This window comes from Acidithiobacillus sp. HP-2, assembly GCF_015100155.1.
Lineage (GTDB): Bacteria > Pseudomonadota > Gammaproteobacteria > Acidithiobacillales > Acidithiobacillaceae > Acidithiobacillus.
Map to the genome: position 1 here is coordinate 115,344 of NZ_JACKZA010000002.1, position 56,674 is coordinate 172,017.

Sequence of the window (56,674 nt, forward strand, 5' to 3'; positions counted from 1 at the left end):
GACGAGAAAAATGACTACGGCCAGCATGGGGCTATACTCCAGACAATTGGAAAGTGACGTTAGTCTTGACGAGGCGTTGATACTTGTCAATACTACAAGAAATGTTCGTGGATAGAATGATGGAAATTTCAAAAGAAACGGAAAACATTGTTCAGCAACTGGAGTCGCTAGCCTCTCCCGTGCGCCTGGAAATTTTTCGCCTGCTCGTTGAACAGGAGCCCACAGGACTGGTTTCCGGTGATATTGCCGAACATCTGGACCAACCCCACAATGGTATCTCCTTTCATTTGAAAAGCCTTCAACATGCCGGTCTGGTTACGGTGCAACGCGAGGGTCGTTATCAACGCTATCGGGCTGACATGAGCGTAGTTCGGGCATTAGTCGCCTATCTGACAGAAAATTGCTGTCGTGGTACCCGGAATTGTTCTTTACCCCAACCTGCAGATCTGCCACTTGACGAGGAAATACTGAATGAAAACTCCTGAAATCCTGTTCCTTTGCACCGGAAATTCCTGTCGTTCCATTCTTGCAGAAGTCACCATGAACGGACTGGCCGATTCACGTCTACACGCAACCAGTGCCGGAAGCCATCCTGCGGGTTATGTTCATCCGCGTTCGATACAGCTTCTCCAGCAGGAGGGGTTCGCCACAGAAGGTCTGAGCAGCAAATCCTGGGATGAACTGAAAACCACGCCGGACATTGTCATTACTGTTTGTGCCAGTGCTGCTGGCGAGGCCTGCCCCGCCTACCTCGGGCCTGCCATCCGCGCACATTGGGGGGTGGAAGATCCGGCCAAGGCCACCGGCAGCGAGGCAGAAATTGATGCGGCTTTTCAAACGGCATACCGTATTCTCCGGCACCGCATTGAAGCCTTGCTGAAATTGCCTGTTGCTGAATGGCTCGAAAAAGATCCCACTCAGTTAAGGCAGGAACTGAATCGCATTGGCACCATGGAGCCCTGAGTACATGGATACAGCCAATCAGAACCCAGTGATGATTCCTGCTGCCCAGGAATTTCATCTCAGTTTCCGGGTCAGCGACCTGGCTGAAAGCACCCGTTTTTACGAGCACTTTCTGGGGGTCGCGCCCAAGCAAAGCACGGCACGCTTCAGCACATTCATCGTCCCGCATTTGTGCCTGAATCTCGTTATTCTGGTGAATGACCGGGGAGAAGCGCTGGATACTTATAGTCTTTATCATGTGGGGCTGGGTGTGAAAGACCGGGCGGCAGTCATCGAAAGCTATCATCGCGCCATGGCGGCGGGTGCTGAAATTGTTAAGCCACCCCGCACTACCTGGCGCGGAATGCCTCTACATGAACTTTGGCTGCGGGATCCCACGGGCTACAACATTGAAGTGTACGCCCGCCTGACTGATGCGGAACTGGCAGAAATGCCTGCTGATCAGGAGCCTTTTTTCCTGGTGCCAGGCACTAAACCGAAATAAAACGCCTGATTTATCATAAATCTAAAAACGGAAGTTGCCGTGGGTGCTTTGCTGCGACTTTTGTTTTGAGCCGTTGTTGTTCCTGGCGAAATCATGCGCCCGTCAGGAGAGCTGTCTGAGCCCAAAGGGCGAGTTCTCTCCTGACAGCAGGATGAGCCCTGGAACAACAGGCGAGGAACAACGGAGCAAAAAGCACCCACGGCAACTGCCGTTTTTTGGATGAATGATCTAACCGGTCTGGTATTAGTCTTCTAACAAAGACACTTCCAGATCGGTACCCAGAAGACGGGTTTCCAGTTTTTTAATTTCATCCCGTAATGCTGCCGCCTGTTCAAATTCCAGATTGCGTGCATGGCGGAACATTTCCTCTTCCAGCTCCTTGATTTTTTTGGCAACTGCTTTCGGATCATTGAGCAGGCGATAAGTGCTGTTTTTCTCTGCCACCTTCGCTGCAGGTTGGGCGTTACGTCGATACACGCCCTCAATAATATCAGCTACCGGCTTCACAATGCCTTTGGGGGTAATATGGTGGAGATCATTAAAATGCACCTGCTTTTCGCGGCGGCGATCTGTCTCTGCCATGGCCGCCGTCATGGATTTGGTGATCTGATCCGCATACAAGACCGCTCGACCGTGCAAATTCCGGGCTGCGCGGCCAATGGTCTGAATCAACGAGCGCTCCGAGCGCAGAAAGCCTTCCTTGTCTGCATCCAGAATCGCCACTAACGCCACTTCGGGCATATCCAGCCCCTCACGCAGCAGGTTAATGCCAATCAGCACATCAAAAACGCCTGCGCGTAAATCCCGAATAATTTCCACCCGTTCAACTGTTTCAATATCTGAATGCAAATAGCGGCATTTGATACCCAAGTCGTGCAGATAGTCGGTCAAGTCTTCTGCCATACGCTTGGTCAGGGTGGTAACCAGAATGCGCCAGCCACTGCGGATGACTACATGGATTTCACTGATCAAGTCATCGACCTGGCCTTTTGCCGGGCGTACCTCCACGAGCGGGTCCACTAATCCGGTAGGCCGCACCACCTGCTCGACAATCTGCCCGGAGTGCTCCATTTCATAGGGTCCGGGAGTTGCAGAAATCATGATGGTCTGGGGCATGAGTGCTTCAAACTCAGGAAACATCAGGGGTCTATTATCCAGCGCAGAAGGCAGGCGGAAGCCATATTCCACAAGGGTTTCCTTGCGGGAGCGATCCCCCTTGTACATCCCCCCGAACTGGGGCACGGTGACGTGAGATTCATCAATAAACAGTAAAGCATTGGGTGGCAGGTAATCCATCAAGGTAGGCGGTGCCTGCCCGGCGCTTCTTCCCGATAAATAACGGGAATAGTTTTCAATACCCGAGCAGTATCCCAACTCTGCCATCATTTCCAGATCAAAACGGGTACGTTGCTCCAGACGTTGGGCTTCTACCAGTTTGTTGGCCTTGCGGAGATCTTCAAGACGCTGCCGCAATTCATCTTTGATACTGTCCAGCGCTTCCAGAATTTTCTCCCGGGGGGTCACATAATGGCTTTTGGGATAAATGGTATAGCGCGGCAAACGCACAATGGTTTTCCCCGTGAGCGGATCAAAAAGCGAAACCCGTTCAATTTCCTCCCCGAATAATTCCACCCGCACTGCTTCGTCTTCACTTTCTGCGGGCCAGATATCAATCACATCACCGTTAACCCGAAAGTTACCGCGTTTCAGTTCCAATTGGTTACGGGTGTACTGCATTTCTGCCAGCCGCTGAAGAATCGCACGCTGATCCATGAAATCGGATTCGCGCAAATGCAAAATCATGCCATGGTAAGAAGCGGGATCACCCAGTCCGTATATGGCCGAGACCGTCGCCACAATAATGACGTCGGGCCTTTCGAGCAGAGCTTTCGTCGCGGAAAGGCGCATCTGCTCAATATGGTCATTAATGGAAGCATCTTTTTCAATAAACGTGTCCGAAGACGGGACATAGGCCTCCGGCTGATAATAATCGTAATAACTGACAAAATACTCGACGGCGTTATGCGGAAAAAAGCTGCGCATTTCCGCATAGAGCTGCGCCGCCAGTGTCTTGTTGGGGGCCATGATAATGGCCGGCCGCTGGGTCGTGGCAATCACATTGGCAACCGTAAAAGTCTTCCCGGAACCGGTCACCCCCAGGAGAGTCTGGAAAAATTCTCCATCCGTCAGCCCCTGGACCAGCTGACGAATCGCCTCCGGCTGATCGCCCTGGGGCGAAAAGCGGCTTTCCAGAATAAGGCTTTTGTCCATTGGCCACTCCACGGGTTACATTTTGGTTAATAAACGGCAGATCGGCGCCCTTCCCTGATCACGATGCCTACTTTACAATATGCGGCTTGTACAAACATCTGTTGTTTGTTCATGCGCCTGTAGCTCAACTGGATAGAGCAACGGCCTTCTAAGCCGTAGGTCATGGGTTCGAGTCCCTTCAGGCGCACCATAAAAATCAATTTGTTATGAAAATATATAGCTTCCTGTTTGTGCAGTTTCGTGTTTTTTGTCCCCCTATGGTCCCCTTTTGCAAAACATTAGGCGGCCGCTGCGGATGATTCCTTAACCTGAAACGGAATCGGCGCACCCGAAGAAAATTCCCTGCATCCGAAGATCTAGTGAAATTTAAGGGCCGATCTTGGACTGCGTCAAAGTCAATTTGAATCTACTATGTTTATTCATAGAGCATGGGAGCACGAGCATGAATCAGACCAAAATTCAGAAGTGGGGGCACAGCATGGCTCTACGCATACCTGCCACGACCATACGGAGTTGGGGCGTCGGCGAGGGTCAAGCCGTCTCATTGAATATTGAAAACGGCGCACTGGTAGCACGACCAACACAAAAGCGTTACACCCTGGACGAATTGCTATCTCAATGTGACTTTACTCAGCCCATAAGCGCCGAAGAGCGCGAGTGGATAGATGCGCCGTCAGCAGGAATCGAAGAAATTTGATGCGGTGGCCACGGCGAGGGGAGATTTGGCAGGCAAACCTCAGCCCGACATCAGTCCGTGAACAGCAAGGTCATCGTCCCGTGCTGATCGTATCGAGAGAAGCCTTCAATCGCTCTGGCCTGGTTTGGGTCTGCCCTATCACTCAAGGTGGCAATCAAGCTCGATTCGCGGGCTTTGCAGTCTCTTTGATGGGGTCTGGAACTAAAACACAGGGAATAGTGATGAGTAACCAATCCCGCACCGTTGATCTTATGGCAAGGGACGGAAAATTTGTCGAGATGGTCCCAGAGTCCATAGTCAACGAAGTGATAACCAAGATACAGGCCATTTTGGAATGACAAAATGAGTAGACTCACCGTACAACCCGCCGAAAAACGATGGAAAACGGATCAGTGACGCCAGCCACCGAAATGATTCACTCTCGTTTACTGAAGTAGCCGCATATTCAGGAAAGGATTCCCCTATTTTGAATTGCGCGTATTCCACTTTTTCTCCTGTGACCATCATTCTCAACGTCATCATGAATTAGAGCAGTCGTGTATCGTGCAGCCCCATTCTTCCCCATTTTTTCCAGTTCCCCCAAGGGATGCTCTGATGCCAGTGACGATGGGCTAAGCGGCGCAGGCCTTGGTGTTTGAGCCATACCTGCCGTCTTAAGGTGCAACCCCGGTGTCCCGTATCAACATAACGGCCAGGTGCACACGACCTGGAGCAGGAGGCACCAGGCAGGTGTTTCCTGCAATAACCGGCATAGCGATGCGCCTTAAAGCGCGTTTGAATGTGAACAAAAGCGAATGGACTATTGTGCGGTCCGCATTTTCTGTGTGCTCTCACAGCTATTTTCGCCATCCTTCTGCCCGCCATGCCATGTCGGGTATTTAACGGCCTGATTAATAATCAGGATTGCAGGAATGCCTCACTCAATCACTCAACGCCGACCTTGAACGCTTACGCACCGCGCTGGTAGATAAAACCCGGCAGATTGAGCGCCTGCAGGCCTCGGCGCAGGAAATCGATAAGCTCGTATCAAAGGACACTCCATGACCAGATTGAACCGCGTCACTCTCAAACAACATCACCGTGTGCAGTCATGGTTTGGATGCAAATGTCCGGGTAATATCATGTGCCGGGAGAGGGCTGTAGGTCAGGGGTTCGAGTCCCTTCAGGCGCACCATAAAAATCAGCTCAAGACGAATGACTCCCACGGCGTCTGTTCATGCGCCGGCTGCGGATTTGCCAAAGGGTCAGCACCAAACCCACTGCTACGTATATAATCCCGGCAAAGAAGAGAACCAGAGGAGGATGCACGGCGATCAGGGCGACAACCAAAACGACAATAATAGCCAAAGCAAAAGGAACACGCCCGTGCAGGTCAAAGTCCTTGAAACTGCGAAAACGGACGTTACTGACCATCAGCAGCCCCAGAACATAGACCAATCCCAAGGCGATATATTCACTGATCTGAGTCAGCCAGGGATACCCCTCGCCAACGGCCACCCAGACCAGACTGGCCAGAACGGCTGCCGCAGTGGGGATTGGCAAGCCCTGAAAGTAGCGTTTTGAAGCACTGTGCACCTGGGTATTGAAACGCGCCAGACGCAAGGCCCCACAAGCCGTATAAACAAAAGCACCCAACCAGCCGAATTTGCCGAAATTCTGAAGCCCCCAAAGCAGCACCAGAATAGCTGGAGCCAATCCAAAGGCGATGACATCGGCCAGTGAATCATATTCTGCACCAAAAGCACTTTCCGTGTGGGTCATCCGGGCAACCCTGCCGTCAAGACCGTCCAGAATCATGGCAATGAATATGACGATTGCGGCGGTACGATAATGGCCATGAATAGACGCAACAATGGAATAAAAACCGGCAAAAAGACTGGCTGTCGTAAACAAATTGGGGAGTACATAAACGCCCCGCCGGGGATACCGGGGATTCATGTTATGGACCCAGGCAAAGTAGCCAGACACTGCGCGCCGGACCGCACCCTCTCACCAATCCGCACCTGAACTTCCGTATCCAGTGGTAAATAGGTATCTACCCGCGACCCGAAACGAATAAAACCAAAACGCTGACCGGTGGCCACGTCATGATCGTTATGGACATAGCAGACAATGCGCCGGGCCACCAGGCCCGCTACCTGCACCACGGTGACATCATGCCCCCCGGGAGTTTTCACCCAAATCGCATTCCGTTCATTTTCCAGTGAGGCCTTGTCCAGGGCGGCATTAAAAAATCTGCCCGGGAAATACCAGACATTTTGTATACGTCCACTGACCGGCATGCGATTGACGTGTACATCAAACACATTCATAAAAATACTGATCTTAAGCGCTGGCCGCGACAGGTAAGGATCATCGACCTGCTCAATGGCAATCACCCGACCATCCGCCGGACAAAGGACAGACCGGGAGGACAAATCCGGTAACGGCCGACGCGGGTCCCGAAAAAACTGCAGACTGAACAAAAACAACAGATAAAAAATAGCCGGGAGGAGCAACCACCAACCCGTCAAAAAAATCTGCAAGACAATGGCGATGATCAGAAAGGCGAGCAGAAAAGGCCAGCCTTCACGCGCCAGAACAGGATATGGATAGTCAGTTTTCATGGGCGGAGCGTATCAGGACCGGAGCCATGAGAAAAGGGCGAACACCCAAGGCAAAAGAATTGCCCAAGAGAATTCACCCTTTTTCAAAAGTGCAAACAAATTTAGTTGCGTGAACGGTCCACAATCCGGTTCTGACCAATCCAGGTCATCATGGAACGCAGCTTGTTGCCCACCACTTCAATAGGATGCTCAGCACCTATCCGGCGCATGGCCTGCATGGTCGCCTTGCCAGCCTGATTTTCCAGAATGAATTCCCTGGCGAACTGGCCCGTCTGGATTTCGGTGAGGATTTTCTTCATCTCGGCCTTGGTGTCAGCATTCACCACACGCGGGCCACGGGTGAGGTCGCCATATTCTGCCGTGTTGGAGATGGAGTAACGCATGTTGGCAATACCCCCCTCGTACATCAGATCGACAATCAGCTTCAGCTCGTGCATACACTCAAAATAGGCCATTTCCGGCGCATATCCTGCTTCGACCAGCGTTTCAAAACCGGCCTGTACCAGGGCCGTGGCGCCGCCGCAGAGTACCGCCTGCTCACCAAACAAATCGGTTTCGGTTTCTTCACGGAAGGACGTTTCGATGACACCAGCGCGGGTACCGCCATTGGCCTTGGCATAAGCCAGAGCAATGTTGGTGGCGTTGCCACTGGCATCCTGATGCACAGCAATCAGACTGGGCACCCCACCTCCCTGGGTGTAAGTGGAACGGACCAGATGGCCGGGACCTTTGGGTGCCACCAGGAAGCAGTCGAGATCGGCGCGGGGATGAATCTGACCGAAATGCACGTTAAAGCCGTGTGCGAATACCAGTGCCGCACCCTGTTTGATTTTGGGCGCAATTTCATCGCGATACAAAGCGGCCTGGCCTTCATCCGGCGTCAGAATCATGACCACATCGGCGCTGGCCACCGCTTCACCGACCTCTTTCACTTCCAGACCGGACTTGACGCCCTTGTCCCAGGAAGTGGAGTCCTTACGCAGACCCACCACTACGGAGACCCCGGAATCCTTGAGATTCAGCGCATGGGCATGGCCTTGTGAGCCGTAACCAATGATGGCCACTTTCTTTTTCTGGATAAGGGCCAAATCAGCATCGTTATCGTAATAAACTTTCATGTAAACCTCTGCGTATGTACAAAAAATGAATAATAATCAGGAAAATCAGATAGCCTTGGCCCCACGGCTGATGGCGCTGGCGCCACTGCGCACCACCTCAATGACCATACCCGGGTCCAGCGCATGAATAAAGGCATCCAATTTGTCACCAGGACCCGTGAGTTCAATGGTGTAAGAGCGATCGGTGACATCAATGATCCGCCCCCGGAAAATATCCGAAAGCCGCTTCACCTCTTCGCGATCAGGGCCGACAGCGTGAACCTTGATCAGCATCAGTTCGCGTTCAATGTGTGGTCCCTCACTGAGATCATGCACGCGAATCACTTCAACCAGCTTGTTCAACTGTTTGAGTACCTGCTCCATGATTTCTTCGGAACCGCTGGTGGCCACAGTCATGCGCGAGATGCTGGCATCATGGGTTGGCGCTACCGTCATGGCTTCAATGTTATAACCCCGCGCCGAAAATAAACCCGCCACCCGCGACAAGGCACCCGCTTCGTTTTCCAATAAAATAGAAATGATATGGCGCATGCTTACACCAGGATCATATCAGAAAGTCCCGCACCGACAGGCACCATGGGATAAACATTCTCCTTGGCATCCACGCGGAAATCCATGAATACCATACGATCCTTGAGACGTAAGGCTTCGCGGATGACTGGCTCGACGTCAGCGGGAGTATCCGCACGCAAACCAATATGCCCATAGGCTTCAGCCAGCTTCACGAAATTCGGCAAGGCATCCACATAGCTCATGGCATAACGATCTTCATAAAAGAACTCCTGCCACTGGCGGACCATACCGAGATAATGATTATTCAGGCAGGCCACCTTGAGGGGCAACTTGTATTGCTGACAGGTAGATAATTCCTGAATATTCATCTGGATACTGCCATCACCTGTAATACAGACCACCGTAGCATCCGGCTCAGCCACCTGCGCACCCATGGCTGCAGGCAAGCCAAAACCCATCGTCCCCAAACCACCACTGTTCACCCAGCGACGGGGTTTATCAAAACCATAAAACTGGGCAGCCCACATCTGATGCTGTCCCACATCAGAAGTCACAATGGCATCTCCGCCAGTCAGTTCAAACAGTTTTTGTACCACAAACTGCGGCTTGATGATCTGATCATCCTGCTGGTAATGGAGACAATCGCGCTTGCGCCATTCCGCAATCTGCGCCCACCAGGCCTGCATGGCATGGGGGTCGTTCAGCGCATCCAATTCACCAAGCACCTGATTCATTTCTGTCAGGACCTGCTGGAGATCACCAACAATCGGCACATCCACCCGGACATTTTTGGAAATGGAGGAAGGATCCACATCCACATGCACAATTTTGGCATGCGGCGCGAACTTGGCGAGATTACCGGTAACCCGGTCATCAAAGCGTGCTCCCAGCGCCACCAGCACATCACAATGCTGCACTGCCATGTTGGCTTCATAAGTGCCATGCATGCCCAACATCCCCACAAACTGGGGGTCAGAAGCGGGGTAAGCGCCCAGGCCCATCAGGGTATGGGTAATGGGCACATTCAGGCTCCGGACCAGCTTGCGGAGCTCTTCAGAAGCATTACCCAACACAATGCCACCACCGGTGTAAAACATTGGACGCTGGGCACTGGCAATCATCTGCATGGCCTTGCGCACCTGCCCCGGATGTCCCTTGATTGTCGGCTTGTAGGAACGCAAGGAAATCTTGTCAGGATAGTGGTAGGCACACTGATGACCGGTCACATCCTTGGGAATGTCCACCAGTACCGGGCCGGGTCTGCCGGTTGCCGCCAGATAAAAAGCGGTCTTCAGAGTGCTGGCCAGATCCTTGATGTCCTTGACGAGAAAATTATGCTTGGTGCAAGGTCGGGTAATCCCCACCGTATCCACTTCCTGAAAGGCATCATTGCCAATCAGCGCAACGGGAACCTGTCCACTGATCACCACCAGAGGGACGGAGTCCATATAGGCCGTGGCGATGCCGGTAACAGCGTTGGTGGCACCCGGACCACTGGTCACCAGCGCCACACCCACCTTGCCGGTCACCCGGGAATAGGCATCGGCAGCATGCACAGCCGCCTGCTCATGACGTACCAGCACATGCTGCACGGCTTCCTGCTTATCCAGGGCATCATAAATGTAGAGAACCGCACCGCCGGGATAACCAAAAACGAATTCCACACCTTCATCACGCAGGGCGCGCACTACAATCTCGGCACCGGTCAAGGTTTCGGATTCAGTTTTTGGGCTCAGGCGCTCATGGGTGGTGGTCGGGGACGTCATCGTCGTACTCCTCAGGGAATAAAGTATCAGCGCAAAAAACTAGACAGTTTTCCCATGCAGGTCAAATAAAAATGCCTTGGCGTAGTTTGCCCGCCATCTATAGCCCGCCATCAGTAATGCTTATGTAAGTTTTCCATGTAATCGCGGGCCTTGGCGACCAGGTTTTCCGGCAGGCCGCGCTTGGCGGCAATCACCAGTCCCAGCGAGCGTCCAGGCACACCAATTTCCAGCTCGTAGGTAGGCTCCAGCCGCTCGTGATCAAAACGCATGGAGGCATTACGCAGGCAGGCATGGCTTTCAGCAAAAGATTTGAGCGGGGTCAAATGGGTGGTCACCATGCCGCGCACCCCCCGTTCGGCCAGATGGTCCAGTACCGCCATGGCCAAAGCAGCGCCCTCTTCCGGGTCGGTACCGGTACCCAATTCATCCAGTAAAATCAGGGTATGGTCATCGGCATCGGCAAGAAGACGTTTGAGCACTTCCACATGCCCGGAATAGGTGGAAAGCTGAAAAGCCACACTTTGCGGATCGCCCATATCGACAAAAATCCGGGTGAAGTTACCGACCACAGCCCGCCCCGCCACCGGAACATGCAGACCACAATGGGCCATTACTGTCAGCAGTCCCACGGTTTTCAGGGAAACACTTTTCCCCCCCGTATTGGGCCCTGTCACCACCAGAATCGGGCAATCGGCATTTATATGTACTGTCAGCGGCTTGGGTTGCGGGCCGCGTTTTTCAGCGTAGGCCAGGATCAGTTGCGGGTGATAGGCCTCTTCCAGAATCAATACCGGTTCATCCACCATTTCTGCCGCCTTGGCCTGTAAATGAATGGATAATTGCGCACCGGCAATGGCCAGATCCAGCCAGGTCAGAGATTCCACCAAGTGCTGCAGGCCACTGAGCCGTTCCCTGCCTTCATCACTGAGCGCACGCAGAATGGCCTGATTTTCCTGCTCGATACTACCAGCGATTTTCTCCAGCCGATTATTGCTGGCCACCAGTTCCATAGGCTCTACCAGATAACCATGGCCGCCAGGACCAGTGCCCCGCCGCACGCCGCGAATCTGATCCGTAGCGCCATCGGGCAGATGCACGCAGGCACGCTGCCCGGACCAGTGCAATTTGGCACCCGGAGCGCCCAGGTGCGACTGCATGGACTTCTGAATCTGATCGCGTTCGCTCTTGAGTTCGGCATGTAATTTTCGCAGCGCGGCATTACCATCTTCACGAACGCTGCCGTTGGGCATTAACACGGCGTCAATTTTAGGAAGGAGATCGGCGGCTGCATCCAGACGTTCCGGCCCGGTCGGCAACAAGGCAGGTCGCTTTTCAGCAAAAGGGCGTAATTCCTTACCCACGCGCAACACCAGAGCCAGGTTGCGGAAAGCGGTTCCTGCCAGTGCTGCACCGGGACTGGCAACCTGGCGGATAGCAGCACGAATATCAGGCAATTCCGGAACCACAGGCCCTTCCCCGGACTCCAGACCAAAGCGCGCCGCCGTAATGGCATCCTGCAACTGCCGGGCGACACCGACACTGGGGGCGGGTCCCAAATTACGGGCCGCATCGGCGCCAAAAGGTGTCGCACACAATTTTTCCAGTAATCGGCGAATACCCTCGAATTCCAGGGGTTTCAGGTCGGCTTCCATGGGTTCTCCTCAGTTTGGAATTTTATCAAGAGTACAAAAGGCTACCGTCTAATACCAATCCGCTTAAGCTTGGGTCAATTCTCGCCACCAGCGTTTGCGGCCCTCCGGGACGACAAAAGATCCGAGATCATCAGGTGCCATGCGCGACAAAATCCAGCCGGGAGGAACTAGTTTGCCACTGCTGCCACAGGATGCGCCGAGATTGTTGGGATCGTATACTTTAACGAGTTGTGGATGGTCAAAATCATCCACATAGACAATGCCCAGGTATTTTTCGCGATGATCCTGATGCAACAAGGCACTGATGGCCGCCAGCCGCTGCCGGAACACTTCAGCATTCACCGGCTGTTCAGGATAATCCACCCCGACAAAATATACGTACCAACCATTATCGGCCTGGGCCTCCAGGGTTTCCACAAAAGTATCCCATCTTGACCAGTCCTTGATACCCCACAGCATTCCCCGATAAACATCTGTAAATCCGGACATTCACAATTCTCCTGTTGCGCCCTGAAAACTGAGCAATACCTGCCGGGTCAGGGGGCGGGTGCGATGTTCAAATAAAAAAACGCCCTGCCAGACCCCCAGGGCTGCGCGGCCTTCCCTGACCGGTATGACCAGGCTATTTTGGGTCAGTACACAACGCAAATGCGCGGACATATCATCCGGTCCTTCATTGCGATGAAAAAAATGGGGATCATCATCGGGCACCAGCCGGGCAAAATAACCGAGAATATCGCGCAGCACGTCCGGATCGGCATTCTCCTGAACAATCAGACTGGCTGAAGTATGGGGAACAAACACATTCACCAGCCCCTCCCGGGCACCTATGGTCTGCAACCAATCCTGGAGCTTTTCCGTCAGCTCATGCAGCCCCCGGCCACCGTGTTGAATTTTCCACTCGGCACTGAAATGCTTCATGCTTTACCTCTACCTCTTTGTTGGGCGCGCCGCACCCGAAAAAAATCCCTCAACAGGGTTCCTGACTGTGCTGCCAGCAAACCACCTTCCGCCTGAATACGATGATTAAAACGCGAATCGTCCAGTAAATGATAAAGACTTTCCACAGCTCCCGCCTTGGGATCAGCTGCTCCATAAACCACCCGGCTGACCCGGGCATGGAGCATGGCTCCTACACACATGACACAGGGCTCCAAAGTGACATAGAGCGTGGATCCTGTCAGTCGATAATTTTCAGCCAGACGTGCTGCTGCACGCAATACCCGTATTTCTGCATGCGCGCTGGGATCGTGTTCGGCAATGGGTGCGTTGTGGGCTCCAGCCATGAATGCTCCGTCATGATTTACCAAAACTGCACCGACCGGCACCTCTCCGACAGCAGCTGACTGCGCCGCCAGATCCAGAGCCATACTCATCCAGTGTATATCCGATATTTGTTGCTCGGCCATCATCAAGGTTCCTGCTATTTGCCGGATTTATCGCAGCACCAGACACTACAAGAGCAATTATTGCAGCCTCGCGCCTTGACAGAATCCGGAATGCTGCTAATTTCCACCGCAAGTTGCGAAAAAGATACTGGCCATGCATACGTTTCATCAACTTAATTTGCAAGGCAATGATTATAACATTTGTCAGACCATAAAAAAGGAATAGACGTGCTAAGCATACCAAGTTCTCCTTTGCTGGGCCTGGATATCAGCTCTGATGCCGTAAAGCTCGTTTCGCTGGCCCAAAGCCGTGGAAAAATCCGGGTGGAGCACGCTGATTCCGAGACATTACCGCCAGGGGCTGTCAGTGATCGGGATATTCTGGATAGTGAAGCCGTTTCCCGCGCCCTGCGCACTATTCTGGAGCGTTCACGCATTCGCACCAAGGCTGTTGCTACAGCCCTTCCCGCCAATATGGCCATTGTCAAAGTCATTTCCCTGCCGGCTGATCTGGACGAAGTGGGTATTGAAGACCAGATCCGCTACGAAGGCAGTCAATATATCCCCTACAGTATTGATGCCGTTAATTTTGATTTTTCTGTTCTTGGTCCAGATGAGACGCGCAAAGGTTTCAACCACATTTTACTGGTTGCCAGTAAAAAAGAAGCCATTGAAGATCGCGCAGCAGTTCTCGAAGAGGCGGGCTTGAAGCCGCAGATTGTCGATGTCAAACCGTTTGCACTATGGTTACTTCATGAGCATCTGAATGGAGCAAATACCAAAAACAGTAACCATACTGGCAAAGGCATTGTCTTGGTAGAAATCGGAAATATCACCACTAATATTTACGTCTTTCAGGATGGACATCCCGTATATTCCAGAGAACATAATTTTGGCCTGAGCCGACTCCTGGAAGAAATTCAGCGTCGCTACAATCTCGACAGTAACGATGCCCAGCGCATGGAGCGTTTTGGCGGACTCCCGCCAGAATATGTCAAAGAGGTGCTTCAGCCTTTTGCCCGCAATATGGCTCAGGAACTTTTCCGTTCTCTGGATTTCTTCCAGGCCAGCATGCCTGACGTACCCACGGCAGCCGTCCACCTTTTTGGAGTAGGTGCAAAAATCCCACAACTTGCCGACCAGTTACGGCAAATGGTCAGCTTTCCGGTTTTGGTCCCGGATCCCTTTGCTGGTATGGAAATTTCACCCCACATCAGCAGACACTTTATGGACGCTGACCGATCGTCTCTCGCGGTTGCCTGTGGCCTGGCTTTGCGGAGGATTTCGGCATGATTCGCATCAACCTGCTTCCCTATCGCGAGGCGAGGCGCGCCAAGCGCAGCCAGTTCCTGGCCGCAGCTCTCCTCGGCATTCTTTTGCTGGCAGCACTTTTTTATTATGGAATTTACAGTATTTTCAGTGCCCGCGTCGCCAGTGAACAGACCAAAGTCAATTACCTGCAAGGGGTAGCCACGCAACTGGACACCAAAATTGCCTCTATTGCCGACCTCCGCAAAAAACGGGATGAATTACTCGCCAGAGAAGACATCATCACCGATCTTCAGGATCAACGGGATATGGTGGTTCAGGTTTTCAATACCCTGGCCGCAGAAACCCCCAATGGTGTTTTTCTGACCCATTTACAGCAATCCGGAAATTCCATGACCGTGAATGGCTATGCGGAAGACAATGATCAGGTAGCTGCTTTCATGCGGAATATTGATGCCTCCAAAATATTTACCGAGCCGCAGTTAAACATTATCAGCAAATCCAAACTGGGTTCCGAGGAGGTTGGACAGTTCACCTTACAAATGAACATCCGCAAACCCACCGCAGCCGGTAAAAGCGCTCAGACAACGGGCACACAGGAGGTCCAGCCGTGACTTTCGACGAAATTCGCAATTTGCAGGTGGATGACATCCTCCGTTGGCCGTTAAAAACCAAATTGATCGCCATTGCCATCATTATCGTGATTTTAGGCATTGTCGTCTGGTTTGAATTCATCTCTCCAGAAAATGACAAATACGATGCACTGCATACCCAGGAACAGGGCCTGAAAATCCAGATCAGGCAAAAGCAGTTACTGGCGGCATCGTTACCAGCCTATCAAGCACAAATCAAGGAAATGAATGTGCGTTTTCAGAAGTTTCTGGAACAGCTTCCAAACCGGACACAAATTCCATCACTCCTGGATGATGTGACTTTGGCAGGACGCAGCCGTGGGCTTGATTTTGAATTATTTCAGCCTACTGGCGAAATCAACAAGAATTTTTACGCGGAAATTCCGGTGAAACTGAAAGTGGTTGGTACCTATGATGACATCGGACGCTTTGCCGCAGCAGTAGCCGCCATGCCCCGCATCGTCACCATCAGCGGTATCGATATTACCCGGGTTCCCGATACCGGCAGCACACCTGCCGCCAAAGCCCTTGCTGCCCAGAAACTGACCATGCAGTGTACGGCAACCACCTATCGGTATCTGGATAATGGAGACAAAAGCAGTAATACCCAGGCCGGGGGCAAGCCATGAAAACGATCGGAGCGCGTTTCCATAAAAAAATACGCCATGTTCTGGCTATCAGCGTCAGCATCGCCATGCTGGCTGGCTGCTCGGATAGTGATGACTTAAGTCATCTGCGCAATTTTGTGGCCAATGGACCAAAAACCAACAATCATATTACGCCATTACCCAAAACCCCGGCTTATGAGCCTGATGCCTATAACAATCCGACCAATCGTGATCCGTTTACCAGCTTCTCCGAAATGCTGTTGCGCAAGGAAGCGGCCAGCGAAGCCACCGGCCCCCGCCCGGCTTCCCATGGCCCCATGCAACCTCTCGAAAAATATGCGCTTTCCAGCCTGAGTGTATCAGGTATCATGCGCACCGCTGACGGGCAGTTATGGGCCGTCATTCAGGCACCAGATGCAAAAGTGTATCGCGCCAGATTGGGTAGCTACATCGGAAGACATGACGGACGCATAACGGGCATTGATGACCGCATGGGCAAACAATCTGTCACCGTTGAGCAATATTTACCCAATGCTTTTGGTGGTTATAAAAAGCAACAGACCGTTTTACACATGCAGGGTGGTAACTGAACATGACGAGCCTGACCCCGAAGAATACAGAGGAATACAAAAAGATGCGCACAGCCAACAATGCCCACCTTCCACTCAGTAGCCGTTATCCGCGCCTGCGTCCATTAACCGCTGCCATTTTAGCGGCGGCACTCAGCCTGAGCTCTGGGGCAGCCTGGGCGGAGAGTCTCATCAGCAGCATCACCCCCAGCCCGGATCAGCACGGTACCGCTTTCATCATTCATAGTGATTCGCGCCCTGCCTATGATGTCAACACACTTAACGGCGGATATCGGGTACAAATCGATTTCACCAACGCTCACTTTCTGCCCTCTGTGGGCACCGTCATGGGTAGCGGAGCGGTTCAAAATGCACTGACCGAAAATGAGGGACATAATGCCCGGCTGGACCTGCTTCTGAAATCTCCCCAGGCAGTCATGATAGAACCTACGCTTGGCGGTTATCGCCTGGCGTTTGTCGACAGCACCGCACCTGCAGCAGCCCCTGCCCCGGCAGCAACTTCAAACGCTGCGGTATCCAGCCCCGCAGCAGCTCCTGCTCCGCTTATGACCTACGGAACTGAAATCAATGGCCTGAATTTCAAGCGCGGCAAACAGGGTGGCGGCATTCTGGATTTGTCCATCACCGGACCGCAACCGGAAATGAATGTTACCCGGGAAGATGGCAAACTGGTGGTTGAACTCAAAAACACGACCCTGCCCGCCAGCTACACCCATCGCTTTGGGGTGACCCAGTTCGGCACTCCGGTACAGTTTGTGGATAGTTATCCTATTGGCCGGAATACCCGCCTGGTATTTGCCATTAATGGACCCTATGAATACTCGGCTTATCAACTGGGTCAGCAGACCATGATTGATGTGCATCCCAAGACCGAAAATGCTGTTGAAAATCCCAAGGACAGCGCCCGTCTGAGCATGGATTTCCAGAACATCAGCGTACGTGATGCCCTGCAGGTTATTGCCGACTTCACCCACCAGAATATTGTGGTTTCCAATAATGTGACGGGCAGCCTTTCCATCCGTCTGAAAAATGAACCCTGGGAACAGGCCTTCAAGGTCATTCTCGAATCTCAGGGATTGGCGGTAAAACATATCGGAAACATTCTCTGGGTGGCTCCCGCCAATCAGATCAGCAGTCAGGAAGAGGCGGAACTTAAAGCCGATGCCAGCAAGCGCAAGCTGGAACCTCTGGAAACACAGCTCATTCAGATCAAGTACGCCAAGGCCTCGAGCATTGCTTCACTGCTGGAAGGGTTTGACCAGAACAAGCAACCGGGTGCCCCTGACGATCAGATGAGCAGCTATCAACAACAATCTCTGGCCAACGCCCTTGGACTGCCAAAATCCAGCATTATCGGTAACTCCCTGCTTGGCCCACGCGGTTCCGTGGCCGTAGTAACCCGTACCAACAGCCTGCTGGTACGGGATACCCCGCGAGACATTGAAAATATCAGAAAGCTGATTGCCAAAATCGACAAGCCCGTACCGCAGGTCCTGATTGAGGCGCGCATTGTCCAGATAACCACCAGTGCGGCACATTCTCTGGGCGTCAACTGGGGCGGCACCTATACCTCCAACGGTGCGGGTGGCGTCGTCAATCTTTCCGGAACCGGAGTGACTGGCACAACGGCAACCCAGGGCGGTGCCTATCCCATCCAGGGCAGCAGCAGTTCCAGTTCTACGACCGGCACGGGCTTCACCGTACCCGCCCTGGCCAATCTGGCTGCTTCCAATGCCGGTACGGCTTTGGCCAGTGCTACCCCGGCTTCTCTGGGCTTTGCCCTGGGAACGGCTGCAGGTAATCGTATTCTCAACCTGCAATTGCAGGCTCTGCAGGTGGACAATCGCGCCAAAATCATCTCCAGTCCAAAAGTCATGACTGAGGATAATGAAAAGGCAGTCATTTCTCAGGGTCAGGAAATCCCCTACCAGCAGTCCACCAGCAGTGGCGCCACTTCGGTATCCTTCAAAAAAGCCGAATTGAGTCTGGATGTGACGCCGCACATTTCTCCTAATGGCAAAATCACCCTGGATGTGGACGCCAAAAACAATCAGCCCAACTACGCCGATGCCTTGCCTTCCGGTATTCCTATCACCACCCAGGAAGTCAAAACCAAATTACTGGTCAACAATGGACAAACCATCGTTATTGGCGGTATTTATACGGACACCACTAATCACAACCAGACAGGCATTCCTCTATTGAAAGATATTCCGCTGCTGGGCTGGCTCTTCAAAAGTAACGTTGACAGTGTCGCCAAAACCGAACTGCTGGTGTTCATCACCCCCAAAGTTGTGGGTGGTGACGCCCAGGACGGCCTCGCGGGTGCTGACGGCGACAGTAATCTCGGACAATGACCGGAACAGTCATTCTGATCGGGCCGATGGGCTCGGGCAAATCGACCATCGGGCGGCTTCTGGCCGCCCGTTTACGTATTCCCTACGTCGACAGTGACCAACTGATCGTCACCCAAACGGGCGTGGACATACCCACTATTTTTGAAATTGAGGGAGAAGCCGGCTTTCGCGAGCGCGAAGCAAAAGTCATTGCCGATCTGGCCGGGCACAATCAGGATATGGTCCTTGCCACTGGCGGCGGTGCCATTCTGGACCCCAAAAACCGCGCCTATCTGCGCCAGAAGGGTCAGGTGATTTATCTGGATGTCAGCGTAGAAGAACAATTAAAAAGAGTACGCCACGACCGTAACCGCCCTTTGTTGCAAACCTCAGACCTGGAAAGTCGTCTGCACAGTCTCGCCCAGCAAAGAAGCAGCCTTTATCAGCAGACAGCCCATTGGCGGATCAGTGGTGATGGCCTGCGTTCAGATCAGGTACTACGGCGGATTTTAAGGTATTTACACGCACAAACAGGTTAAATGAGGATGCCCCTCTTGCCTGCAGGCCCAAGAAACTCAACAATGGATGGGTAAACCCGCCCACAAGAGCTCAGATTATATGCAAAGTCTTCGTGTAGAACTTGGTCAGCGCAGCTACTCCATCCATATTGGCAGCGGCATCATCAGCGACTCAAACCTCTTCGCCCCGGTTTTGGGTAAGGGACCGGTCGCCATCATTACCGACACGAATGTCGCGCCACTCTACCTGAAGACCCTGCAAAATACCCTCAATGTCCTGAACAAGAATTCACTGGTCATCACCCTGCCTGCGGGCGAAGAAAGCAAGTCCCTCGACAATATCCAGATCATTACCGGGCAGCTGCTCAGCGCCGGTTATGGCCGCGATTGTACACTCTGCGCGCTCGGCGGTGGGGTGGTGGGTGATATCACCGGCTTTGCTGCTGCCGTTTATCAACGCGGCGTTGCCTGTGTGCAAATTCCCACCACCCTGCTGGCCATGGTGGATTCTTCCGTAGGTGGAAAAACCGGTGTTAATCATCCCTTGGGTAAAAACATGATCGGTGCTTTTTATCAGCCCCGCACGGTCATCGTCGATACAGATACCCTCGACAGCCTGCCAGAACGGGAGTTTCGTTCAGGTCTTGCCGAAGTGATCAAATACGGACTGATTAACGATCCCGGTTTTTTTTCCTGGCTGGAAGACAACCTGGATGCCGTGCTCGCCCGCGACACCGAGGCCCTGGCAAAAATCATCAAAACCTCCTGCCGGGACAAGGCGGATGTGGTCGCCAGGGACGAGCTGGAAGGGGGGCTGCGCGCCATTCTGAATTTTGGTCACACTTTTGGCCATGCCATTGAAGCAGCCAGTGGTTACGGACATTATCTGCATGGCGAAGCAGTAGCTATCGGGATGGTCATGGCCGCTGATCTTTCCCGTCGCCTGGACCTGCTGCGGGAAAGTGAACAAAATCGCATTTTCAAATTGATCAAGGCAGCGGGACTCCCTACTCTGGCCCCACGCCTGGAAACTTCCGTCTATCTGGATTTCATGAAAGTCGATAAAAAAGCGGAAGGCGGTCAAATCCGCTTCATTCTTCTCAATAGCATTGGCAACGCCCTGATTACCGGCGATGTGCCGCCTGCGGCCATTATCCAGACCCTGCAGGCTTTTATGGAGCGTAGTGCATGAACGAAATCAACAAGGCCACTGCAGAATTGCAGGCAGAAATGGCACAGCGCATGGCTCTCAATCCCGGGGGAACCCGGCGTATTGGTAATTTTGGCTTCATCGAACTGGAAGAAAGCTGGGGAGATGAAGCCACCATCATCAATACCGCCCGTATCAGCACGACCAATCAACGTCTGAAAAATGGGCATGATTTTAACGAGCGCGATCGCAATCTGCTCTACCAGCTGCTCCGCGATCAGCATGGCACCCCCTTTGAAACCATCTACTTCCGTTTTCGCTTTATTGCGCCCATTTTTGTGCTCCGCCAATGGGTCAAACACCGGGTTTCCAGCTGGAATGAATTTTCCATGCGTTACCGCAAGCCCATCTCTGTTGCCTATATTCCTGATGAGTCGGCACGCACGGTAGATGGTTACGCCGTTTTGGACGATACGGTGATGGCCGAATACGAAGCCCTGATGGGTCAACTTTTCCAGTGGTATGAAACCCAGTACAGCGCTGCCTGCACACGCATTGATCAGGCCCGCGAATCCGGCGGACTGGCACCCAAAGAGGGGGGGCGTGACCCTTATCGGGGGCGTGCCCGGGAGCTTCTCCGTAACGTCATGCCCGTTGCTGCCTACTCGGATGTGTATTGGACCATCAACTTTCGTAGCCTCATGAATTTTTTCAAATTGCGACGCAAAAAAGATGCCCAGTATGAAATCCGCGAATATGCAGATGCGGCTTATGCGCTTTTTGCCGCCCGCCTGCCATTGCTGGCCGAAACCATGCAGCGGGTCATCGACGAGTCGGAACAATCCCCGTCCAGCGAGGAGCATGCTGGTCGTGCAGAATAAACCAGGCAGCGTTTTTCAGGGGATGCTGGCCCCCTACGCCGCCCGTGCCGAAAGCAGCCTGGGCCGCAAACATCCCGAAACGCCTCCGGAAAGCCGCAGCCCCTTTCAGCGCGACCGCGACCGGGTCATTCATTCCAGCGCTTTTCGCCGTCTGGAGTATAAAACTCAGGTGTTCGTCAATCATGAGGGAGATTTGTATCGCACGCGTCTCACCCACACGCTCGAAGTCGCGCAGGTTGGACGTGCCATTGCCCGGCAGCTGGGACTGGATGAAGATCTGGTAGAAGCCATCGCCCTGGCCCATGATCTCGGCCATACCCCCTTTGGTCACGCCGGGCAGGATGCGCTGCAGGAATGCATGGGCGATCTCGGCGGCTTCGAGCATAATATTCAGTCCCTGCGGATTGTGGACCGTCTTGAAGTCCGTTATGGAGATTTTCCCGGTCTGAACCTGAGTTTTGAGACCCGCGAAGGCATTCTCAAACATTGCGCCAAAAGCAAAGCCGCCGATCTGGGCGATGTGGGCGAGCGTTTTCTGCGCGGTACCCAACCTTCCCTGGAAGCGCAAATTACCAATCTGGCCGATGAAATCGCCTACAATAATCATGATATAGACGATGGCCTGCGCGCGGGCCTGCTGGATTTGCAGGAACTGTGCAGCAACAGCCTGTACGGCCCGATCTATGCCGAAGTACAGGATCGGTATCCGGACGCCTCCAGAACCATTCTCCGTCACGAAACCGGCAGACGCCTGATCAATCTGCTGATTAATGACCTGGTTGCGGAAACTCGACAGCGTATCCAGAGTGATCACATCACCAGCATTGCCGAGGTCCGGGCCAGTACCCGGCCACTGGCGGCTCACAGTCCGGAAATCGCTGGCCAAATCAAGTCGCTGAAAAGCTTTCTGTTTCATCGCATGTATCGGCACCCCCGGGTTCACCGGCAGGCGGAAAAAGCCAAACGCCTGGTGCGCCGTCTTTTTCACACCCTGCGCGAAGATCCCCGCCTGCTCCCCCTGAAATATCAGGCCCGCATCCAGGCCACAGATCAGCAGGAAAAAAGCAGGGCCCGCATAGTCGCCGATTACATTGCCGGCATGACCGACCGCTTTGCCATTGCTGAATATGACCGGCTCTTTGATCCCCATGGTGAAGCCTGACAAGCGGTTCTCCTGCGCCTCTTGGAGCCCGTCCATAAGCCCGCTATAATGTCCAGCCCTGCTTTGCAGTTCAGCGACAGGGTGACAGAACGGACCAGGTGACCTAATGACGCAAAGCTTATACTCCTCCGACTTTGAAAGAGATTCCTGCGGCTTCGGGCTGATTGCCCAGATGGATAATCAGGCCAGCCATGCCATTGTCGCCACGGCCATTGCCTCACTGGCCCGCCTGACGCATCGCGGTGCAGTGGCCGCTGATGGTAAAAGTGGTGACGGCTGCGGCCTGCTGGTCCAGATGCCGCGCGCGTTCTTCCACAGCGTTGCGGCAGAAATGGGTATCAAGCTCCCTGAACATTTTGGTGTGGGTCAGTTTTTCCTGCCCCGGGACGCCACCCTTGCCCAGACCATCCGTGATGCATTGGATGCAGAAGCCCGGGATCTCGGCCTGAGCAGTGTTGTCTGGCGGCAGGTACCGACCGACAACTCGGCTTGCGGAGAAGAAGCCCTGAGCAGCTTGCCAGCCGTCTGGCAGGTATTTGTCGGCCTGCCCGAAGATCAGGACGTGGATACGCATGAGCGGCTTTTGTATCGCCTGCGTCGCCGGGTAGAAAAGCGTTTCGTCGCAGACCCGCAATTTTTTGCCGTCACCTGTTCTTCTCAGGTAATCGGCTATAAGGGCCTGGTCCTTCCGGAAAATCTTCCAGTATTTTATCCCGACCTGCGCGACTCGCGCTTCAGCTCGGCACTGGTCACCTATCACCAGCGCTTTTCCACCAACACCTGGCCGGAGTGGCGCCTTTGCCAGCCTTTCCGGATTCTCGCCCATAATGGCGAACTGAATACGGTGCAGGGTAATCGCCTCTGGGCCAAGGCCCGGGAAGCGCAATTGCACAGTGACCTGCTGCCCATGGCTGAGGTACTTCCGGCCGTAGGCGGTGGCAGTGATTCCTTCAGTCTCGACAATATGCTGGAGCTGCTGGTGCAGGGCGGCATGGACTTCTTCAAGGCCATCCGTCTGCTGGTGCCCCCGGCCTGGCATAATGTTCCGCATATGGAGCCGGCTCTGCGGGCTTTTTATGAATATCACTCCATGCGCATGGAAGCCTGGGATGGCCCCGCCGGTCTGGTTCTGAACACAGGCCGCATCGCCGCCTGTGCCCTGGATCGCAATGGTTTGCGGCCAGCGCGTTATGTTATCACCAAAGACCGCATCATCAACATTGCTTCGGAAGTAGGCGTTTTCGACTACCAGCATCAGGATATTGCCGTGCAGGGCCGGGTCGGACCCGGCCAGCTGGTCGCGGTCGATATGGCCAGCGGACGCTTCCTCGACTCGGAAAGCATCGATACCGAAATCATGAACAGTCATCCTTATCGGGAATGGCTGGATGAATTTGCGGAGCATCTGCATCGCGATGACAATGATCTGACCCCGGCCCTCCCCGTTACCGACCTGCTGCTCAGCGAAAAGGCCTTTGGCGTCAGTTTTGAGGAAGAAGATCAGGTCATCCGCATTCTCGCCGAAGGCGCTCAGGAAGCGGTGGGCTCCATGGGCGACGACACCCCGATGGCCGTACTTTCCGGACAGAAACGCCACATTGCCGATTATTTCCGGCAGCAGTTTGCGCAGGTCACCAATCCCCCCATTGATCCCCTGCGTGAAGCCCTGGTAATGTCCCTGAATACGGTGATTGGCAGCGAAAGCAATCTGTTCGCAGAACGCCCCGAATATGCCCGCCGCATCGAAATTCAGTCACCCATTCTTTCAGACAGTACTTTTGTCGCCCTGACCAGTCGTGAAGAACCGGCCTTTCGCAGTCAGACTTTCAGCCTCTGCTATTCGGCCGCAGACAGCAACCTGGGTGGGGCCATTGAAGCGCTCTGTGAAGAAGTAATTACCGCTGTCCGCCATGGTGCCGTCATTCTGGTGCTGTCCGATCATGCCCTGGAGCGGGATCGCCTTTACATTCCGGCGCTCATGGCAGTAGGGGCTGTTCATCATGCACTCATTGATGCGGGCTTACGGACCCGAGCCAACATTGTCGTAGCCACGGCGCATGCCCGCGATCCCCATCAGTTTGCCACCCTGATTGGCTATGGGGCGACGGCCGTCTATCCTTACCTCAGCTATGCCATTGTCCGCAGCCTCAGTGAACGGCACGCCTTCAGTCAGCCCCTGACCCTGGTCAAGGCCCTGGAAAATTATCGCAAGGGCATCGACAAGGGGCTCTACAAAATCCTCTCGAAAATGGGCATATCCACCCTCGCCTCCTATCGCAGTACCCAGCTTTTTGAAGCCCTGGGTCTGGATGAACTGGTGGTGGAGCGTTGTTTCAAGGGTACCGTCAGCCGGATTGCCGGGGCCAGTTTTGAACTGCTCGAAGCCGATATCCGCCAGCAGGTGCGCGATGCCTACATTCCCAGAAAAACCCTGCCCGTCGGTGGATTACTGAAATATGTGAATGGGGGTGAGTATCATGCCTACCATCCCGATGTCGTCCAGAGCCTGCAAACAGCCGTCAAATCCGGACGCTATGAGGATTACCAGGTGTTTGCAGGGCTGGTCAACGAACGTCCGGTCACCAACCTGCGGGATTTGCTGCAACTGAAAAGCACTGCGCAACCCATCCCCCTCGGTGAAGTGGAGTCCATTGAAGCCATTACTCCGCGTTTTGATACGGCAGCCATGTCCCTGGGGGCGCTGTCGCCGGAAGCCCACGAAGCCCTGGCGATTGCCATGAACAGCATTGGTGGGCGCTCCAACTCGGGTGAAGGCGGCGAAGATCCTGCCCGCTACCACAACAATAAGGTCAGCAAAATCAAACAGATTGCTTCGGGGCGCTTTGGTGTGACGCCAGAGTATGCGGTCAATGCCGAAGAATTGCAGATCAAGGTTGCCCAGGGGGCCAAACCCGGTGAAGGGGGTCAACTGCCCGGTCACAAAGTCAGTGGCATCATTGCCCGGTTGCGTTATGCCAAGGAAGGCGTGGCCCTGATCAGCCCCCCGCCTCACCACGACATTTACTCCATTGAAGATCTGGCCCAGCTCATTTTTGATCTCAAGCAGATCAACCCCCAGGCTTATGTGTCCGTCAAACTGGTTTCTGAAGCGGGCGTCGGTACCATTGCTGCGGGCGTGGCCAAGGCCTATGCCGATCGCATTACCATTGCCGGTTATGATGGCGGCACCGGCGCCAGCCCGCTGACATCGGTCAAATATGCCGGATCCCCCTGGGAACTGGGACTTGCCGAAACCCAGGTCACCCTGCGTCGCAACCAGTTGCGGCATCGGGTACGCCTGCAGGCTGATGGTGGCTTCAAAACCGGTCTGGATGTCATCAAGGGGGCCTTACTGGGTGCGGAAAGCTTTGGCTTCGGCACTGCACCAATGATTGCCCTGGGCTGCAAATACCTGCGTATCTGCCATCTCAACAACTGTGCTACCGGCATTGCCACCCAGGATGAAACCCTGCGCAAGCATTTCACCGGTCTGCCGGAAATGGCCATCAATTACTTCCGCTTTGTCGCCGAAGAAGCCCGTCAGATCATGGCGCAGCTGGGTATCCGCCGCTTTGACGAACTGATTGGTGCCAGCCAGTTGCTGGAAATCGGTGGAGCCCAGACTGAAAAGCAGGAGCGTCTGAATTTGTTGCCGCTACTCGCCAATGCAGAGCTGCGCAATGCCGATGTCAACTTCCACACCCAGGACCGGAATCCGCCCTTTGATCAGGGCGAACTGGCCGAACAGATGGTCAAGGATGCCCGTCCGGCACTGGAAGACAAAATTCCCACCCGTTTGCACTATCCAATCCGCAACGTCAATCGCTCCATTGGCGCCCGCCTGTCCGGGGAAATCGCGCGCCGTTACGGGAATAGTGGCCTGCCTGATGACAGCATTCATGTGGAACTGACGGGCACGGCCGGTCAGTCTTTTGGTGCCTTCTGCGTGCAGGGTGTAACCCTGCAACTGCATGGGGATGCCAATGATTATGTGGGCAAGGCCATGAACGGCGGCACCATTGTCATTGCCCCCCCGGCAGGGACCAGTTATGCCAGCCAGGACTCGGCCATTGTCGGCAATACCTGCCTGTATGGCGCCACAGGTGGGCGCCTGTTTGCCGCAGGGCGCGCCGGAGAACGCTTTGCAGTGCGCAATTCCGGGGCCATTGCCGTCATTGAAGGCGCAGGGGATCATGCCTGCGAGTACATGACCGGAGGCCAGGTCATCATTCTCGGCTCCGTGGGTGTCAATTTTGGTGCGGGCATGACAGGTGGTCTCGCTTTTGTCCGCGATCAGGCCCGGCAGTTCGCCGATCAGGTCAATGGCGAACTGGTCAACTGTCACCGCATCGAGACCGAATCCATGCGCGGCTATGCGGCCCTGCTCCGCCGTCATGTCGAAACCCACGTTGCCCAAACCGGCAGCAGCTACGCCGCCAGCCTGCTGAAAGACTGGTCCCATTTCATTCGTGATGTCTGGCTCGTGGTGCCCAAGGCAGCGAAGCTGGATGTTCTGCTGGAAGAAGCCAGCTGATTCTCAGCGCTATATCCCGAGGAAAAATTATGAGCCATTTTGCCTTCATCGAAGACCCACGGCAGGACCCGAAAAAACTGGACGTAGAAGAACGCCGCGAAGCGTTCAAGGAAATCTACACCAGTTTTGATCTGGACAGTGCCAAGCTCCAGGCCGATCGCTGCCTGCATTGCGGTAACCCCTATTGTGAATGGAAGTGCCCGGTGCACAATTACATTCCCAACTGGCTGCAGCTGATTGTTGAAAACCGCATTGAAGAAGCGGCAGAACTTTCCCATCAGACCAATACCCTCCCGGAAATCTGCGGACGCATTTGCCCGCAAGACCGGCTTTGCGAAGGCGCCTGCACCCTCAATGATGGCTACGGAGCCGTCACTATCGGCAATCTCGAAAGATTCATCAGCGAGGAAGCCCTGGCACGCGGCTGGCGTCCCAGCACCGGTACCGTCAGCCCCAACGGTAAAAAGGTGGCCGTCGTCGGAGCCGGACCTGCAGGACTGGGGTGTGCGGATGTTCTCAATCGTGCCGGCACCAAAGTCACCGTTTTTGATCGCTATCCCGCCGTGGGCGGGCTGCTGACTTTTGGTATTCCACCCTTCAAGCTGGAAAAGGAAGTCATTGCCCGCCGCGCTGATCTGCTGCAGGAAATGGGCATTGAGTTTCAACTGGGAACAGAAATAGGTAGAGACATTTCCCTGGCACAACTGCTGAACGACTTTGATGCCGTCTTCCTCGGCATGGGCACCTATACCGCCAAGACCGGCAATCTCCCCGGTGAGCATCTCCCCGGCGTCATCAAGGCATTGTCTTATCTGATTGCCAACACCCGTCATCTGATGCAGCTTCCGGACCCGACTCTGCCCTACATCAACCTTTCCGGCAAAAAAGTCGTCGTACTGGGTGGTGGCGATACGGCCATGGATTGTGTGCGGACTGCCGTGCGTCAGGGCGCCAGCAGCGTCATTTGTGCTTATCGCCGCGATGAACAAAACATGCCCGGCTCCCGGCGGGAAGTCGCCAATGCCCGAGAAGAAGGCGTGAAATTCCTCTTCAATCGCCAGCCCGTCGAAATTATCGGCACTGAACAAGAGGGTACAAAGGCTGTCCGTATGGTGGAAACGCGACTGGGCGAATCCGACGCCAAAGGTCGCCGTCACCCCGAACTCATCCCCGGTTCCGAACAGATTCTGGATGCGGATGTGGTCATCATTGCCTTTGGCTTTGATCCCTCCCCCGCCTCCTGGTTTGGAGAACACGGCATTGAAACCGACGAGCGCGGCCGGATTCGCACCAATGCTCAGTTTCAGACCAGTAATACCCGCATTTTTGCGGGCGGCGATATGCGGCGCGGTTCGGATCTGGTGGTCACTGCGGTGGATGAAGGCCGCAAAGCCGCCGAGGGTATTCTCGATCAGTTGGGAGTTTAAGGATTATGGCCAGCACCTTGCACAATGATCGTTTTCTGCGCGCCTGCCTGCAGCAGCACGTAGATCAGGTTCCGGTCTGGCTGATGCGGCAGGCGGGACGCTACCTCCCGGAATACCGTGCCACCCGTGCCCGGGCGGGTGACTTTCTGACCCTCTGCACCACGCCGGAACTGGCCTGCGAAGTCACCTTACAACCCATCGACCGCTTTCCCCTGGACGCCGCCATCCTCTTCTCGGACATTCTCACCATCCCCTACGTGATGGGTCTGGGCTTGAGTTTTCAGGAAGGAGAAGGCCCGGTTTTCGAAAAGCCCCTGCGCTCTGCGGCGGACATTGCCCGCCTCAGTCAACCTGATCCTGAAAATGAACTGCGTTTTGTGATGGATGCCGTACGCCTGATTCGTCGCGAGCTCGATGGGCGCGTACCCCTCATCGGTTTTGCCGGCAGCCCCTGGACCCTCGCCTGCTACATGATCGAAGGCCGTGGCAGCCGGGATTTCATCCATATCAAAAGCCTGCTTTACAGCGATCCCGCCACCTTGCACCATTTGCTGGCGCATCTTGCCATTTCAGTAACCGCCTATCTGAATGCCCAGATTGCTGCTGGTGCCCAGGCTGTCATGCTTTTTGATACCTGGGGCGGCAGCCTCAGCACTCCCGCCTATGCAGCGTTTTCTCTGGCCTATATGACCCGGATTATTGCCGGCCTGCGCCGCGAAGCAGACGGGAGAAAGGTTCCCGTCATCATCTTTACCAAAGGCGGTGGCAACTGGCTGGAAGCCATGGCCGACAGTGGTGCCGATGTCATCGGACTCGACTGGAGTACGGAACTGCATGTCGCCCGGCAGCGGCTGGGTCAAAAGGTTGCCCTGCAAGGAAATATGGATCCTGTTGCTTTATATGGCAGCACCGAAGGAGTACGGCAGGAAGCCCTGCGGGTTCTGGAAAGTCATGGGGCTGGAACAGGCCATATTTTCAATCTGGGACATGGAATTACGCCCCAAACCCCCCTGGAGAATGTTGCGACCCTCGTGGATACGGTGCATGGCTGGAACCCTGCAAGGCAGTCCCTTCAAGATTGAACCTAAAACGGCCGTTGCCGGGGGTTGAAAAGAGTTAAATTTCAGCCGCCGTGACTGCGTCGCCAGGCTGCCCAGGCATCGCGCAGGGGATGACGCCCACGACGCGGCTGCAGATAAGTCACCGAAGCACCCTGTTCCATGCGCTGCAAAGCTTCACTGATTGCCATACGGGTTTGTTGCGCCAATTGTCGCCGCCCCAGCTCAGGGGGTAAGGCCGGCAGAAACTCGACACGCAGGGTCAAGGGTGCGGCAGCGGCCAGCCGCCAGAGATGTCCGAACAAACTGTCGTCCCCAACAAAAGGACACAATCCATCCGGTTGCCCCGGTTGCAGCACATCCTCATACCGCAGAGCCACCGGAACCGTTTCAGCTTTGGCGGCTGCGGCTGTCTCAAAAGGCGCGGCATAAAATTCGCCCACCGATTTACCATCACTGGTGGTTCCTTCCGGAAACAGCACCACGCTGGTTCCTGCCATAATAATGTCACTGGCCTGACGCATGGTGCGCTGACTGGCCCGGGCATCGCTGCGATCAATAAACAAGGTCCCCAGCCAGACCCCCATGATCCCGAAAAAGGGCCAGTCACGCATCTCCTTTTTCGCCACAAAACGGCCGGGAATCAAGGTCGCCAGAGCCAGAATATCCAGATAAGACACATGGTTGGCGGCAATCATCACGGGTTCTGCCGGGATTTTACCATCTACACGCAGGCGAATTCCCAAAACCCGCAAGGCGCGACGACTCCACCAGGCAAAAGCCCGATAACTGGAAGCATCAGGTTGCGCTTTGCGGGCACAAGTCCACAGTGCCAGCGGGTAAGCCAACAAAAGGTAAAACAACAACATAGGAACCCGCCAAAAACGCCGCATGACATTGGGCCGCATACGCCGCAAACGCCGCCCCGGATAGTGAATAAGAACCGGAGCCGGCGTTTGTTTACGCCTTCTCATTTTCTGCGGCCCACCGGTTCCAGAAAGCGCTGCTGATAACGAGGAGTCATGAGGCTGGATTCACACCACACAAAAAAATCCGCGCAGTGAAACTGGGGATCCCAGAACGGTTCTCCTCCCACCCGGACACCGGCCCGCAAATATCCCTTCAAAAGAGAAGGCAAAGAAGCGGCTTCCACTTCTGCCAGCCGGTCAAAACCCGGAACCTCGCGCAGTGGGAAAACCCGTTGTTCCTGCGGAGTCAAATATTGCTGAAGTTGCTGATACAACGCCCCAAGGGCCGGGCCATCGGTACTGTGCACACTCGCGCAACCCATCAGGTAATCGATCTGCCACATGGACATGGCCTCGGCCAGCCCCGACCAGAGCAGGGTAATCACCCCGCCCTGACGGTAATCGGGATGTACGCAGGAACGACCCAGCTCCATGATCCGGCTATTCAGGGCGAGCAGACGGGATAAATCAAACTCTGTCTCGGCATAATAACGACCCACCGAAGGGACTTTCTCGGGCAGGAACAGGCGGTAAGTACCCACCACTTCCTGACGGTTTTCATCCTCTACAATCAGGTGCTCACAAAAAGGATCATACTCATCCTGATCCAGACCCGGCCCACCACTGAGTTGGGCACCATACTCGGCACTGAACACTTCATAACGTAAACGTTGCGCTGCTTCCACTTCGTCCTGATGGCGTGCCAGATAAAGTCGCAAGGAACGATCTTTTTTCTTAGTCACGTGATCGGTACTGCCGTGAGATTGAGTGCTTAACATGCAGGGCTCTCCGTGCAAAAACGATAGCAAACCTTCCTTATTATGACTCACAAATATGACAATAGTGCGGCACTTTTATGAACTTTTTATGACAAACAAGATCCAGTTCACCCAATAGGGCCATTTTATAGCATGATTCAGACTTTACCAGTCCCAGGCGCAAAATAATCGACCACCTGCAAAAATCCGCCGCCGAAGTCTTGCACCCTGCGCCCGCAATGGCTACTGTATAACACTGTTCCAGCATACCTTGCCAAGAGGTGAAGTTTTTATCATGCCTGCCGCACCCGAGGAAGCCGATGACAGCCCATACTGCTGTTGTTCGGCCGCCACTTTTATGGAAATTCTGGAGCGCCAACGCGCTGAACCTTTACCTTTCATGGAACTGCTGATGGTCCACGCCGGTTGTGGCGGCGGTTGCGGAAGCTGTATTGACGATCTTGAGGCTTACCTCCGTCAGCACGACGCTTACATCGAAGATTGAAGTTGTCCTGTGACTTTCAGCCACCCTGGTGGTCCCGGGGTGGGCATCAACAAACCATCTGGGCGCCCTTTTTCGCCCGCTCCGGCAAGGTTCCCCTGCGTCGTGAAATCTGGACCACACCCGATCAAGATCAAGTAGCCGTCGACTGGATAGACGCCCCTCCCCAAGCACCTGTGGTCATTTTGTTTCATGGCCTGGGTAGCAGCTCACGGGGGCATTATGCACTGGCACTGGCAAGTGCCCTGCGCCACAGGGGATGGGGCGGCTGTTTCATCAATTTTCGCGGCTGCGGTGGCATCGACAATCGCCTGCCCCGCAGTTATCACGCTGGCGACAGCGCCGAAATTGCCTGGATGCTGGAAAAGGTTGCGCAGATACTGCCCGACAATAAGCGTTATGCAGTGGGTGTTTCCCTGGGCGGCAATGCCCTTCTGAAATATCTTGGTGAACAGGGGGGCAACGCCAACGCGGTTCTCAGCAAAGCCGCTGGCGTCTGTGCCCCTATTGATCTGGTAGCGACTGCTGAATTTCTGCAGAAAGGCAACATCCGTTTTTACAATCGTTACTTTCTGACAAACATGAAACAGAGCGTACGCCGCTTGCAGCGACGCTATCCGGAACTGGCAGATTGGTCACAGGTTTTTTCCGCCAAAAACCTGTATGATTTCGACGAATATTTTACGGCACCGGTACACGGTTTCGCAGGCGCGCGCAGTTTTTGGGAAGCAGGATCATCCGCTCCCCTGCTTCGTCATATTACCGTGCCTACCCTGCTGCTAAACAGCGCGGATGACCCGATTGTACCCATAGCCAGCGTTCGTAAGGCCCTGTTGAGTCCGGCGATAACGCCCTGCGAAACCCCACATGGTGGGCATGTAGGCTTCATGTCCGGGCCTTTTCCCGGACGTCTGGACTGGTTACCGCACACATTGCTGGATTATTTTGACGGGAGGAACAACGCATGAGCGATCATCTGCAACCACGCCTGCGGGTTTTACTGGCAGAAGCCATTGCCATTGGCCCCGGCAAAGCCGAGTTGCTTCGCCATATCCGCGAAACCGGTTCCATTTCCGCTGCGGCCCGCTGTATGCACATGAGTTACCGACGCGCCTGGTTATTGGTAGACACCATGAATCACAGTTTTCTGGCACCCGTGGTCAGCACCGCTACCGGCGGCAGTCATGGCGGCGGTGCACATCTGACGGAAATGGGTGAAGAAGTACTGCGCCGCTATGAAGCCATGGAAGAAAAAGCCAATGCCACGCTAGCCCCGGACATTGCCGAATTCCGCAAACTCATGCAACTCCAGCCCCGGGAGCAGCCAAAATCGTGAAAAACCTGCTTCGGGAAGTACTCTGCAGCCGGGTTTATGATGTCGCCCGGGAAACCCCGCTGGAGGCCGCACCCAAGCTGAGTGCACGCCTGCAGCGCGAGGTTCTGTTCAAGCGCGAAGACCTGCAACCGGTTTTCAGCTTCAAACTACGCGGTGCCTACAACAAAATCGCCCAACTTTCCGCCGCCGAAAAAGCTGCCGGCGTCATCACCGCCAGCGCGGGCAACCATGCCCAGGGCGTCGCCTACTCCGCCCAGAAACTGGGCATTCGTGCCATCATCGTCATGCCTTCCACCACTCCCGAAATCAAGGTCAATGCGGTGCGGGCACGGGGCGCCGAAGTGATTCTGCACGGCGATAACTTTTCGGACGCCCAGACCCACTGTTTCCAACTGGTACAGCAATCAGGCATGGTATTTATCCCCCCCTTTGATGATCCTCTGGTCATCGCCGGGCAGGGAACCGTGGGGGCAGAAATATTGCGGCAGCGGGGCGCCGGTCTGGAGGCGATTTTTGTGCCCGTCGGTGGTGGTGGGCTGATCGCCGGAGTAGCCGCGTACCTCAAGTCCATTGTCCCGGAAATTCGCGTCATTGGCGTCGAGCCTTTTGAAGCCGATGCCATGTATCAGTCCCTGCAGGCCGGGAAACGGGTCGTGCTGCCCCAGGTGGGCATTTTCGCCGACGGTGTGGCCGTCAAACAGGTCGGTGAACACACCTTCGCCCTCTGCCAGCAATATGTGGATGAGGTCATCCGGGTCAGTAATGATGAAATCTGCGCCGCCATCAAGGATGTATTTGATGAAACCCGCTCCATCATGGAACCCGCTGGCGCTCTTGCCCTCGCCGGGCTGAAACGCAAGGCAGCTGAAGACCCTGGACGGGGCGGGGCCTGGGTCGCACTGCTCTCTGGCGCCAACATGAATTTTGACCGGCTGGGCTTCATTGCCGAGCGCGCCGAACTGGGCGAAGCCCGGGAAGCCCTGTTTGCCGTCACCATTCCGGAAACGCCCGGTGCCTTCCGGGATTTTTGTACAGCAATTGGCCAGCGCGTCGTCACCGAATTCAACTATCGCCTGCACCGCCGGGATTGCGCCCATATTTTTGTCGGCGTCGCCATTCGTAATCGGGAAGACGCCGCCGCCCTCCTCCGGCAATTACAGGAAAACGGGCACCAGGCACTGGACCTCAGTGAGGACGAAATGGCCAAGCTGCACATCCGCCACATGGTCGGCGGTCATGCCAGCGAAGCACAAAACGAACGCATCTACCGCTTTGAGTTCCCGGAAAGGCCGGGGGCGCTCATGGAATTTCTGGAAAAGCTGGGCGGCCAGTGGAACATCAGCCTGTTTCATTACCGCAATAACGGCGTTGACCTGGGGCGCGTCCTGGCCGGTTTTGAAGTCCCTGATACGGATCTGCAGCGTTTTGAAGCAATGCTCAGCAAGGTAGGCTATCCGCATTTTTCCGAAAGCAGCAATCCCGCCTACCGCTTTTTTCTGGACCAGGGTGACGCCCCGGTCTAATTCTCGCGGGGCGCAAACATCAAACGTAGGGATTCGCCAATGCCCGCAGCCATGCCGTGCCAGCGTTTGGCCAAATCCGCGTCCATGTGATCCAGCATGGTCTCGTGAAACAAGGCCAGCCAGTCATCCACCAAAGGATTGGTGACCCCCACCGGGGCGTGTTTGTCCCCCAGCGCATAGCGGTAGTCCTTGTAAGGCAGTCCACCCGAAACCGTCCACCAGTAATGCACCAGACGATCCTTGTGCAAGTCCCAATCCTGAACAATGGAAAAAGGCCCAGCCAGAGTCGGATGCACCTGAATACGGTTGTAAAAGTCATCGACCACCGCGCGAATCACCGGCAGGGATATTTTGTCACAGAGCGGCTCAAGCCGCCGCTTGGGGGGATTACTGGTTTCCATTGGATTTATCCGAAATGCCTTGACCAAAGGATCTTAGCAGAATTTTTCATGAGAAGCAGAACGCGTTGCACCCAAGCCCATCCAGATCAGGCAAGTTGCAGAAGGTTAGATCAATCAGCATTGCCTAACATGGAAATTCACTACATAATAAAATTAATTAATAAATTCAATAAGTAATGGTTATTTTTTATTACCAGAATATAACCATGTGTTACTAAGGAATAAACACTTATGCGCCGTAAAATATGTTTATGCCTCTGCACTGTTTTGACTTCGCTGGCGGGAGCAGGCACAGCCTCTGCGGAAAGTCTTGCCTGGATGGCCACTTATCCTTATGGGCAGGCCCCAACCCAAAGCTTATTGCAGCAGGCCTCGCTCCGGCGTCCTATGAGCAGGCAACGGCGACCCTGCCCAGTCGCACTTCCAGCCAATCTGCCATTACCAAAAGCCATAGCATAGCGCCGCAGTCATCATCCGTGCCTCCCTGGTGGAATCAGCCTCTGGAACAGGAACTGCAATCTTCGCCGCACGCGCTGCTGCCTTCTCCAGAAAATGGTTCTTCCCCTTCCGCCAAAAAGCCCTGGCCCTGGTATGACACACCACTCGGCGTACTGGGCATTGGCGTTGTGGCAACCGGCGTTACATTTGCGTTTGATCATGGCATCAATCAATACGCAGAAACCCATATCAGCTACAACGTCCGTAAGCATATCGCCCTGAATTTTGCGGATGTCATTACCGACAGCGCCGCCATATTCGCCGGAACCACCTGGTTTCAAAGCCCCTGGGCCAGCGCCAAGCTGGCGCATACTTCCAGTGTTGCCTTAACCGCAGCCGCAGCCACCACCGTAGAAGTTTTTGCGCTGAAATATGCATTTGGCAGAACCAGACCCAGTGGCCCCAATAGCAATTCCATGAGCTTTCATCCCTTCAGCTCACGGTACACGCTCTTCGACACCAGTTTTATTTTCCGTGGCGGCACCGGCAACACCGCTTCCTTCCCCTCCGGCCACACCGCCATCGCCTTCGCGCTCATTACGCCCTACGCACAAAACTACCATCTTCCCTGGCTGTACAGTCTGCCAGTTCTTGTAGGGATCAGCCGCATTATTGCGGTCAATGGTCACTGGGCCTCAGATGTTGTTGCCGGTGGCTTTGTCGGCTGGCTGACGGCAGACCTGACCAACAGATTGTTTCCAAACAGTAATTACGGCTTCATGCTGTTTGGCGATGGCGTAGGATTTTATGGCAAATTTTAACGGGAACCACTTGTGAAAATACTGAATAAACAATGGGTAAAAGTACCCCTGATGATCGCCATGACCAGCGCCATCCTCTCCGGTTGCGCCATCATGACCGATGGACCCAACGCCAGTCCTTACCAGCGAGCCCCGCAAAAGCTCCCCTCTGCCGTACTGTCCCAGCACGAAGACCATCTTTCCCGTGCCGCCATGGAGCGTTTGCTGCACCAAAACATCACCTACCATCTGGGCGCAGGTGATGTGGTATCCGTCTCGGTGTATCTCCATCCCGAACTGTCCATTCCCGCGCCCATAAGCAGTTCCACAGGGCTGGCAGGGGCCATTGTTACCAATGATGGCAATATCCAGCTTCCCCTGCTGGGCGTCGTGCATGTGGCCGGCATGACCACCAAACAGCTGCAGGCCCATCTCAGCCATCTTTATGCCCATTACATCATTGACCCCAAGGTCAGCGTACAGCTGCAGGTTGCGCACAGTATCCGCTATTACCTGTTGGGTGAATTCATCAAACCCGGCCTGGTTTATTCCGACCGACCGCTCAACTTGCTGGAGGCCATGGCGTTGGGCGGTTCGATCAACCTGACTGATGCCGACTTGCGCAGTGCCTATGTGGTACAAAATGGTCAGAAACTGCCCATCAACTTCCATAAACTGATTCTGGCTGGCGATCTGCAGCAAAATATCCCTCTGAAAACCGGGGATACCGTCGTCATCCCCAGTATCAGTACCATGCGGGTTTATGTGTTCGGCGCGGTCAACAAACCCGGTCCGGTACCTTTTCCCAATGGTCGCCTGAGTCTGTTACAGGCCATTTCTGACGCGGGCATGAATACCAACAGCCTGACTACTGCACGCCTCAGTGAAGTACGCGTCATTCGTTCCGAAGGCGCCAGCGGACAATTTTATGTCATCAATGCAAGACGCATTCTGGAAGGCAAAGCCGCGCCTTTCTGGCTCAAATCCGGAGATATTGTTTTCGTCCCGCAAACGGCGGTCAGCAGCTGGAATCAGACCATTCAATTATTGCTGCCCTCGTTACAGGCTGTTGGCGATATCCTGAATCCCTTTGTGTCCATCAAATACTTGCAGCAATAGGAAAATATTTGTGACGGATCATACCTCAGCACAGCAACCAGCGCGCAGCAGCGCAAACCTTGAAGCCATGCGGGGCGGAATAATGCCCAGCCAAGCGACAGAAGGCAGCGACGAAATCGAGCTTGGCCCACTCTTCCAGTCGCTCAGAGCGGGCTGGCGCCTGCCCGTCTATCTGGGTGGTGTCGCCGCCTTTCTGGCGATTATCTTTGTCCTGTTTGCCCAACCGGTTTTTGAAGCCAGCGGCTCCCTGTATCTGGGAAGTGCAGAAAAAAGCCAATCGGTCTCTTCCAGCGCACTCAGTGGATTCTCGTTGCTCTCCGGGCTCATGCAAGGCTCCAGCATGGCCACTCAGGTCAACGTTGTGCGCAGTCGGGATTTTGTTGAAGAGGCGATTCTCGACAGCGGGCTCAATGCTCAGGTATGGCCGGACGGAGCAGCCACAAACCAGCGTTTCTGGAACTGGCTGCTGGGCGGTCGCTCCCTGTCCATCTACGCAACGCCCGCCAACGGACTCCATGCCTCGCTGGCTGATGTCACCAGCCCCGCACTGAACAAGCAAAAACTCGACGTTCTTTTTTCTGCAGACGGCCATTACCAGATACTGAAAGACAAGCAAGTGGTACTGCAGGGTCAGCTTGGGCAAGATGCCATTGGCCCCGGAATCCGTCTGAAACTGCAGGCAATCCGCCCCCACTACACCCCTCCCGCCCATACCTTATACCATTTACGCATACAGACTCCGCGCGCGGTTTATGATGCCATGACCAAAAGCGGCGCGCTGGGCGTCAATCAGTTAGGCGGCGGCTCCGGAAGCAGTGCGGAAACCACCTATATTGTTAACGTGCATTACCAGAATGCCGATCCTTTTGCTGCCCGGCAGTTTGTCCAGACACTCATGCAAACCTATCTGGACAAAACCCACGCCTGGGCTACCGGACAGGCCGGTGCCAGCTATGATTATCTCAGCACCCAAATGCACAAAATCCGCACTGCGCTTTCGGCAGCCGATGCCAGCCTTGCGCACTATCAGGCACATACGGGTGTCATTGCGGTTTCTGCCGGCGCACAGGCCATGATCAAACAGGAGGCCGACTACGAAACGCAACGTGCCCAAATAGAGCTGCAACTGCACACCCTGCAGCAATTGCGCCAACAACTCTCTGCACCGCAGGCATCCATCAACCCATACATTCTCAACAGCATTGACAACCCGGTCCTGAATCAGCTGAGCGGACGCCTGGCCGCCGCGCAGACCAAGCTCACTTCGCTGGAAAAAATCTACACCCCGGCAGCACCGCAAGTCATTCAGGTTCTTGCAGAAATTCAGTCCATCCAGTCCGCCATTCACAACCTCATCGACAATCAGACTCAAACCGCACAGCAGCAATTACAGTCTCTGGACGCACTGCTCAGCCAATATCAAACCAAAATGGGCAAATACCCCAAGGCCGAACTGAAAGTGATCTCCCTCACCCGCTCCAGCGAGGTTTTGGGCAAGTTGTATATGTTCCTGCTGCAGAAACAGGAAGAAGCCGCCATTCACAAGGCCAGCACCATCACCCGCAACCGGATACTGGATACCGCCCTGGTACACAACCTCCCCGTCTCGCCCAAAGGCAAAAAAACCGTCATCCTGTTCGGGTTACTGGGTGCCTTTTTGGGGATGGCGCTGGTACTGGGAAGATTTCTTTTACTGACCAGCTTCCGCTCCGATGAAGAAATACAGCATCTTTATCCGTTTCTGCCGGTATACGGTTTTCTGCCCGCCGATCACAATACCTCCAATGCATCGAAGCAATTTGAGCTGCCCGATGCGCGTTCGGGCTTTGGTGAGGCAGTGCGTCTGCTGCGGAGTAATGTTTATCTGGCCGCCGGACAAAGCGCCGGACAAATCCTGATGATTGCCTCAGCCACGCCCAAGGACGGGAAAAGTACCGTCGCCTATCAACTGGGTGCGACCATCGCCCAGGACGGCAAAAAAGTGCTGGTTATAGATGCCGACTTACGCAAGCCGCATATCCACGAAATGTTCCGCATCGCCCAGACACCGGGCATTATCGATGTGTTATCCGGTCAGCATTCCTGGCAGGAAGCCGTACGCCCCATTCAGGCACTCCATATGGACCTGATCACTGCAGGCAATACGCCGCCAAACCCCAGCGAATATCTGGGCAGGCACCGCTTTGCCGAAATTTTGCAGGAAATGCGCCAGTCCTATGATTACATTCTGCTGGATACCCCGCCGTTTCCCATGGTGGGCGACGCCCTGCTTTTGGGTAGCCAGGCAGACCGTATCCTCACGGTTGCCCGCGTACATGCCACGCCGCGCAAAGCCTTCAAAGAGCACCTGCAAGGGCTGATCAACCTCGAAAAGCCCTTAGGCGTCATTATCAATGGGGTGCGCGTCAATGCCAGCTATGGTTATGGATACGGATACCACTATGGCGAAACCCGCCCTGAAAAACGCTGGCAGAAAAAACTGCGTAGCTGGCTCCGGAAGTTATGGGGTTGAATATGTCATATCTCTGGTCGGGGCGCTTTGCGCGGCAAAGCCCGGAAACCGCGCCGAAGACTGCTCCTCGCTGGGACTTTCATTGCCACCTTCTGCCCGGTGTGGACGATGGACTCCGTACGCTGGAAGAAACCCGTCAAGCCATCTCCGGCCTGCAACAGTTGGGCTATGGCGGCGCGGTGCTGACACCGCATATTTACCCCGGTGCCTACGACAACCACCCCCAAGGATTGCGCAACGCCTTTGCAGAACTCCAGCAACAGTTATCAGGAGATTTTATCCTGCATCTGGCCGCCGAGTATTTTGCCGATGAAAGCATGCTGACAGCCATTACGGAGCAGAATCTGCTTTATTTACCACTGGGAGAACAGAAAGTGGTTCTGGTGGAATTCCCGGTCCTCATGCCCAGTCCTGCTGGCACGGACATACTCATCGAATTACATCGCGCCGGTTATCAGTCAGTCCTGGCGCATGTTGAACGATACCGTTACGTCCAGCAGCAACCCGCTGCCTGGCTTGAAAAAATCAAGAATACGGGCGCATGGTTGCAATGCGACATCGGCAGCCTGGTCGGTCAATATGGACCCCATCCACAAACCCTGGCCCGTCACCTGCTGGCACAAAACCTGCCCACACTCTGGGGCACCGACCTGCACCGGGTGGAACAACTGGAACGCTATATGCGCCCCGGTCTGAGCACGCTCACCAAACGCGGTGTACCCGTCAATTTGGCGCTTGCCCCATTGAGCGCAGCAAACAGCCATTAGAACCGGCCAGGGTCGTAGGACATGAAACGCTTGCAGTTTGATATCATCGCCATACAATGGGTGCATTGATACTTACCTATGGAAACATACCCAATGGCAAACGTGAATGTAAGAAACCTGCCCGATGAAGTGCATCGGGCCATCCGAATCCAGGCCGCCCAACATGGCCGCAGCACCGAAGCCGAAATTCGTGACATCCTGGAGCGTGCCATGAAACCCGAAGGCCGTGTGAAACTTGGCTCATATCTGGCTGCCCTCGCCCGCGAATCGGGTGGACTGACGGACGAAGAACACGCCTTGTTTGACCGTTCGCGCATTAAGTCTCCCGCCCGTACAGCGAGCTTCGATTGATACTGCTCGATACGAATGTAATCTCGGAGCCACAGCGCAGAGAGCCCGATGCCCGCGTCATTGACTGGATTGATGGGCAGGCACTGGAAACACTCTATCTCTCCACGATCACCGTAGCCGAGCTTCGTTCGGGTATTGCGCTGATGCCGGCAGGCAAGCGTCGGAATAACCTACACGAGAATTTGGAAAAGCACTTGCTGCCGATGTTCTCCAACCGGATTTTGCCGTTCGATATGGCTTGCACAAAGGCCTATGCCGATCTGCTGGTTAAGTCCCGCGCCACTGGCTTGGCCGTTGAAACAGCCGATGCTTTCATTGCAGCCGTTGCCATCACTAACGGATTCGCCGTCGCCACCCGCGATACCACCCCTTTTGAAGCTGCTGGGCTTAACGTCATAAACCCTTGGGAAACAGGGTGTTAAATTAAATAGCCTTAATGTTCTCGAAGGCTGCGAGCACAAAGCTCTGAGCCGCCAGATGCAGGACAACATCTAGCCGAATGGTAGCCACCACTTCAGAGCGACACTGACATCAATCACCCAGTTCACGGGCGGTGGCTTTCCCGCGCCTCCCGGCACTCGGCAGCACTCACTATCGGCGCGGTTTCGCGACGCTCCAAAATGCGACTGGCAGCTTGCCGTGCGCGATGCTTACGCTGTGCACGATCCACCGCCTCACGCATCAAGGCCGCAATGATGGCGCTTTTGTTTTCCTTACAAAAGGTCGTATTGAATGCAATTTTCACATCGTCAGGAACACTAAAATTGACTTTGGCCATTTTGAAACCCAATTGTTGAAAAATTCAACAATTACTATAAGTTATCCCCTGCCCGGCCGCAATGCATCAGCCGCATGGGCATCCCAGCACGCCGCCCACGCCCAGATTGGATTCCTCATTTTTCGATCAGGTCGGTCATCATTACAGCGCACGCACCTAAGACTTCTGATTTTCTCTGGTTACTTGTTGCCGGCGTATGGACATTAACCAAGTAACGGCTGGCGTGCAGGCGGGATTTTCGCGCAACAACTGCACCAGGGTACGTTCTGCGGCAGCATACTCTCCGGCCCGCCATTGGGTCAGGGCAATCTCCAGTTGCAGGTTACTGCGCGGGTAGGGAAACAGGGACACTTTAACCCTGCGCGTAAAAATCCACTCCCGCCTGCACAATGCCATCTGGGCGCGCATCGAAGTGCGCTTTTCTTCTGTCCCATCCACGGTTCATCTTACTGATGAACTCATCGCAGAACGCCGGGAGATGGCCAAGTTCGTTAGGCCAGCCTGACCGGCCCCGGATACCGTTCCAGGGTCACATCACTGGTCAAGAGAACCAGTCCCTCGACTGTTGCCTGCGCAATCAATAGCCGGTCGAACGGATCTCTGTGAATCAACGGCAAAGTGTCCACCGCAACCGCATGCTCTCCGGAAATGGGCAATTCGACATAGCCATTGTCGATCAACCCACGGCGCAGCAGACGCGCATCTACCTGAAAGTCTGGCCGGTTTAATCCATTCTTGATGGCCACTTCCCAAAGGCTGACAACGCTGAAAAACAGTTCGTTCTCCAGATCAACCATCAGCGCACGAGCGCCTGCAGGCACCCGCTCCAGATTGTCCGCAGCCCATAGCAGCAAATGCGTGTCCAGCAGCAGCTTCACAGGCGCCCCTCGAACAAGGCCGCAATTTCATCGGCAGCCATCGTATTGAAATCATCCGGAACCTGGATTTGACCGGACAGAAACCCAAACCGCTTCTGCTGTGATACTTCCGGCGTTTCCAGCGCAACGACTTTCACCATGGGCTTTCCGGCTTTGGCGATCACGAAAGACTCCCCCTTGGCAGCCTTCTCAACCAATCGGGAAAGCTGCGTTTTTGCTTCGTGCATATTGTAGGTTTGCATGACCACCCCTATAGACTAATACCAATGAACTAAGTCTACTACATCTGCCACAAGAGGCGTAACCCGGCCATCTCCTACAGATTGTGCGTACGCTCTTTCCCTCCATTCGTACTGCATTATTAATGCTATGATCGAAGGATCTTAGCAGAATTTTTCATGGGAAGCAGAAAGAGCGACACTGGCACCGACCGGAACGCGGTCCACTCAGGCTTCTTGAAGCGCACGCAACTAAGACTTCGGATGCCGAACCGCTTGCCGGTGTATGGACATTAACCAGGTAACGGCTGGCGTGTAGGCGGGGTTTTCGTGCAACAACTGCACCAGGGTACGTTCTGCGGCAGCATGCTCCCCGGCCCGCCATTGGGTCAGAGCAATTTGCACTGTTAGTAACAACTCAATCCGTCCGGCGTCTTTCGCTGACGTCGTCTGCAAGCCACACCTTGATGAGTGATTGATAGGGCATATCACGCTTGTTGGCTTCGATTTTGATACGGTCCAGCAACGTCTCGGGTAAACGCAATGATATGGTTTTCATGAACTGCTCCCGCCAAGCCTATACGGCTATGGCGTGAGTTTCGTGCTTCATCGCGGCGAAACTTCCACCGCTCCACATCTCGGACGGTTCCCGCCCGGAGCCGGAACCACCGGCCAATCTCATTTCAAGCCACCGCAACAGTACCAAATCCGCATTTTCGTCGCGGCCACAGATAACGCCGCAATGCGGGCACTGGTGTTCCCGGTTCGAGAGCGTTTTCTTCTCATCGGGTAATTTCCAGCACGCATGACAGCGTTGCGTGGGCTTGATCTCCCGCGTCGGTGCTTCCTCGTACCACGACCCAGCCTCCAACGTGACGGATGCGTACCACTTCCCGGCTTTGTGCATGATCTCACAGGTGACCGGCCGGCCCGGTGTTCGCGGTTTTCCGCGAATGGGAAGGTTGCCTACAAATTGCAAATACAAAGCGCCGTGTTTCCCGGATATGCCAAGATGCAGCTTCCAGCCATCCCCGTGCGTTTTGTATCCCCAACCGGGATAGCGATGGATGTTTTTGAATCGCGGGAAACCCGGCGTCTCGCCATTCTTCATGCGCCGGAAGAAGTGCTGAAAGGCCAGGTGCAGACGCTTGAGCGTCACCTGCTCCGATTGGGCATTCAGTCCGGCTAGGGCAGGTACCATTTTGCGCCATTGCGTGAGCACCTTGCATTGATCAGCAAACGACAATCCCTTGCCGGTTTCCTTGTACACGCGGATGCGTTCTTCCAGCGCCGTGTTATACAACCGCTGATGCAAACCTAGCGTCTCCTGCAGCCGCACTTCCTGCTCGGCGTTGGGATACAAACGATAGGTCACTTTGCGATTCGGCATGCTTCCATTATACTCGGTTACCATGACTATGCAAACTCTAAGTACCCTACATCATTGCGTTTATAACCTGAACTACTATTTGGTTCTGGTCACGAAATATCGCCGCAGGTGTATGACCGGCCCCATGCTGGACCGGCTGGAAGCCATCTGCCGGAGTACGGCAGCAAAATGGGAGTGCGAGGTGCTGGAATTCAACGGTGAGGCGGATCATGTGCATCTGCTCTTGGCTTTGACACCGAAAGTGCTCCCATCGGCATTTGTGAACAACCTGAAAACAGTCACCAGCCGATTGCTGCGTAAAGAGTTTGCCGATCATCTGAAACGGTATTATTGGAGTAAGCCGGTATTCTGGAGCCGCAGTTATTGCATCCTCACGGTGGGTGGTGCGCCACTGTCCGTGCTCAAACAATACATTGAGCAACAGGAAAGGCCGGAATAATCGCCCTGCGGGCGATAGCGCCGCTTCACCACCCCCTGAACCGCTACGCGGTTACAGGCGGAGCACTACGGCGCGTTCCGGTAGAGGGCTTCAGGTTGGGGAAAGATGCACGCTGGGCATGGCTCCAGTCCAAATAATCGGTAGAGTCATGGCTTTCCCAGAACGCTCGTTCTTCCGCCTCTGTTTTGAAATCAGGTTTCTTTTTTAGATTGCTCATAAATGGTCCTCTCTTTGCGGATATATCAAGGCCAACAACTCAGGAGTTAGCAGCCTTTGAACCGCTCCGGTACAAAACGTTCGGCGTTACGGCGACAATCCTCGGCACGGATTGCAGCCCCTTCGGATTCGAAGCGCGCAACAGTCCGCACGATGCCCATCTCACTCTGCTCGTCGCAGCCCCCCCTGTCGGCTTGGCCTCGGACAAATCGCGTATCGTGTCCAGCACCCTACCACGCCGCCCACGCCCAGATTGGACTCCTCCTTTTTCGATCAGGTCGGTCATCACTACAACGCACACAACTAAGACTCCGGATGCCGACCCGCTTGCCGGTGTATGGACATTAACCAGGTAACGGCTGGCGTGTAGGCGGGGTTTTCGCGCAGCAACTGCACCAGGGTACGCTCTGCGGCAGCATGCTCTCCAGCCCGCCATTGGGTCAGGGCAATTTCCAGCTGCAGGTTACTGCGCGGGTAGGGAAACAGGGGGCGCTTTAAGCCAGCGCGTAAAAAATCCACGCCCGCCTGCACATGCCCTGCCTGCACATCTGCCAACTGGGCAATCTGATTCCGCAAGCCGACACTTTCGGGATTAATGGCTAAGCCATGACGCCAGGCCAGTAAAGTCTGCTGCTTTGCCTGCGCATTATCCAAGCCCAAGAGCGCACCCTGACTATGATAAATATCGCCGATGGAACTCAACACCCCGGACTGACGCGGAATGCCCACCAGCCCCTGTTCATATTGCTGCAACGCGCTTTTGATTAATACTCTCCGACGGTCAACACCCAGGGCCTTGTCCTGATCTGCCAGGGTCAAGTATTCATTGGCCAGATACACATGGGGCTGGGTGGCCAGAGGACGCGCCACCGTAATCCAGTTTGCCGCCTTCATCAAAAAAATGGCGCGCTGATTATTGTTGGGCATCATCCGGTTCAGCCAGCCATTATCACTGAACAAGGCGTAAGTCGCCCCGTCCGCCAGCAGGTTCCAGGAAGCGACCAACACACCGACAATCAAAACCGCCTGGGCAATCATCCCATGATGGATGCCCAGGCGTGGCAACAGGGGCTGCGTTTCGCCGTGATAACCGTAAATCCGCCAGGCCCGCGCCAAAAACAGACCCGCCAGCACACTCAGGGGCAAGTTGTAAAAAATGAAGTTGCCCAGGGCATGCCCGGTAATGGCAAACACCCCCAACACCAGCCCCAATGCCTCCAGACGCCGATCATCGGGCAAGTTCAGGGATTTACCCGCCTTGTAAAGCAGCTTATAAAGGGCATACATCAGGGAACCTGCAAAAGCCAGCAGAAAACCCAGATTAATCAACCCACCTTCAGCCAGATACTCCAGATAATCGTTGTGGGCATAGGTACCCGCAGAAGCCAGCTCACCGGGCAAACGGTAGGCCGGATAGTAGAGAAAATAACTACCCAGCCCCGTCCCCAGCCAGGGATGGCTGAGGAAAATATGCCAGGTGGCAATCCACATCAGGGCACGGGCCACCGTAGAACTGTTGTGATCGATATAACCGGGTGCCAAATGACCCAGAATGTCGAAGCCTTTTGCATAATTCATCAGCAAAAAGGCGATCAGTACCAAGCCGAATATCAACAGCCAACGCGAAAAATCACCTGATCTCTTGCGCAAACCGAACAAAGCAAAAGGTATGGTACATAACCACGCCAGCAAACCACCCCGACTACCCGTAGAGAAAAAAGCCAACAGCAAAACGGCAATAGTCAACAAATAAAACCATGCGACCCAGTCTATCTGCCGGTCATAAAACCGGACGGAACGTTGCGCATCACGGTTGAAATAAACCGCCAGCAAAGGAAAAAAAAGCAGGTTCAGCCACGCCGCAAAGCTATTGGTATCCATCAGCGGGCCATTGGGTCGCAACCCAGTCCAACCAATACCTTGCCCCAACCAGGTGAAATACTGCCAAAGTGCCATGCCACTCAACACCCAGGCACTACCCACCGCACCCCGCCAAAACCACTTCCAGGCGCGCTCCTGAACGGCATCAGGCATGCTCACCCAAATGGAAAAGGCCAGCGGCAATGAACCCAATGTCCAAAAATAAAACCAGCTACTGTAGGGCACTCCACTCCAGAAAAGAGTCACCCCAAACCATGCAAACCACAGCGGCATAAATACCGGCAGGAACCCCTTGGGCCAAGGCAGCCCGGCCCGCAAACGCGGCCACCAGACCCAAACACCCCAAGCCAGCAGAACCAAGGTACAGGCAGCCAATAGCGGAATGATCTGCCCGTTGTAATACCACGAAAGCAGGTAAGCCATAAAAGGCGGAACGGCATAAAACCAGGACAGTCTCTCAGATGGATTTTGTTTCAATGCGGGCTCAGTTCGTTAGTGGCAACAATCAAATCGGCAATTCTGGCATGGATTGTGCCGTGAGCCACGTCTGGTAGCAAATCAATCCGTCCGGCGTCTTTCGCTTCAGTCAAAGCCCGTAATTTGTGTCCAATGGATCATATTATTATATTATCAACATATACCAAGGCCGACAACTTATGAGTTAGCTGCCTTTGAACCGTTCCCACTCTCGCTCGACCACCCCACCCAGCGCCTTGCGGAACTGCTCCGGTGCAAAACGTTCGGCGTTACGGCGACAATCCTCGGCCCGGATCACTGATCCTTCAGCCTCAAAGCGCGCAACAGTCCGCACGATGGCTGCCACGCTCTGCTCGTCGAAAAATACCCCAGTCGGCCTGGCCTGGGTCAAATCGCACACAGAGTCCAGCACCCCACCACGTCCGTAGGCGATGACTGGCGTACCACAAGCCTGCGCCTCAACCGGCGCGATGCCAAAATCTTCCTCGGCGGCAAAAACAAATGCGCGCGCACGCCCCATTAGATCGACCAGTGCCGTCGAAGACTGATACCCCAGCAACTCAATGTTCGAATGACCGGAAGCGATGCGCTTGATCTTCTCCCGCTCTGGACCGTCACCGATCACCTTCAAGCGTTTTTCCGGCATCTGCGCAAATGCCTCGACGATGAGGCTTACTCGCTTGTACGGCACCAACCGGGATGCCGTCAAATAAAAATCTTCCTTGTCCTCCCGGAACGCGAAGGTCTCAACATCCACCGGCGGGTACACCATCTCGGCCTCGCGTCGGTAGGCTTTCCAGATACGCCGGGCAATAAATCTGGAATTAGCCACGAAGCAATCCACCCCATTGGCCGTGCGTACATCCCACAACCGCATCTTATGTAATAGCCATTTTGCAACCCAGCCCTTCAGCCCCTTGTCCAGCCCGGACTCACGCAGGTACTGATGCTGCAAGTCCCAAGCGTAGCGAATTGGCGAATGCACATAGCTCACATGCAACTGATCCGGCCCCGTCAACACGCCCTTGGCCACCGCATGCGAACTGGACAGCACAATGTCGTAACTGGACAAATCAAGTTGTTCAACCGCCAGTGGCATCAAGGGCAGATAGTTTCTATAACGCGTGCGCACACCAGGCAGATTCTGGATGAAAGTGGTTTTAGGCGTTTTGCCCTGCAAAAAAGCCCGTTCGCGCGCCGGCAGAAAGTCACAAACACTGAACACATCCGCCTGCGGGTACATGATGAGCATCTGCTCCAGCACACGCTCCGCACCGGCATAGGTAACAAGCCAGTCGTGGATAATGGCAATGCGCCTCATCGAATGCGCTTTTTCAGCATTTGCTGATAGACTACTTCTATCGCCGCAGCCATCTTCTCAGCAGAGTAACGCTCACGCTGCACCTGTTGCCCAAGCGCACCCAATCTTCGCCGCAGGAACTTATCTTCGCTCAACCGTCGCAACGCCTGTGCCGCCTGAAGAGGCACACCCAGCGGGTACAACAAACCCGACCCGGTCTCGCCTACGAGTTCCTGGTGTCCTATCACATCACTGGCAATGACCGGCACACCGACCGCCATCGCCTCCAACACTGCCAGAGGCATGCCTTCCCATCGTGAGGATGAAAAATAAATATCGGCTGCAGCCAAACAAGGCGTTGGATCGTCCAGCTTCCCCAGAAACTTCAAGTTTTCCACTCCATCGGCTTGCATGCGTCGCTCCAGCGCATCACGTTCAGGGCCATCGCCAATCCAGACAAACAGATGATCCGGCAGCATCCGCACAACCTCATAAGCCTCATTCATGTTTTTCTGATAGTCGAAACGACTCAGTGTCAACACAATGAGTTGATCGTCCTTCATCACAAGTCGGCGGCGGAACTCATCTCGCCATCCGGCACACACATCGTCCGCAATCGGTTCCACCCCGTTAACCACGACGCTACGAGGTATTTTCTGCCATAGACCCTCTACTTTTGCCGCCTCACACTCTTCGTCGGAGACGAACAAAACATGATCAACCCAGCGGGCAGTAAAATTTTCATATAAACGGTACAGGCGACGCTTCATGCTCCCATACTGCGCCACGTGAACCCCGTGCGGCGTATGCACGCAGGGCAAGCTCAGCCTGGCTGACACGAAGCGAGCATAGATACCTGCCCCCTTTCCGTGCGCATGCACCAAAGCGATATTCTGTTCGCGCGCGAATGACACGAGGCGCATAGCATATCCGAAATCGAAACGCCGGTGCGGGAGCGTGAACACACAACCATAAGTCAGATTTTCGAAGCGTTGATAGTATGGTAGCTCGTCGGGACAAGCTACGTACGCTCCGATGGACGCCGACAAATACTTCAGAAGCAGTTCAACGTGTCGCGGCCCACCGCCGTGGTCGGCACGAACAGAAATAAGCAATACCAACTTTTTGTTAGTCATAAAATCAAAGATTCAGGCAAGTTATATTCAAAATATTTCATCTACCAGTGAAATCACTGCCGACGCCAGACATCGGTGAAGGCTGATACCCTCTTTCATTCCACCAATCTGACCTTGGTGCCGTGGTTTATGGCCATCTATCTGATGGTCTGCGACAACAGTTGCCTGTCGGCCCTGCGCCTCTCCAAGCAGATCGGGGTCTCCTGGATTACTACGCACCGGATGCTGCGCAAGATGCGCCACGCCATGGCGGACCGGGACAGTATCTACCGCCTGGGTGGATTGGTTAAGTTGGATGATGCTTTCGTTGGTGGACGTCGATCCGGTGGCAAAAGCGGACGCGGTGCAGAAGGGAAAACACCGATCCTGGTAGCTATTGAAAGCCGGGATAAGAAGGCGGGTTTCATGGCCATGGAAACCATCCCTTCGGTATCCGCTGGAAATATCCGTCAGTTCGTTCAGCGTCATTTGCTCCCCTGGCAGACTACCCGCACGGATGGCTTGATGGCGTTGCGCGTTCTGGGAGAAACCCAGCACCATGAAGGCCGTGTTGCACCGCCAGAACAGGTAGATGAATGGTTGCCCTGGGTGCACATCGCTATTGGCAACCTTAAAGCGTTCTTGCTGGGAACTTACCATGGAGTCACCGGCAAATACCTGCAGCAATACCTGGATGAGTTCGTCTATCGCTTCAACCGACGCTTTTAGGAACCTGAATTGCCATTGCGTCTGCTCAATGCCTGCATGGACCATATACCCGTCCTATTGGTAGCTGAAAAAGGTTAATAGGCATGCAATATAATGATTTAATTATATTTTTTATCAAGAGCTAATACGCACTAACCCACTGTACATATACAGCCAAATTGATAGCAACACCAGTATAGAAAGAAAATTACTAGCTGCAAAATTGGCACCAAAGGTAAACAAAACATTGAAAGCAAACCATGGATACAAAAGCATTCCGCTAGTACCACCCGCCGTAAATCCCCGCCAAGCCCGGGCAAAGAAAAACCCATAGAGTAAGAGATATAGCGGAGCAAACCAGCCAGTACCTGCGAGTATCTGTCCCCAAGAAGTAAACCAGGTATAATTTCCATTTAATCCTGCGTCATATGTTACCCTGAAACTTAACTTAAATGCTTGGGCGAAACTCAACGAAGCCGTAGGAAAAAATCTATCAGCGAATGGAAATTGGTAGATGAATCCAAAGTCGTTGGGAAGCACTGATTGCTTCAATAGTCCAGATGGAAAACGTCCATCCAGATATCCTGCAAGATGATTGATTGATGTTGGTCCATAACCAATGAACGAAGTGAGTAATGCATCATGACCATGATATCCAATATTGCTACGTAAGACCGCCACACCCCCGAAAAGTACGAGTAACAATGTCATTATCATCAAGCCGCGTAGTAAGATCCCACTGACTCGAACTCCGCGCATCAGCACTGCATGCCGCAAATAAATCAGGAAAAATCCAAAAATCGCAGGCATCAGAACAAAGCGCGACATCATCAAAAGGGCTGAAAGGAACAAACTCGTCATGAGCGAACCCACCAGAAATACAAGCATAAATTTGCCTAAACGATTTATTCTTAAAGACAAACGAAGATAGTTTGCCCAAACCCACCACATCACTCCCATCGCCAGCGGGAGGGAACCCATCATCGCACCTCGACTCGCGTGGCTAAGCGCAAGTTTGACTTGCTGGCCTTCGCCACTAAGTGCCAATGCGAGAATCGCCGGATCATTGCGTAAGATGGTGGCAATCGTTATCAAAAGTAATCCGAGCGCTGCTACTGTGGGCAACATCAGGTAGACGAATGCGGGCACTCGCACTAAAGTAGCAAGACGTGGCGGCATACGATAGGCAATCGCGTACCCTACGCGGATACCAAGCAAGACTATGGTCGCGCAAGTAATGAGAAAGATAAACAGCACCGGATTCGCGAACATTAGATCAGGTTCATGAATGGTATGCTCGTAGAACGTCGGAGGAACTAGAGTGAACATCAGCATCAGCACCACTGCGGCAAGCAGCAGCGTCTGCGGACGCAACAAGTGATAAGCGGTAAAGACTCTCTTCCTGTAAATCACACCCATGGAGGTCGTGCTAACGTCAAATGTATTCATCATGGTCTCTCGTCAAATAGGGCGTGGCGTTGAATCGAGATGGCCTCACGATACAACTCCTCGTAACGCTGCACCCAAGTGCGTAGATCAGTGTATGGAGTAGCCGACACCCGCGCTGCGTAGGAAGCCGCTGCGAGCAATTCACGACGTGCATGCAGAGAGCACATCAAGTTGGCGAGTGCAGAAATATCGGTCGGCTCCACCAACCACCCGTTATAACCATCACGGATCATCTCCGGAATGCCACCGCGACGCGCTCCGATAACTGGTTTGCCAAAGGCGAAAGCCTCGAACACCACACCAGGCAGGTTATCATTCCACAGCGACGGCACTACTATCAGGTCCACCTGTGGATAGAACTCTGCCGGTCTCTGCCGTCCGAGCAGACGTATCCGCGAATCGCGGATCAGTCCGCGAAGGCGTTGTTCGTAGCCCTGCTGGCCGCTGCCAGCAATCCACAGCTCACTGCCTGGTATGTCGGCCTGTAAAAACGCCGCAATCAGTGGCTCGATTCCTTTGCTGCGATCCAGCCGTCCAATGTAACCGAAGCGCACGCCGTCATGTAGCGGAGCAGTTGGCGCGTCTTCAATACCCAAGGTCCGTAGTGCGCGCGCATTGTGAATGGCTCGCTGGATCGGTACGCCATCGAAATAACCCAAAGACCGATGCCGATCAATAATGAATTGACTGACGCCCACCACAGCTTGAACGCGGCGACTCAGATTACGATGCGGCAAACGAAACGCTCGGCATGTAGCGCATTGCCTCGTACAGTTCTGCTCTTTATTATACATGTTTGCTTTGGCACAAATCAGATAATAATCATGCAACACCTGTACAATAGGGACATGAAATTTTGCCAGCGTACCCAAACTGGCTGCAGACCAACCGGAAAGATTATGCAGCGAAGCCACGTCCGGGCGTTCTTGCACAAGGACGTCTTTGAGATAATCCTGCATCCATGGGTTGATACTGTCTAACCCGTGCCATAGGAGCCGCATCAGTGCTGCAGGACGCTTCTTTTGGTAAGGCCAGTATACATTACGAATGCCGGCCCTCCAGACCGTTATGCCGTCTTGTTCACTCCGAGTAAGTCCCGCCTGATCAGACGTAACGAGTAAAACGCAGTCGTGCCCCGCAGCGCGCAAGCCGCGCATCTGCTCCCAAACAATAACTTCGGCACCACCACCTCGGTCAATGTCCGCTAATGCATGTAAAAATAATATTTTCATAATTGGTACTTTTTATTCAAACCAAGCTTTCCGGAAAGACCATCATCAACCGCATCACGCAACAGCCGATAGCGTTCTGTTTTTCTAAGCATAACAGAAAAAAGAAAAAGCAAAGACATATAGACATATCGGTTTACCCAGAATACGAATCCGTTCTTTTTTATGTAGAGCGTATCCACATAAACACCATTACGCATCCCGTAGTAAGCGCGAAAATCACCCGCACCTTTCAGGTTTCCTAAAAAACCGTTGCTGAAACGTTTCTTGACGTTCCAGGAGGATTCAAGATCGTCGATCAATGCAGCAGTCACCAGCAGTATTCTTCCGCCATTTGTTACAATACGATAGGTAAACTCATTATCGTCCGCATAAAGCACAAAATCGTGATTAGGTAGCCCTATTGACTGGATCAATCCCCGATGGAATAGAAGCCCACTGTATGGGGCTGTATCCAGCGCGATCGTTGCAGGCAATATTCCACACGCCTGCGGCCTGCCCCAACGTGTTCGCCGCCAGATCTTGTAGGGAATATCCAGCACATGAAAACCACGAAAACTGTTCGCACGTGGGTTGATGCGATGTGTGGCAACTCCCATCGCAACATCAGCCTGATGCTCAGGACGAAAGGCCAGCACCGCCAGCTGATCGCGTGGCGTGTTCATTAGTTCTGAGTTATAGACTTCAAACAATTTTTGCAGGGCATCGCTGCGTGGGCGATTGTCGTCATCCAGCAACCAGATGTACTCAGCACCAAGCTCAAGCGCCCGTTGTATACCTGTGGAGTAGCCCATTGCGGACCCAGTGTTTTCAACCATTTCCACTACATGGACAAAATCGGGGTAGGCAACGGTCAATCCGGCCTTGACGGGCCACGCTGCGCCGTTATCAACGACAACCACCATAGAAACATCGCTGTTGCGTACCCCATCAAGCACCTGTCGCAATAGGTGTTCACGCTTACCATAGGTTACGGTGACAACGATTGATTCAGTCATCGTTTAACTCCCAACCCGAGTAATATTTCTTGGTTTTTGGTTATCAAAAAGGCCAAACCAACCATCTAAAATAGCATTAAGATAGAAATTCATGCGAACTAACTTATGATCATCATATAAAATCACACCAATGCATCTTCGCAAATAATACTTAACAACATAAAAAAATAGAGCAAGATTGGAACAGTGTTGTTTTCTCATCCACACCATATTTCGCAAGCCAAAATAGCTCAGCCAGAGTTTTTCTAATGGTACTCTCGCACTTGATCGCCCTAAAATGGAGGCTTTATTTGTATCTTTTTTTGCTGCGTCTTTGTGCTTTATGAGGCTATGCCGCATCAAAATAATCTTACCAATTTTTGATATCATGTAGCAATAATAAAAATCATCATAATGTATAAAAAACTCTTTTTTTGGATAACCAACTTTATCGATAACCATCTTGTTGACAGCGAGCCCAACAAAGGATGCGTGTTCGATAGCGATAACATCATTTGTTAATTGAGTTTCTGACATACTTTTGATTACTTCGCCATCTGTACGACACAAATCTATCCACCCACGATGTTGGACTTGAACAGTACCGTCCTCAGAAACTTTTAAATTGGCGACAGCCAGCACACCATCAATTAAAAAACCGGGCGACATTTTCTCTAAGGCATCTGGCATGGGTTCCGCATCATCATCCATCAACCACATCCAATCATAACCAGCTTCATACCCGCGTTTAACCCCTTCATAAAAGCCACCCGCCCCACCTGTATTTTCTGGTAATCGCACATAGTCAATCACAGGGTTATCGAGATAACCATATTCTTTTAGCAGTTCCGGAGTGCCATCAGTACTCGCATTATCAATCAGGATAATCTTATCAACCGGTCGCGTTTGCGCGAGCAGAGCATCAAGGCATTCTGTCAATAACTGTTTACGGTTATAGGTAACAACAACTGCCGCGACGGTTTCATTCATGGCTTAAGCTTCTCTTTGACGTGTTCGGCACTCTTGAGTGCGGCAGCAACTACCTGATCCATATTGTAGTATCGATACTGCGCCAGTCGCCCGACAAATGTCACATCTGACTCTGTTTCAAACAGGGCTTTGTAGCGCTGATAGCGTTCTTCGTTTTCCGGTCGTGGTACCGGGTAGTAAGGGTCTCCCTCCGCCTCAGGATATTCACGCACAATGGATGTACCCGAATGATTTTCACCCGTGAGGTGCTTGAATTCCGTAGTTCGGGTATAGGCATGGTCATTCGGGTAGTTGATCGTACCCACTGGCTGCAGCCATTCTGTGTCCTTCAGATATTCATGCTCAAAACGCAATGAACGATAGGGTAATTTACCAAATTGATAGTCAAAATAGGCATCTATCGGTCCGGAATATACGGTATGTTCGGGCTGCACCTGTGATCGTATTTGGGCATAGTCCGTTTGTAACTGTACCTGGATATTTGGGTGATCCAGAATTTGTTCAAACATTTTTGTATAACCAAGGGCAGGCATGGCTTGAAAGGCGTCTGTAAAATAGCGGTCATCGTCATTGGTCCGCGTCGGTATGCGCGCAGCCACCCCAGCACTGAGTTCGCTCAAGTCCAGCCCCCACTGCTTGCGGGTATACCCGCGAAAAAATTTATCACAAAGATCAGCACCCACACTGTTGAGCACCACATCTTCACTGGTTTTGACGCTTTCTTTAGGAATCCGTACGTTATCCAGATACGCAGCAACGCCTGCCTCGTCCAGATTTAATCCGTAAAGGCGATTGATGGTGCTCCGATTGATCGGGATAGGCAGCAACTCCCCATCCACCTGCGCCAAAACCCGATGTTCATAAGGACGCCATTCTGTAAATCGTGACAACCACTGAAAGACCTTTTCGGAGTTCGTGTGAAAAATATGCGGGCCATAGGGATGAATGCGTATACCCTGTGCATCCAGGGTGTCGTAGGCGTTGCCTCCAATATGCGGACGTTTGTCAATCACCGTGACCCGGTGCCCCGCCTCGGCCAGTTCACGGGCCATTACACTTCCGGCAAAGCCTGCGCCTACAACCAGAATCGATTCTTTCATAAAGCCCCTGCTACAGATCGATAAACATTAATGCCCCGCTTATGTAGCACCACCGCCATAGTCACAGTAACGAATATTTCCGTTATCAGCATCGACATGGCAGCACCCACACCTGCATAGCGCCATGAGAGTGGAAAAATCAACAGTGCATTCAGTGCAGCAGATGCTATTAATATGCGACTGAATGTTTGGTTCATACCTAGTGTCAACATGGTCTGTATGCCATAGACGTTACTCAATGCGATAACGAAGGGCAACAAAGCAAGCCATTGCAAAATGGGAATGGAGGCATCGTATTGATCCCCAAGAACCAGGTGCACAATAGGTGCCGCAGCCACTAAAAGACCAGACGAAAATACCAGCCCTACCACAGCGATGTACGGCAAGATTCTGCGAATAAATGCCAGAGCTGCTTCATGGGATTGTGCTGC

At 53.8% G+C, this 56,674-nt stretch carries 59 protein-coding genes, 1 tRNA gene and 1 pseudogene (2 of these 61 only partly in view); 30 read left to right on the forward strand and 31 right to left on the reverse strand.

From position 1 onward, the window contains the following. A protein-coding gene (locus H7F11_RS02000) for an arsenic transporter (RefSeq protein ID WP_193649612.1) crosses the window boundary here: on the reverse strand, positions 1–27 show its 5' portion. It extends 1,281 nt beyond the left edge of the window; the window shows 27 of its 1,308 coding nt (coding positions 1–27); its start codon is at positions 25–27; the stop codon falls past the left edge of the window. Between the two features lie 92 nt (positions 28–119). Here H7F11_RS02000 and H7F11_RS02005 point away from each other — a divergent pair, with 92 nt between their 5' ends. The 3 genes from H7F11_RS02005 to H7F11_RS02015 are packed head-to-tail and all read left to right on the forward strand — an operon-like array spanning position 120 to position 1,447. Further along, entirely contained in the window at positions 120–485 is a 366-nt protein-coding gene (locus H7F11_RS02005) for an ArsR/SmtB family transcription factor (protein WP_193649611.1), read from the forward strand. After that, positions 472–963 carry an arsenate reductase ArsC gene (locus H7F11_RS02010; RefSeq protein ID WP_193649610.1) on the forward strand — a complete coding sequence of 164 codons (492 nt, stop codon included), beginning with the start codon at positions 472–474 and terminating at the stop codon, positions 961–963. The genes H7F11_RS02005 and H7F11_RS02010 overlap by 14 nt, the downstream gene beginning before the upstream one ends. Positions 964–967: 4 nt before the next feature. Then, complete coding sequence (locus H7F11_RS02015) at positions 968–1,447, forward strand: VOC family protein (protein ID WP_193649609.1); 480 nt, start codon at positions 968–970, stop codon at positions 1,445–1,447. A gap of 243 nt (positions 1,448–1,690) precedes the next feature. Here the strand turns inward: H7F11_RS02015 and uvrB are convergent, their stop codons facing one another. Continuing rightward, a complete protein-coding gene (gene uvrB, locus H7F11_RS02020) occupies positions 1,691–3,718 on the reverse strand; it encodes an excinuclease ABC subunit UvrB (protein WP_193649608.1) in 2,028 nt (675 codons plus the stop codon). A gap of 113 nt (positions 3,719–3,831) precedes the next feature. On the opposite strand from uvrB, the gene H7F11_RS02025 reads away from it, so the two are divergent. From H7F11_RS02025 to H7F11_RS02035, 3 genes are all read left to right on the forward strand, one after another. Next, positions 3,832–3,908 (forward strand) — tRNA-Arg (locus H7F11_RS02025). A 252-nt stretch (positions 3,909–4,160) separates the two neighbouring features. After that, complete coding sequence (locus tag H7F11_RS02030; protein ID WP_193649607.1) at positions 4,161–4,415, forward strand: AbrB/MazE/SpoVT family DNA-binding domain-containing protein; 255 nt, start codon at positions 4,161–4,163, stop codon at positions 4,413–4,415. Beyond that, on the forward strand, positions 4,415–4,753 hold the full coding sequence (locus H7F11_RS02035) for a type II toxin-antitoxin system PemK/MazF family toxin (RefSeq protein WP_193649606.1): 339 nt from the start codon (positions 4,415–4,417) through the stop codon (positions 4,751–4,753). The genes H7F11_RS02030 and H7F11_RS02035 overlap by 1 nt, the downstream gene beginning before the upstream one ends. 847 nt (positions 4,754–5,600) lie before the next feature. Here the strand turns inward: H7F11_RS02035 and pssA are convergent. The 9 genes from pssA to tadA form a co-directional block, all read right to left on the reverse strand. Then, positions 5,601–6,353: a CDP-diacylglycerol--serine O-phosphatidyltransferase gene (pssA, locus tag H7F11_RS02040; RefSeq protein WP_193649605.1), complete on the reverse strand. Its 753-nt coding sequence runs from the start codon at positions 6,351–6,353 to the stop codon at positions 5,601–5,603. Further along, positions 6,350–7,021, reverse strand: coding sequence for a phosphatidylserine decarboxylase (locus H7F11_RS02045; RefSeq protein WP_075323108.1), 672 nt, complete (start codon positions 7,019–7,021; stop codon positions 6,350–6,352). Before H7F11_RS02045 ends, pssA begins: the two co-directional genes overlap by 4 nt. 101 nt (positions 7,022–7,122) lie before the next feature. Next, entirely contained in the window at positions 7,123–8,139 is a 1,017-nt protein-coding gene (gene ilvC, locus H7F11_RS02050; RefSeq protein ID WP_193649604.1) for a ketol-acid reductoisomerase, read from the reverse strand. 45 nt (positions 8,140–8,184) lie between these two features. Then, the gene (ilvN, locus tag H7F11_RS02055; protein WP_075323110.1) at positions 8,185–8,670 is read right to left on the reverse strand and encodes an acetolactate synthase small subunit; all 486 of its coding nucleotides are present in this window, start codon (positions 8,668–8,670) and stop codon (positions 8,185–8,187) included. 2 nt (positions 8,671–8,672) lie between these two features. Continuing rightward, positions 8,673–10,418 carry a biosynthetic-type acetolactate synthase large subunit gene (ilvB, locus tag H7F11_RS02060; protein WP_193649603.1) on the reverse strand — a complete coding sequence of 582 codons (1,746 nt, stop codon included), beginning with the start codon at positions 10,416–10,418 and terminating at the stop codon, positions 8,673–8,675. 110 nt (positions 10,419–10,528) lie between these two features. Further along, positions 10,529–12,070: an endonuclease MutS2 gene (locus H7F11_RS02065; protein ID WP_193649602.1), complete on the reverse strand. Its 1,542-nt coding sequence runs from the start codon at positions 12,068–12,070 to the stop codon at positions 10,529–10,531. Positions 12,071–12,133: 63 nt separating this feature from the next. Further along, the gene (locus tag H7F11_RS02070) at positions 12,134–12,559 is read right to left on the reverse strand and encodes a hypothetical protein (protein WP_193649601.1); all 426 of its coding nucleotides are present in this window, start codon (positions 12,557–12,559) and stop codon (positions 12,134–12,136) included. Further along, positions 12,560–12,991, reverse strand: a complete 432-nt coding sequence (locus tag H7F11_RS02075; protein ID WP_193649600.1) for a secondary thiamine-phosphate synthase enzyme YjbQ — start codon at positions 12,989–12,991, stop codon at positions 12,560–12,562. Then, positions 12,988–13,482, reverse strand: coding sequence for a tRNA adenosine(34) deaminase TadA (tadA, locus tag H7F11_RS02080; RefSeq protein WP_193649599.1), 495 nt, complete (start codon positions 13,480–13,482; stop codon positions 12,988–12,990). Before tadA ends, H7F11_RS02075 begins: the two co-directional genes overlap by 4 nt. A 204-nt stretch (positions 13,483–13,686) precedes the next feature. Here tadA and pilM point away from each other — a divergent pair, with 204 nt between their 5' ends. The 12 genes from pilM to hemE all read left to right on the forward strand — a co-directional run bounded on the left by pilM (position 13,687) and on the right by hemE (position 29,647). Further along, positions 13,687–14,751, forward strand: a complete 1,065-nt coding sequence (pilM, locus tag H7F11_RS02085) for a type IV pilus assembly protein PilM (RefSeq protein ID WP_193649598.1) — start codon at positions 13,687–13,689, stop codon at positions 14,749–14,751. Further along, positions 14,748–15,341, forward strand: coding sequence for a PilN domain-containing protein (locus H7F11_RS02090; protein WP_193649597.1), 594 nt, complete (start codon positions 14,748–14,750; stop codon positions 15,339–15,341). Before pilM ends, H7F11_RS02090 begins: the two co-directional genes overlap by 4 nt. Then, the gene (locus H7F11_RS02095) at positions 15,338–15,988 is read left to right on the forward strand and encodes a type 4a pilus biogenesis protein PilO (protein ID WP_193649596.1); all 651 of its coding nucleotides are present in this window, start codon (positions 15,338–15,340) and stop codon (positions 15,986–15,988) included. Before H7F11_RS02090 ends, H7F11_RS02095 begins: the two co-directional genes overlap by 4 nt. Next, entirely contained in the window at positions 15,985–16,557 is a 573-nt protein-coding gene (locus H7F11_RS02100; protein ID WP_193649595.1) for a pilus assembly protein PilP, read from the forward strand. The genes H7F11_RS02095 and H7F11_RS02100 overlap by 4 nt, the downstream gene beginning before the upstream one ends. A gap of 44 nt (positions 16,558–16,601) precedes the next feature. Then, positions 16,602–18,914, forward strand: a complete 2,313-nt coding sequence (locus tag H7F11_RS02105) for a type IV pilus secretin PilQ (protein ID WP_193649594.1) — start codon at positions 16,602–16,604, stop codon at positions 18,912–18,914. Continuing rightward, a complete protein-coding gene (locus H7F11_RS02110) occupies positions 18,911–19,432 on the forward strand; it encodes a shikimate kinase (protein WP_193649593.1) in 522 nt (173 codons plus the stop codon). The genes H7F11_RS02105 and H7F11_RS02110 overlap by 4 nt, the downstream gene beginning before the upstream one ends. Positions 19,433–19,511: 79 nt before the next feature. Continuing rightward, the gene (gene aroB / locus H7F11_RS02115) at positions 19,512–20,603 is read left to right on the forward strand and encodes a 3-dehydroquinate synthase (RefSeq protein ID WP_193649592.1); all 1,092 of its coding nucleotides are present in this window, start codon (positions 19,512–19,514) and stop codon (positions 20,601–20,603) included. Continuing rightward, complete coding sequence (thyX, locus tag H7F11_RS02120) at positions 20,600–21,442, forward strand: FAD-dependent thymidylate synthase (RefSeq protein WP_193649591.1); 843 nt, start codon at positions 20,600–20,602, stop codon at positions 21,440–21,442. The genes aroB and thyX overlap by 4 nt, the downstream gene beginning before the upstream one ends. After that, entirely contained in the window at positions 21,423–22,604 is a 1,182-nt protein-coding gene (locus H7F11_RS02125) for a deoxyguanosinetriphosphate triphosphohydrolase (RefSeq protein WP_193649590.1), read from the forward strand. The genes thyX and H7F11_RS02125 overlap by 20 nt, the downstream gene beginning before the upstream one ends. Before the next feature lie 106 nt (positions 22,605–22,710). Further along, the gene (gene gltB / locus H7F11_RS02130; RefSeq protein WP_193649589.1) at positions 22,711–27,138 is read left to right on the forward strand and encodes a glutamate synthase large subunit; all 4,428 of its coding nucleotides are present in this window, start codon (positions 22,711–22,713) and stop codon (positions 27,136–27,138) included. Positions 27,139–27,167: 29 nt separating this feature from the next. Beyond that, the gene (locus H7F11_RS02135; protein WP_193649588.1) at positions 27,168–28,565 is read left to right on the forward strand and encodes an FAD-dependent oxidoreductase; all 1,398 of its coding nucleotides are present in this window, start codon (positions 27,168–27,170) and stop codon (positions 28,563–28,565) included. A gap of 5 nt (positions 28,566–28,570) precedes the next feature. Beyond that, positions 28,571–29,647, forward strand: coding sequence for a uroporphyrinogen decarboxylase (gene hemE / locus H7F11_RS02140; RefSeq protein ID WP_193649587.1), 1,077 nt, complete (start codon positions 28,571–28,573; stop codon positions 29,645–29,647). Between the two features lie 41 nt (positions 29,648–29,688). Here the strand turns inward: hemE and H7F11_RS02145 are convergent, their stop codons facing one another. Both H7F11_RS02145 and H7F11_RS02150 read right to left on the reverse strand, forming a co-directional pair. After that, positions 29,689–30,597, reverse strand: coding sequence for a lysophospholipid acyltransferase family protein (locus H7F11_RS02145; RefSeq protein ID WP_193649586.1), 909 nt, complete (start codon positions 30,595–30,597; stop codon positions 29,689–29,691). Continuing rightward, complete coding sequence (locus tag H7F11_RS02150) at positions 30,594–31,370, reverse strand: GNAT family N-acetyltransferase (RefSeq protein ID WP_193649585.1); 777 nt, start codon at positions 31,368–31,370, stop codon at positions 30,594–30,596. Before H7F11_RS02150 ends, H7F11_RS02145 begins: the two co-directional genes overlap by 4 nt. A gap of 274 nt (positions 31,371–31,644) precedes the next feature. On the opposite strand from H7F11_RS02150, the gene H7F11_RS02155 reads away from it, so the two are divergent. From H7F11_RS02155 to ilvA, 4 genes are read left to right on the forward strand one after another with little or no spacing between them, the layout of a single operon-like run. Beyond that, the gene (locus H7F11_RS02155; protein ID WP_193649584.1) at positions 31,645–31,854 is read left to right on the forward strand and encodes a (2Fe-2S)-binding protein; all 210 of its coding nucleotides are present in this window, start codon (positions 31,645–31,647) and stop codon (positions 31,852–31,854) included. A gap of 2 nt (positions 31,855–31,856) precedes the next feature. Then, positions 31,857–32,819 carry a YheT family hydrolase gene (locus tag H7F11_RS02160; protein ID WP_227485178.1) on the forward strand — a complete coding sequence of 321 codons (963 nt, stop codon included), beginning with the start codon at positions 31,857–31,859 and terminating at the stop codon, positions 32,817–32,819. Beyond that, positions 32,816–33,187, forward strand: a complete 372-nt coding sequence (locus H7F11_RS02165) for a winged helix-turn-helix domain-containing protein (RefSeq protein ID WP_193649582.1) — start codon at positions 32,816–32,818, stop codon at positions 33,185–33,187. The genes H7F11_RS02160 and H7F11_RS02165 overlap by 4 nt, the downstream gene beginning before the upstream one ends. Next, a complete protein-coding gene (gene ilvA / locus H7F11_RS02170; RefSeq protein WP_319803333.1) occupies positions 33,181–34,710 on the forward strand; it encodes a threonine ammonia-lyase, biosynthetic in 1,530 nt (509 codons plus the stop codon). The genes H7F11_RS02165 and ilvA overlap by 7 nt, the downstream gene beginning before the upstream one ends. On the opposite strand, the gene H7F11_RS02175 is transcribed toward ilvA, so the two are convergent. Then, the gene (locus H7F11_RS02175) at positions 34,707–35,111 is read right to left on the reverse strand and encodes a truncated hemoglobin (protein ID WP_193649580.1); all 405 of its coding nucleotides are present in this window, start codon (positions 35,109–35,111) and stop codon (positions 34,707–34,709) included. The genes ilvA and H7F11_RS02175 overlap by 4 nt on opposite strands. 245 nt (positions 35,112–35,356) lie before the next feature. Here H7F11_RS02175 and H7F11_RS02180 point away from each other — a divergent pair, with 245 nt between their 5' ends. The 6 genes from H7F11_RS02180 (at position 35,357) to H7F11_RS02205 (ending at position 41,520) form a co-directional block, all read left to right on the forward strand. Beyond that, on the forward strand, positions 35,357–36,370 hold the full coding sequence (locus H7F11_RS02180) for a phosphatase PAP2 family protein (protein WP_227485179.1): 1,014 nt from the start codon (positions 35,357–35,359) through the stop codon (positions 36,368–36,370). A gap of 12 nt (positions 36,371–36,382) precedes the next feature. Beyond that, positions 36,383–37,468 carry a polysaccharide biosynthesis/export family protein gene (locus tag H7F11_RS02185; protein ID WP_319803330.1) on the forward strand — a complete coding sequence of 362 codons (1,086 nt, stop codon included), beginning with the start codon at positions 36,383–36,385 and terminating at the stop codon, positions 37,466–37,468. Between the two features lie 10 nt (positions 37,469–37,478). Beyond that, positions 37,479–39,980 carry a polysaccharide biosynthesis tyrosine autokinase gene (locus tag H7F11_RS02190; RefSeq protein ID WP_193649578.1) on the forward strand — a complete coding sequence of 834 codons (2,502 nt, stop codon included), beginning with the start codon at positions 37,479–37,481 and terminating at the stop codon, positions 39,978–39,980. 2 nt (positions 39,981–39,982) lie between these two features. After that, positions 39,983–40,747: a tyrosine-protein phosphatase gene (locus H7F11_RS02195; protein ID WP_227485180.1), complete on the forward strand. Its 765-nt coding sequence runs from the start codon at positions 39,983–39,985 to the stop codon at positions 40,745–40,747. A 93-nt stretch (positions 40,748–40,840) separates the two neighbouring features. Next, positions 40,841–41,098: a FitA-like ribbon-helix-helix domain-containing protein gene (locus H7F11_RS02200; protein ID WP_193649576.1), complete on the forward strand. Its 258-nt coding sequence runs from the start codon at positions 40,841–40,843 to the stop codon at positions 41,096–41,098. Beyond that, complete coding sequence (locus H7F11_RS02205; RefSeq protein ID WP_193649575.1) at positions 41,095–41,520, forward strand: type II toxin-antitoxin system VapC family toxin; 426 nt, start codon at positions 41,095–41,097, stop codon at positions 41,518–41,520. Before H7F11_RS02200 ends, H7F11_RS02205 begins: the two co-directional genes overlap by 4 nt. A 122-nt stretch (positions 41,521–41,642) precedes the next feature. Here the strand turns inward: H7F11_RS02205 and H7F11_RS02210 are convergent, their stop codons facing one another. The 7 genes from H7F11_RS02210 to H7F11_RS02240 form a co-directional block, all read right to left on the reverse strand. Next, the gene (locus tag H7F11_RS02210) at positions 41,643–41,876 is read right to left on the reverse strand and encodes a hypothetical protein (RefSeq protein WP_193649574.1); all 234 of its coding nucleotides are present in this window, start codon (positions 41,874–41,876) and stop codon (positions 41,643–41,645) included. Between the two features lie 156 nt (positions 41,877–42,032). Further along, a complete protein-coding gene (locus H7F11_RS02215; RefSeq protein WP_193649573.1) occupies positions 42,033–42,272 on the reverse strand; it encodes a hypothetical protein in 240 nt (79 codons plus the stop codon). 95 nt (positions 42,273–42,367) lie between these two features. Then, positions 42,368–42,754: a type II toxin-antitoxin system VapC family toxin gene (locus H7F11_RS02220; RefSeq protein WP_193649572.1), complete on the reverse strand. Its 387-nt coding sequence runs from the start codon at positions 42,752–42,754 to the stop codon at positions 42,368–42,370. Next, positions 42,751–42,996 carry a type II toxin-antitoxin system Phd/YefM family antitoxin gene (locus H7F11_RS02225; protein WP_193649571.1) on the reverse strand — a complete coding sequence of 82 codons (246 nt, stop codon included), beginning with the start codon at positions 42,994–42,996 and terminating at the stop codon, positions 42,751–42,753. The genes H7F11_RS02220 and H7F11_RS02225 overlap by 4 nt, the downstream gene beginning before the upstream one ends. A 228-nt stretch (positions 42,997–43,224) precedes the next feature. Further along, complete coding sequence (locus tag H7F11_RS02230; RefSeq protein ID WP_193649570.1) at positions 43,225–43,389, reverse strand: hypothetical protein; 165 nt, start codon at positions 43,387–43,389, stop codon at positions 43,225–43,227. A 1-nt stretch (position 43,390) separates the two neighbouring features. Then, complete coding sequence (locus H7F11_RS02235) at positions 43,391–43,531, reverse strand: CopG family antitoxin (RefSeq protein ID WP_227485181.1); 141 nt, start codon at positions 43,529–43,531, stop codon at positions 43,391–43,393. An 18-nt stretch (positions 43,532–43,549) separates the two neighbouring features. Next, positions 43,550–44,362 carry a helix-turn-helix domain-containing protein gene (locus H7F11_RS02240; protein ID WP_227485182.1) on the reverse strand — a complete coding sequence of 271 codons (813 nt, stop codon included), beginning with the start codon at positions 44,360–44,362 and terminating at the stop codon, positions 43,550–43,552. Between the two features lie 22 nt (positions 44,363–44,384). Here H7F11_RS02240 and tnpA point away from each other — a divergent pair, with 22 nt between their 5' ends. Further along, entirely contained in the window at positions 44,385–44,801 is a 417-nt protein-coding gene (gene tnpA / locus H7F11_RS02245) for an IS200/IS605 family transposase (protein WP_413773182.1), read from the forward strand. Positions 44,802–44,844: 43 nt separating this feature from the next. Here tnpA and H7F11_RS17175 read toward each other — a convergent pair whose 3' ends face one another. The 4 genes from H7F11_RS17175 to H7F11_RS02265 all read right to left on the reverse strand — a co-directional run bounded on the left by H7F11_RS17175 (position 44,845) and on the right by H7F11_RS02265 (position 49,811). Next, positions 44,845–45,018 carry a CopG family antitoxin gene (locus tag H7F11_RS17175; RefSeq protein WP_193649568.1) on the reverse strand — a complete coding sequence of 58 codons (174 nt, stop codon included), beginning with the start codon at positions 45,016–45,018 and terminating at the stop codon, positions 44,845–44,847. 302 nt (positions 45,019–45,320) lie between these two features. Then, entirely contained in the window at positions 45,321–47,375 is a 2,055-nt protein-coding gene (locus H7F11_RS02255; protein WP_227485183.1) for an O-antigen ligase family protein, read from the reverse strand. Positions 47,376–47,559: 184 nt separating this feature from the next. Then, positions 47,560–48,696, reverse strand: a complete 1,137-nt coding sequence (locus tag H7F11_RS02260; protein WP_193649567.1) for a glycosyltransferase family 4 protein — start codon at positions 48,694–48,696, stop codon at positions 47,560–47,562. Then, complete coding sequence (locus H7F11_RS02265; protein ID WP_193657996.1) at positions 48,693–49,811, reverse strand: glycosyltransferase family 4 protein; 1,119 nt, start codon at positions 49,809–49,811, stop codon at positions 48,693–48,695. The genes H7F11_RS02260 and H7F11_RS02265 overlap by 4 nt, the downstream gene beginning before the upstream one ends. Before the next feature lie 51 nt (positions 49,812–49,862). On the opposite strand from H7F11_RS02265, the pseudogene H7F11_RS02270 reads away from it, so the two are divergent. After that, positions 49,863–50,597: pseudogene (locus H7F11_RS02270) on the forward strand (IS1595 family transposase); the annotation flags it as partial. 36 nt (positions 50,598–50,633) lie between these two features. Here the strand turns inward: H7F11_RS02270 and H7F11_RS02275 are convergent. The 6 genes in view from H7F11_RS02275 to H7F11_RS02300 are tightly spaced (at most 3 nt apart) and all read right to left on the reverse strand, a layout consistent with a single transcriptional unit that may run on beyond the window. Continuing rightward, positions 50,634–51,950, reverse strand: coding sequence for a hypothetical protein (locus H7F11_RS02275; RefSeq protein ID WP_193649565.1), 1,317 nt, complete (start codon positions 51,948–51,950; stop codon positions 50,634–50,636). After that, entirely contained in the window at positions 51,947–53,179 is a 1,233-nt protein-coding gene (locus H7F11_RS02280; RefSeq protein WP_193649564.1) for a glycosyltransferase family 4 protein, read from the reverse strand. Before H7F11_RS02280 ends, H7F11_RS02275 begins: the two co-directional genes overlap by 4 nt. Next, a complete protein-coding gene (locus H7F11_RS02285) occupies positions 53,176–54,174 on the reverse strand; it encodes a glycosyltransferase (protein ID WP_193649563.1) in 999 nt (332 codons plus the stop codon). The genes H7F11_RS02280 and H7F11_RS02285 overlap by 4 nt, the downstream gene beginning before the upstream one ends. 3 nt (positions 54,175–54,177) lie before the next feature. After that, complete coding sequence (locus tag H7F11_RS02290) at positions 54,178–55,143, reverse strand: glycosyltransferase family 2 protein (protein WP_193649562.1); 966 nt, start codon at positions 55,141–55,143, stop codon at positions 54,178–54,180. Beyond that, positions 55,140–56,243, reverse strand: coding sequence for a UDP-galactopyranose mutase (gene glf, locus H7F11_RS02295; protein WP_193649561.1), 1,104 nt, complete (start codon positions 56,241–56,243; stop codon positions 55,140–55,142). Before glf ends, H7F11_RS02290 begins: the two co-directional genes overlap by 4 nt. After that, positions 56,240–56,674 carry the 3' end of a flippase gene (locus H7F11_RS02300; RefSeq protein WP_193649560.1) on the reverse strand. The gene runs 837 nt beyond the window's last position, so the window shows 435 of its 1,272 coding nt (coding positions 838–1,272); the start codon falls outside the window, past its right edge; its stop codon occupies positions 56,240–56,242. Before H7F11_RS02300 ends, glf begins: the two co-directional genes overlap by 4 nt.

What these genes read in the sequence shown, in the direction of transcription:
- H7F11_RS02005 (WP_193649611.1), top strand. Translation starts at nt 120, where the DNA reads ATGGAAATTTCAAAAGAAACGGAAAACATTGTTCAGCAACTGGAGTCG.
- H7F11_RS02010 (WP_193649610.1), top strand. Translation starts at nt 472, where the DNA reads ATGAAAACTCCTGAAATCCTGTTCCTTTGCACCGGAAATTCCTGTCGT.
- H7F11_RS02015 (WP_193649609.1), top strand. Translation starts at nt 968, where the DNA reads ATGGATACAGCCAATCAGAACCCAGTGATGATTCCTGCTGCCCAGGAA.
- uvrB (WP_193649608.1), bottom strand. Translation starts at nt 3,718, where the DNA reads ATGGACAAAAGCCTTATTCTGGAAAGCCGCTTTTCGCCCCAGGGCGAT.
- H7F11_RS02030 (WP_193649607.1), top strand. Translation starts at nt 4,161, where the DNA reads ATGAATCAGACCAAAATTCAGAAGTGGGGGCACAGCATGGCTCTACGC.
- H7F11_RS02035 (WP_193649606.1), top strand. Translation starts at nt 4,415, where the DNA reads ATGCGGTGGCCACGGCGAGGGGAGATTTGGCAGGCAAACCTCAGCCCG.
- pssA (WP_193649605.1), bottom strand. Translation starts at nt 6,353, where the DNA reads ATGAATCCCCGGTATCCCCGGCGGGGCGTTTATGTACTCCCCAATTTG.
- H7F11_RS02045 (WP_075323108.1), bottom strand. Translation starts at nt 7,021, where the DNA reads ATGAAAACTGACTATCCATATCCTGTTCTGGCGCGTGAAGGCTGGCCT.
- ilvC (WP_193649604.1), bottom strand. Translation starts at nt 8,139, where the DNA reads ATGAAAGTTTATTACGATAACGATGCTGATTTGGCCCTTATCCAGAAA.
- ilvN (WP_075323110.1), bottom strand. Translation starts at nt 8,670, where the DNA reads ATGCGCCATATCATTTCTATTTTATTGGAAAACGAAGCGGGTGCCTTG.
- ilvB (WP_193649603.1), bottom strand. Translation starts at nt 10,418, where the DNA reads ATGACGTCCCCGACCACCACCCATGAGCGCCTGAGCCCAAAAACTGAA.
- H7F11_RS02065 (WP_193649602.1), bottom strand. Translation starts at nt 12,070, where the DNA reads ATGGAAGCCGACCTGAAACCCCTGGAATTCGAGGGTATTCGCCGATTA.
- H7F11_RS02070 (WP_193649601.1), bottom strand. Translation starts at nt 12,559, where the DNA reads ATGTCCGGATTTACAGATGTTTATCGGGGAATGCTGTGGGGTATCAAG.
- H7F11_RS02075 (WP_193649600.1), bottom strand. Translation starts at nt 12,991, where the DNA reads ATGAAGCATTTCAGTGCCGAGTGGAAAATTCAACACGGTGGCCGGGGG.
- tadA (WP_193649599.1), bottom strand. Translation starts at nt 13,482, where the DNA reads ATGATGGCCGAGCAACAAATATCGGATATACACTGGATGAGTATGGCT.
- H7F11_RS02090 (WP_193649597.1), top strand. Translation starts at nt 14,748, where the DNA reads ATGATTCGCATCAACCTGCTTCCCTATCGCGAGGCGAGGCGCGCCAAG.
- H7F11_RS02100 (WP_193649595.1), top strand. Translation starts at nt 15,985, where the DNA reads ATGAAAACGATCGGAGCGCGTTTCCATAAAAAAATACGCCATGTTCTG.
- H7F11_RS02105 (WP_193649594.1), top strand. Translation starts at nt 16,602, where the DNA reads ATGCGCACAGCCAACAATGCCCACCTTCCACTCAGTAGCCGTTATCCG.
- H7F11_RS02110 (WP_193649593.1), top strand. Translation starts at nt 18,911, where the DNA reads ATGACCGGAACAGTCATTCTGATCGGGCCGATGGGCTCGGGCAAATCG.
- aroB (WP_193649592.1), top strand. Translation starts at nt 19,512, where the DNA reads ATGCAAAGTCTTCGTGTAGAACTTGGTCAGCGCAGCTACTCCATCCAT.
- thyX (WP_193649591.1), top strand. Translation starts at nt 20,600, where the DNA reads ATGAACGAAATCAACAAGGCCACTGCAGAATTGCAGGCAGAAATGGCA.
- H7F11_RS02125 (WP_193649590.1), top strand. Translation starts at nt 21,423, where the DNA reads ATGCTGGTCGTGCAGAATAAACCAGGCAGCGTTTTTCAGGGGATGCTG.
- gltB (WP_193649589.1), top strand. Translation starts at nt 22,711, where the DNA reads ATGACGCAAAGCTTATACTCCTCCGACTTTGAAAGAGATTCCTGCGGC.
- H7F11_RS02135 (WP_193649588.1), top strand. Translation starts at nt 27,168, where the DNA reads ATGAGCCATTTTGCCTTCATCGAAGACCCACGGCAGGACCCGAAAAAA.
- hemE (WP_193649587.1), top strand. Translation starts at nt 28,571, where the DNA reads ATGGCCAGCACCTTGCACAATGATCGTTTTCTGCGCGCCTGCCTGCAG.
- H7F11_RS02145 (WP_193649586.1), bottom strand. Translation starts at nt 30,597, where the DNA reads ATGAGAAGGCGTAAACAAACGCCGGCTCCGGTTCTTATTCACTATCCG.
- H7F11_RS02150 (WP_193649585.1), bottom strand. Translation starts at nt 31,370, where the DNA reads ATGTTAAGCACTCAATCTCACGGCAGTACCGATCACGTGACTAAGAAA.
- H7F11_RS02155 (WP_193649584.1), top strand. Translation starts at nt 31,645, where the DNA reads ATGCCTGCCGCACCCGAGGAAGCCGATGACAGCCCATACTGCTGTTGT.
- H7F11_RS02165 (WP_193649582.1), top strand. Translation starts at nt 32,816, where the DNA reads ATGAGCGATCATCTGCAACCACGCCTGCGGGTTTTACTGGCAGAAGCC.
- H7F11_RS02175 (WP_193649580.1), bottom strand. Translation starts at nt 35,111, where the DNA reads ATGGAAACCAGTAATCCCCCCAAGCGGCGGCTTGAGCCGCTCTGTGAC.
- H7F11_RS02180 (WP_227485179.1), top strand. Translation starts at nt 35,357, where the DNA reads ATGTTTATGCCTCTGCACTGTTTTGACTTCGCTGGCGGGAGCAGGCAC.
- H7F11_RS02195 (WP_227485180.1), top strand. Translation starts at nt 39,983, where the DNA reads ATGTCATATCTCTGGTCGGGGCGCTTTGCGCGGCAAAGCCCGGAAACC.
- H7F11_RS02200 (WP_193649576.1), top strand. Translation starts at nt 40,841, where the DNA reads ATGGCAAACGTGAATGTAAGAAACCTGCCCGATGAAGTGCATCGGGCC.
- H7F11_RS02210 (WP_193649574.1), bottom strand. Translation starts at nt 41,876, where the DNA reads ATGGCCAAAGTCAATTTTAGTGTTCCTGACGATGTGAAAATTGCATTC.
- H7F11_RS02215 (WP_193649573.1), bottom strand. Translation starts at nt 42,272, where the DNA reads ATGGCATTGTGCAGGCGGGAGTGGATTTTTACGCGCAGGGTTAAAGTG.
- H7F11_RS02225 (WP_193649571.1), bottom strand. Translation starts at nt 42,996, where the DNA reads ATGCAAACCTACAATATGCACGAAGCAAAAACGCAGCTTTCCCGATTG.
- H7F11_RS02235 (WP_227485181.1), bottom strand. Translation starts at nt 43,531, where the DNA reads ATGAAAACCATATCATTGCGTTTACCCGAGACGTTGCTGGACCGTATC.
- H7F11_RS02240 (WP_227485182.1), bottom strand. Translation starts at nt 44,362, where the DNA reads ATGCCGAATCGCAAAGTGACCTATCGTTTGTATCCCAACGCCGAGCAG.
- tnpA (WP_413773182.1), top strand. Translation starts at nt 44,385, where the DNA reads ATGACTATGCAAACTCTAAGTACCCTACATCATTGCGTTTATAACCTG.
- H7F11_RS17175 (WP_193649568.1), bottom strand. Translation starts at nt 45,018, where the DNA reads ATGAGCAATCTAAAAAAGAAACCTGATTTCAAAACAGAGGCGGAAGAA.
- H7F11_RS02260 (WP_193649567.1), bottom strand. Translation starts at nt 48,696, where the DNA reads ATGAGGCGCATTGCCATTATCCACGACTGGCTTGTTACCTATGCCGGT.
- H7F11_RS02265 (WP_193657996.1), bottom strand. Translation starts at nt 49,811, where the DNA reads ATGACTAACAAAAAGTTGGTATTGCTTATTTCTGTTCGTGCCGACCAC.
- H7F11_RS02275 (WP_193649565.1), bottom strand. Translation starts at nt 51,950, where the DNA reads ATGATGAATACATTTGACGTTAGCACGACCTCCATGGGTGTGATTTAC.
- H7F11_RS02280 (WP_193649564.1), bottom strand. Translation starts at nt 53,179, where the DNA reads ATGAAAATATTATTTTTACATGCATTAGCGGACATTGACCGAGGTGGT.
- H7F11_RS02285 (WP_193649563.1), bottom strand. Translation starts at nt 54,174, where the DNA reads ATGACTGAATCAATCGTTGTCACCGTAACCTATGGTAAGCGTGAACAC.
- H7F11_RS02290 (WP_193649562.1), bottom strand. Translation starts at nt 55,143, where the DNA reads ATGAATGAAACCGTCGCGGCAGTTGTTGTTACCTATAACCGTAAACAG.
- glf (WP_193649561.1), bottom strand. Translation starts at nt 56,243, where the DNA reads ATGAAAGAATCGATTCTGGTTGTAGGCGCAGGCTTTGCCGGAAGTGTA.